Genomic DNA, 55532 nt, shown 5'->3' on the forward strand with positions numbered 1-55532 from the left:
CTGGTCTTCGGACCACATGCCGCTACGCAAGCCATGCAGCAACACATCCTTGAGCTGCACAAAGAGTGGTGTTGGCGAGCGATGATCGAGGACGGTGCGCAGGTCGCTGGGGTTCACGTTGTGCTTCTGAAATTACTGGTATGGACATTAGGTGGTCCGTACCAGTATACAGGTCTCCAGCATCTGGCAAGTGTCCAAGGCGACAGAAACTGACCCACTATTCCAAACCCGGCTTTCCCACCGCCACCATCGGCATCGATCTGGGCGGAACGCGCTACAAGATCGGCTGGCAGGTGGCGGGCGGCGGCCTGACCGATACGGTCACGCTATCCACCGGCTCCCACCGCAAGGTCGACGTCGTGCTGGCCGAGGTGGCCGAAGCGGTTTCCGCCATGGTCGAGCGCGCCCATCTTGCCCGCGAATCCATCGTTGCGGTGGGCATCGGTGTTCCGGCAGTGATCGATCCGGCCGTTGGACGGATCATCCTTCTTCCCAATTTTTCCGAGAGCTGGCAGGGCTTTCTGCTCACTGATGCGCTGAGCGCGCTGATCGGATTGCCGGTCTATCTCATCAATGACGCGCGCAGCTTTACGCTGGCCGAAGCGCGCCTTGGCGCCGGGCGCGGCACCGCCAACCTGCTCGGGGTAACGCTGGGCACCGGCGTTGGTGGCGGCCTCGTGCTCGACGGCAAGCTGCGCTTCGGGCCCAACCATATGGCCGGGGAATTCGGCCATATCAGCATCGATCCGCATGGCCTGCGCTGCGGGTGTGGCGGGCTTGGCTGCATCGAATCCTATGCGTCGGGTCCGGCCATCGCCGCCACGGCCCTGCGCCCCCTGCTGCAGGGTCGTGCGCCGATGCTGCGCGAACTGATCGGCGGCGACCTGAACGAGCTCGATGCCGACGCGGTTGCGGCGGCGGCGCGGGAGGGCGAGGCCGAGTGCCGCGAGATTTTCGAGCGCGTCGGGCATGCGGTGGGGCTGGGCATCGCCCACGTCATGAAGATTGCCGACATCGAGCGTGTCATTGTCGGCGGCGGCGTTGCCGAAGCGGGTGAGATGCTGTTCGGCCCGATCCGCGAGACGGTTCGCGCCAATACAGCGGTGTTCGGCCCGGTCCAGCCGCAGATCGCTGCGGCAAGCATCGAACAGCCCGGCGCCACAGGCGCGGCCCTATGGGCACGGGAACGATTTTCGGAGGAGCATAGAGCATGAAAACCTGGCGCATTGCCGGCATCAATTTCGACCACATGCATATGGGCGATCTGCTGCGCCTGGCCCATGACCATCCTCAGGCCGAGATCGTCGCGCTTTGCGATGCCGATCCGGCGCGTATGCGGACGGCGAAGCAGAATTTCGCTATTCCCGACAGCGCGATCTATACCGATATCGACCGCTGCATCGCCGAGGCGAAGCCTGATCTGGTCATCCTGTGCCCGGCCACCGCCCATCATGCCGATTTCGTGGAACAGGTCGCCAAACACGACGTGGCCATTCTCGTCGAAAAGCCATTCGCCGCGTCCCTGGCCGAGGCCGATCGCATGATCGCCGCAACGCGCGACAGCCTACTTGTGATCAACTGGCCGCTGGCCTGGTATCCGCCCCATATCACCACCAAGCGCCTGATCGACGAAGGGGCGATCGGCGAAGTGATCGAGGTGCACTATTATGACGGCAATCGCGGCCCGCTCTATCACCGCGCCGACAAGATCGAGGTTGAACAGGATGCGGCCCTGGCCGAAAAGGCCGGCTCGTGGTGGTACAGCAAGGCGGCCGGCGGCGGCAGCCTGCTCGATTATCTGGGCTATGGCGTAACGCTGGGCACCTGGTTCTTGGATGGGCGCGCGCCCATCGAAATCACCACCACAATCGATACGCGCGACGGGCTTGAAGTTGACGAGCATTCGGTGACCGTAGCCCGCTATGCGACCGGCCTGTCCAAGTTCGAAACCCGCTGGGGCGCGTTCAGCGATCCCTGGCTGACCCAGCCGCAACCCAAATGTGGTTTCGTCGTCGTCGGAACCGAAGGCACCATTGCCAGCTATGACTACGAGACCACGATCAGCATGCAGACGCGCGTCAGGCCCGGGATCCACACCGTGCCGGTCGATACCATTGCAGCGCCCTACCGCAACCCCATCGAATATGTGCTGCACTGCATGGAAACCGGTGAGGCCATCAAGGGTCCGCTCGATCCCAAATTGTCGCGGATCGGCCAGCAGATTGTCGATAGCGCCATGCTGTCGGCCAGCGAAAAGCGCACCGTGAGGCTCCTGCCATGAGCGAAACGACGACCGCGAGCGCCGATTCCTACGCCCTGACCGACGCTCCCAAAGGCGTGGCCGTGGCGCCAGATCTGCCCTATCAGCCACGCGACCCTCAGGCCTACCGTCCCCGGATTGCCCTGATCGGGGCCGGTGGCATCACCTTTGCCCATCTGGGAGCCTATCGGCAGGCCGGCTATGACATTGTCGCCATCTGCGACCAGGATATCGAACGCGCCCGCAACCGGCGTGACGAATTCTACCCCGAAGCTGCCATCACCACCGATGTGGACGATATTCTCGGCCGCGACGATATCGCCGTGGTCGACATTGCCACCCATCCGGCGGCCCGCGTCTCGCTGATCGAGCGGGCGCTGGACGCGCGCAAGCATGTGTTGTCGCAAAAGCCCTTCGTGCTCGATCTCGACGTCGGCGAGGCCCTGGTCGAGCGGGCGGATCGCAATGGCGTCAAGTTGGCCGTCAACCAGAATGGCCGCTGGGCACCGCATTTCGGCTATATGCGCGAGGCCGTTCGAGCCGGGGTGGTCGGGGAGGTGCAAAGCGTGCATCTGGGTGTCCATTGGGACCACACCTGGACCAAGGGCACGCCCTTCGAAGATATCGACGATCTGGTCTTCTACGACTTCGCCATTCACTGGTTCGACTTTTTGGCGAGCCTGATCGGCGATCGCGCCACCAATGTCTTCGCGACGCGGGCCCATGCCGCCGGGCAGCAGATGCGGCCGCCCATGCTGGCGCAGGCGCTGGTTGAATTCGAAGGCGGCCAATGCTCGCTGGCCTTCGATGCCCATGCCCGGTTCGGCCCGCTCGACACGACCTATATTTCGGGCACCGAGGGATCTCTCGTCAGCCAGGGCCCCAATCTCGGCAGCCAGGCCGTCACGCTTTATACCGCAGAGGGCGAGGCTCATCCGCTGCTGCAGGGCGCCTGGTTCAACGATGGCTTTCATGGCGCCATGGGCGAATTGCTCTGCGCCATCGAAGAAGACCGCGAGCCCATCAACGGCGCTCGCGGCAATCTGCTGAGCCTGCAACTCTGCTTTGCCGCCATCGCCTCCTCGCATAGCAAAGCTCCGGTTCGTCCCGGAACGGTCCGCAAACTCTCGGTCGCTTAATTCGGCGCGCCGGTGCTGCGGCCCCAGTGCACGACACAGGCGATGACGCGCTGCTGCGGTGGCACGTCGGCCGGCTGTTCGATGATTTCGGCCAAAGCGGCACTGACCGCGCCCGGCGGCGGGGCGATGGTGGTGATGGAATGGCTCTCCCACCCGGCCAAAGCCACACCGTCATGGCCCACAATGGCGAGATCATCCGGCACCGCGTGGCCCAGCGCGGCAGCGGCATCCTTGACGCCAATGGCCATCAGGTCATTGGCGCAGACGATGACATCGGGCTGCATGCGGCGCAGCAGCAGCGAGGCCTCCCTGTAGCCGGACTCGTAGGAGTAATCGCCATGCTCGACGAGGTCGAAGACCAGGCCATGCCTGGCCAGTGCGGCGGCGAACCAGGCCATGCGCTGCTTGTCGACATGGCTCGAGGCGCGGCCCGAGAGATAGACGAAATGCCGCCGCCCTTGCACCACGAGATGATCGACGATCTCCGCTGTAGCCGCATCCGCGTCGAGCCGTACATCCGAGATATCCCGTCCCTCCAACGGTTCGGACGAGGCAATGATGGGCACGGCCGAATGGAAGATGCGGGTGGCGTCGGCGATGGAAACGGCGTCGGAATAGAGCACGACGTGATCGACCTGATAGGTCGAGGCGATGCGCATCAGCCGGCTGCGATCCTCATGGTCGGCGCAGCGCAAAACCAGCGGCATCCGCTCCTGTTCCTGCAGGCGCCGGATGAGTTGGTCGAGCCCTTCGGCTTCGGCCGGATTGGCGACCGTATTGACCACCAAAGCCACCAGTCGTGACTGGTTGTTGTTGAGCACCCGCGCCATGGCATTGGGGCGAAAGCCATGTTCGTCGGCCAGGGCCAGGATGCGGGCGCGGGTCGCCGGCTTCATACTCGAATTGGCAGCAAAGGCGCGCGATATGGTCGCCGAGGACACGCCAGCCAGCTTGGCCAGTTCGACCGATGTTATGCCCCTGCGCCGCATCCTATGTCTCCGCACCGCTATCGGGGCGCCGTCACCTCTAGCGTAACCGCTTCGCCATCACGAGAGGCCGAGAGCTTGATCGCATCCCACAGCCGGGCAAAGCGCAGGCCATTGGCAATGGTGGACGGATTGGCCAGCCGCCCGTTGCGCACCGCCTGGAAAGTGTGCATTGGCGTATCGCGTGTTTCGCCTTCCTCGCGCGGCTCGGCTATGCCGCCAATGCTGACCTCGCGCCACTTGCCCCAGGCGTCGATGCGCACGATGGCCTTGGTGTAGAAAAAGGTGATGGCGGAGGCACAGCCCGGCGGGCCGTCGCCGGCGGCATTGAAGGTGACGAGCGCGCCATTGCTGAGCCGCGCCGCCACGGCCGTTGCAAGGTCCACCGCAATGCCGCGATTGCTGGCATAGGCCGAGAGCCGGGCGAATTCGGCATCGGCCAGCACGCAGACCGTGTTCATCATGTGCGCGCCGGTATCGAACATGAAGCCGCCGCCCGAAATGGCCGGGTTCTGCTTCCACTGGCCGGCGTAGTTGTTCTTCCAGCCTTCCCAAATGGAGGCGCTGACGCTGACCAGTTCGCCGAATTCGCCGCGCCGAGCCCGGTCACGTGTGTCATGCACCAGCGGAGACAGCCCGCCCTGGAAGGCGATGACCACGGTGCGGCCAGTGCGCTTTTCGGCCTCGACCAAGGCGAGGGCTTCCTCGACCGTGGTGACCATCGGTTTTTCCAGTAGCAGGTCATAGCCGGCTTCGATGACCGCCAATGCATTGGCGCCGTGGAAGACATGTGGCGTCGACACATAGACAGCGTCCATCTGCCCCTTGAGGGCAGCGAGCATGGTTTCGGCATCAGGGTATTCGGCGGGGCGCGGTGCCCCGGCGGCCTCGCAGGTATCGGCAAAGCGCTTGCGCGATACTTCGCTGACTTCGGCCGTGGCGACGATCTTTACATCGTCCATCGCCGCCCAGCCGCGGGCATAGTCCGCCGCCTTGAGGCCGGCCCCGATCACGCCCAGGCGCAACACCATGATTTCCTCCCATGAACCCGCTTGTCTGCAAAATGTAGACGTGTACATTATTGCCCGTCAAGGTCGCCAAATGGCGCCGAACCGAGGGAGAGAGACGTGACCATCCGCGTGACCATCTGGAATGAAGGCCGCCACGAAAAGCGCGATGCGCCGGTGGCGAAAATCTACCCCGATGGCATGGATGGCGCGATCGCTGCCGGTCTTGGGGATCGCGACTTCTCCATCGAGCGGCGCTCTCTCGACGATCCCGAACAGGGGCTGACCCAGGAATTGCTGGATCGCACCGATGTGCTGACCTGGTGGGGTCATGTGGCCCATGACGAGGTGAAGGACGAATATATCGACCGGGTGCAGCAGCGCATCTTGGCCGGCATGGGGCTGGTCGTGCTGCATTCGGGGCATCATTCCAAGATGTTCCGCCGCATGATGGGCACCAATTGCAACCTGGCCTGGCGCGAATTGCCCGAGGGCGATCTGGAGCGGGTCTGGGTGACCAACCCGAACCATCCGATTGCCGAAGGCGTGCCGCCCTTCTTTGAAATTCCGCAGTCGGAAATGTATGGCGAGCCCTTCGACATTCCGGCCGCCGACGAGATCATCTTCATGAGCTGGTACAAGGGCGGCGAAGTGTTCCGCTCGGGCCTGACCTTCTATCGCGGGCTGGGCCGCATCTTCTATTTCTCGCCCGGCCACGAGACCTTCCCGATCTACCACAATCCCATGGTGCAGCATGTGATCGGCAACGGTATCGAATGGGCCATGCGACCTCATTCCGGTGCGCGCAAGCTCGACAATTGGCATCGCAAGGAGCCGATCCACCGCTAGGACTAGGGCACGCCGTCTGGCGCCAGCGCGCAGGCGGGGGCGTTTTCGTCCCAGACGATCTCGATGGTGGAATGGGTGATGCCGTAGTCGGCGTTCAGCGCCTGCTTGACCCCCTGTGTCACCGCACCGGCATCGGCGCCGGGTGTCAGCACGATTTCCAGCGTCGCCACGGGTTTACCCGAGGTGATGGACCAGACGTGGACATGCCGGACGGCGGCAAGGCCAGGCACCTTGGCCACCAGTGCCTTGCTCAAATCCTCGACCACCACATTGCCCGGCGTGCCCTCCATCAGGATATGCAGCGAGCCGCGGAACAGCTTCCAGGCGCTGCGCAGCACCAGCAGGCTGACAAATACCGACAGGATCGGATCGATCGGCATCCAGCCGGTGACCCAGATGGTGACGGCGGCGACGATGGCCGCGACCGAGCCCAGCAGGTCGCCCAGCACATGCACCATGGCGCCGCGGATGTTGACGTGTTCCTTGTCGCCGCGCGATAGCACGAGGAAGACGGTGATGTTGACCACGAGGCCCAGCACGGCGACGATGAACATGGGCCCGGCCAGCACTTCATGCGGCGTCATGAAACGCTGGATGGCCTCGTAGATGATCCAGCCGACCAGGGCGAACAGCGTGACGGCATTGATGAGTCCGGCCACCACTTCGAGCCGCATATAGCCGAAGGTGCGCTTGCCATCCGACGCACGGCGGCCGAAGCGGAAGGCGGCCCAGGCCAGCAGCAAAGCGGCCGCATCGGTCAGCATGTGCCCGGCATCGGCGATCAGCGCCAGCGAGCCGGAGAGCAGGCCGGCCACGACTTCCGCCAGCATGAAGCTGGCCGTCAGCAGGAAGCCGATCAGCACGACACGCTCATTGCCGGCACTCACCGTTGGTGCGTGGCTGTGGCCTGCATGGTCGTGGTCCGAATGATCGTGCCCGGCATGGTCGTGCCCCGTATGGTCATGGCCGTCGTGATGCTCATGCTCCGCATGATCGGGATCGGCATGCTCATGGCCGGCATGATCGTGCCCATGGGCCATGGGACCCTGTTCCTTGCTGCCGTTAGCCATCATTCAGCTCCTCGAAATTCCTTCATATGAATACATGTTCATATGTGCAGATCAAGGCAAAAGCGATGGCGCCCCTGCGGTCAGGTGTCGCTGTCCTCGCTGTGGTCTTCCATCGCATGCTCGATCATGTCGGCCAGCATATGGGCGATATGCTCGTCGGCCGTCTCGTAGAACACCTGTTTGTTGCGCCGCGTTCCCCGCACCAGCCGCGCCGCGCAGCAGGCGCAGATGGTGGCTGACCAGTGAGGGCGAAGCGTTGACGGCCTTGGCGATGTCGCCCACCGCGATGGGCTCGGAAAGACAGGCCAGCAGCACGCGCAGCCGCGTCGGATCGCCCAGCAGGCGATAGGTTTCGGCAATCACGGATATCTGGGCGTCGCTGGGTGTGCTCAAGGCGATGACTCGATGGGCTTGCTGAACCAAGAGGTAAGGCGCTTCGGGGCGAGGCGCCAGAGGGTGGCTCCATTCGCCCCGCCGTGCCAAGCTGGCGAAAAGACGAGGAGGAGTCGACCATGAGTTTCCGCGCATTGCTGACCGACCGGGATGCCGAGGGCAAGGTGACATCGGCGGTCGAGGTGCTGGACGATGCGCGCCTGCCCGAGGGCAATGTGACGGTCGATATCGACTGGGCGGGGCTCAACTACAAGGATGGCCTCTGCCTCACCGGCGGGGGTGGGCTGGTGCGGACCTATCCGCATGTCGGCGGCATCGACTTTGCCGGTACGGTGCGCGACAGCGACGATATCCGCTACAAGGCGGGCGACATGGTGGTGCTGACCGGCTGGCGCGTCGGCGAGACCCATTGGGGCGGCTATAGCGAGCGGGCCCGCGTCAATGCCGATTGGCTGGTGCCGCTGCCGCAAGGACTGACGACGCGTGATGCCATGATCGTCGGCACGGCGGGGCTGACCGCCATGCTCGCCATCGACCGGCTGGAAGCGGCGGGCCTGAATCCGGAAGCGGGCGAAGTCCTGGTGACCGGCGCGGCCGGCGGCGTCGGCACGATTGCGACATCCATGTTGGCAAAGCTTGGCTATCAGGTCGCGGCTTTGTCGGGACGCCCTCAGCATGCCGAGGCGCTCAAGACGCTGGGGGCGGCGGGCGTGATCGACCGCGCGGAGTTCTTGGCCCAGCCCGACAAACCATTGGAATCGGCACGCTGGGCGGCGGTGATCGACAATGTCGGTGGCAAGGTGCTGGGCAAGGTTCTCAAGCAGGTAAAATATGGGGGCTCCGTCGCCAGTATTGGTAATGCCGGAGGTATCGAGCTTTCGACCAATGTATTGCCGTTCATCCTGCGGGGGATAAGTTTGTTCGGTATCGACAGCGTGATGCAGCCGTACAGCACGCGCGTCGCGGCGTGGGCGCGGATATCAGGGACGTTCGATCTTGGCGCCTATGCCGGGCTGGTGCGCGAGGTGGGGCTGGAGGAATTGCCCGAGGCGGCGCGGGAGATATTGGCGGGTGAGGTGAAGGGCAGGGTGCTGGCGAAGGTGGGGTAGGGCAGGGTTGTGCAAAGCCCACCGGCGCTTCCCGCGGACTTGATCCGCGGGTCACTCTCAGCGCAGCACAAGCGGCGAAAGACCCCCGGATCAAGTCCGGGGGAGGTACGGTGGATGGGTGAGATGGTGCCCGCACGAAACTGCCCGTCCCCGTCACCGATACCCCGCCGCCTGCAGCTCGAACAGTTCGGCATAGCGCCCGCGTAGGGCCAACAGCTCCGCGTGCGAGCCCGATTCCAGGATCGTCCCGTTTTCCAGCACGAGGATGCGGTCCGCCATGCGCACAGTCGAGAAGCGGTGCGAGATGATGACCGCGGTCTTGCCCGCGGCGAGGCTCTTGAAGCGGGAGAACACTTCCGCTTCCGCCTTGGCGTCGAGCGCGGCCGTGGGTTCGTCGAGGATGATGAGATCGGCGTCGCGCATATAGGCGCGGGCGATGGCGACTTTCTGCCATTCGCCGCCGCTGAGGTCGCGACCCTTCTTGAACAGGCGCCCGAGCTGCTGGTCGTAGCCTTCCGGCAGCTTTTCGATCACCGCATTGGCGAGGCTCAGTTCGGCGGCATTCTCGATGCGCGCCATGTCATTCTGGTCCTCGATGCGCCCCACCCCGATATTCTCGCGGGCGGTGAGGCTGTAGCGAATGAAATCCTGGAAGATCACGCCGATATGGGCGTGGATATCGGCGACGGAGAGCTCCCTGAGGTCCACGCCATCGATGGTGATGCGGCCTTCATCCGGGTCGTAGAGCCGGGTCAGCAGCTTGACGATCGTGGTCTTGCCGGCGCCATTCTCGCCCACCAGAGCCAGGGTTTCCCCGGCATGGAGCGTGAAGCTCAGGTGGCGGATGGCCCAGCCCTCGGTATCGGGATAGCGAAAGCCCACATCCTCGAAGGTGATGCCCTGACTGATCGGCTGGGGGAAGGGCTTCGGGTTGGCCGGGGAGAGGATGGTTGGCTCGATCTCGAAGAAGCTGAACAGGTCGTCGAGATACATCGACTGGCCGGCAATCTGGGTGAAGCCGAGCAGGATTTTCTGGAACAGGCCGTTGAGCCGCAGGAACGAGCCGGAGAGGAAGGCCAGGTCGCCGATGGTGAAGTCGCCGGTCACCGTGCGCCAGACGATGAAGCCATAGGCGCCGTAATAGGTCAGCGTCGAAATGGACGAGAACAATGCGCCCCAGATGGCGCGCTGCGTCGAGAGCTTGCGGTTTTCCAGATAGATGGTGTGGGCGAGCTGGCGGAAGCGGGTGATGAGGAAGTCGCCCAGCCCGAAGAGCTTGAGTTCCTTGGCCGTTTCGGCGCTGGCCCCGATATAGCGGATATATTCGAGCTCGCGCCGCTCGGGCGTGCGCCAGCGGCTCATGAAATAGGCCAGCGTATTGAACCGCGTTTCCCCCCAGATGGCCGGCACGAAGCTCAGCGGCAGCAGCAGGATCAGCCACGGCGCATAGACGAAGAGGCCCGCCGCCAGTGTAGCGACGGTGATGATATCCTGCGCCTGGCCGAACATCTGGCTCAGCAGCGCATTGCGGCCGGCGGCCTGCCGGCGCGCCCGCTCCAGCCGGTCCTGATATTCCGCCGATTCGAAATGCATGAGGTCGAGCCTGGCGGCATGGGCCATCAGCTCGACGCTGACCGTATTGGAATGGAGCTCGGACAGCACCGAATCGACCAGGCCCGTGGCCCGCGCCAAAAGATCCGACGCGACCACCAGCGCCAGCTCGATGGCGAGCAGGACCACTATGAGATTGAGCGTGCCGCTGTTCCACCAGTCGGCAAAGCCGGGGCCGGGCGCGGTTATGGTGGTGAGGCGCACCACTTCGTCGATGATCAGCTTGCCCACATAGAGCATGGCGATGGGCTGCAGCGAGGCGATGAGGCGCAGCCCGATGCTGGCTGCGGTGAGCGGGCGGCTGGTGCGCCAGATTTGCGCCACCAGTCGGCCGAGATGGCGGAGGTTCTCGATACGCTCGCGGAATGTGGGAGCCTTGTCAGGCGTGGGCGGCGGTCGGCGCCCGGGAAGGTCGGTCATGCGACAATGATAACCGGGCGGCGGGGGAGGGGGAATAGTTCGCCACGTTAAGGTGTCGTAACAATTGCCGCCGGCGTCTCAGTCGTCTCCCTCCCCCTTGTGGGGAGGGATCAAGGGTGGGGGTGTCGAGCGGTCCGCACCCGCCGAGTTCGGGGCGCGTTCGCCACCCCCACCCTGCTCGATTCAACGGACTTAGCAAGCTAAGTCCTATCTCGCTTCCCTCCCCACAAGGGGGAGGGTGGACGACTGCGAAATCTAGCTAGTACCGCTCGAACGCCTTGGGCTTGTTGCCCATGATGGCCTCGATTTTCTCAGCCACATCGGGGGTCATCTTGTCCTTGGACTTGAGGGCCGAGAGGTTGTCCGCGAGCTGGGCTTTCTTCGAGGCGCCGAGAATGACGGTCGAGACATACGGGTTGTCGAGGCACCAGAGCAGCGCCAGGTGATGCACCGGCAGGCCGATTTCCTTGGCGAGCTTGGCCAGTTGCCTGATTTTTTCGAGCTTGGCCTTGCCGGCTTCGCTGGTCCAATCCTTCTTGAGCCATTCATAGCCCGGCAGGTTCATGCGGCTGTCTGATGGAATGCCGTCATTGTATTTGCCGGTCAGCGCGCCCGAGGCCAGCGGCGACCAGATGGTGGTGCCCAGCCCCATGAGATCGTAGAGCGGCAGATAGTCGTGCTCGACCTTTTCGCGGGTGAACAGGTTGTATTGCGGTTGCTCCATCTGCGGGCCGATGAGGTGGTTGGTCCGGGCAAAGGCCCAGGCTTCGGTAAGCTGCTGGGCGGTCCATTCCGAGGTGCCCCAATAGAGCACCTTGCCCTGGGTGATGAGATTGTGCATCGCCCAGACGGTTTCCTCGATCGGGGTCTCGATATCGGGGCGGTGGCAGAAATAGAGGTCGAGGTAATCGACCTGCAGGCGCTTGAGCGCGGCATGGGCCGCCTCGGTGACATGCTTGCGGTTGAGACCTTTCTGCGTCGGCTTGGTGCCGCCCCAGAACACTTTGGAGGAGACGGCATAGGAGTCGCGGCTCCAGTTGAGCTTCCTGAGCGCTGCGCCCATCAGCGTTTCGGATTCGCCGGCCTCGTAGCCCTCGGCATTGTCGAAGAAATTGACGCCTTCGTCATAGGCCAGGCCCATCAGTGCCAGGGCCTCCTTTTCGTCCACCTGCTTGGAGAAGGTGACCCAGCTGCCGAGCGACAGCTCGCTGACCTTGAGGCCGGATTTGCCCAGGCGACGATATTCCATGACACTGTTCCTGATGGTTTCGCGGCTCCGCGCCGCCTTGATATATCGGCAGTTGCCGATGGACTGAACGCTAATCCCTGGCGTCCTGTCTGTAAAGCGGCGGGCCGAACGTCATTGAACCATGACGCGGGCGACCGCGTTCGAAACCCATGCACACAGCGAGGATGTGACCATGCTCAAGGATATCGACTCATCAGCCATCGTGGCGGTCAGGGATATGTCGCGCGCCAGGGACTTCTACCAGAACAAGCTCGGGCTCGAACTGACCCACGGCGACGACAACGTTCTCTCCTTCAAAACCGGCAAGACCACGCTCAATGTCTATGTCTCCGACTTCGCCGGCACCAACAAGGCCAATGCCGTTGTCTGGGGTGTCGGTGACCAGCTCGACGCCATTGTCGCCGATCTGACGGGCAAGGGGATAAGTTTCGAGCATTATCCGGATATGGGGCTCGACTATAAGGACGGCATCCACTCTGCAGGGAGCTTCAAGGCCGTCTGGCTGAAGGATCCCGACGGCAATATCCTGCACCTGAACAATATGTAGTCAGGGCATTTCGCGCAGGAAGCGCGCCAGGTTGTCGGTGATGTGATGGACATGGGGGCCGGACGTGCGGTCCAGCTCCCAGGCCTCGACCTGTTCATGCACATAGCCGGCATCAGCCACCACCTGCACCGTCGCCATGCCGATTTCATGCGGCACGACGAGGTTCTTTTCCAGGTCGTCGAACATCACCGCGCTGGTGGGGTCGATGCCGTGCAGCGCCAGGAACCCGTCATAGGCCGAGCGATGCGGCTTGGGCACGAAGGTCATGGCCCGGATGTCGTGGACATGCTCAAAAATGTCGGCGCCCCCCAGCCGGGTGAGGACCGAGCGGGCATGGCCGGTATCGCCATTGGTGAGGATGAACTTGCGGCCCGGCAAAGCGCGGATGGCGTCGACCAGATCGGGATGGGCCGCGACCGGCGAATAGTCGATGGCATGAACCGTGTTGAGGAAGTGATCGGGATCGATCTCGTGCTTGAGCATGAGTCCGTTCAGCGTGGTGCCGAAGTCCCGATAATAGCTCTTCTGCAGGGCGCGGGCGGCCTCGAAATCGAGCCGCGTCACATCCATCACATAGTGGGTGATGCGGCTGTCGATCTGCGCGAAGAGATTGCATTCGCGCGGATAGAGGGTGTTGTCGAGGTCGAACACCCAATCGGTAATGTGGCTCAGGCTGCGGATGGGCGGCGTCATGTCGTTCATGGTCGTCTCAGTATAGCGCAGCTTCCTGAATGATTCACGTCAAGCGTTAGGGAGCGTCAGGGCGGAGCGGTTCGTTGGCAGTGAACGTGGGTCCGAGCAGCGGGACAATACCAGTCTTGGCGACCGCCGCAGCTACCATGAGCGAGATCAATGTGACGGGCGCCGGAGGGTTGATCCGTGCCTCCAAGCTGGACGGTTCGGCCAGGAACGCGCGCAGTGCCGGGCGAGCCTGTGCTGCCAACTCCGGAACATCGAGGGTTTCTATCACGGTCATACCCGCCTGTTCAGCCTCCGCCAGAACGGTGTCGCGGTCGCCTCGCTCATCGGCCAAATAATCGATGACTTCTTTGAGGAGAGGGCCAGCGTCGATACGAATGCTGGCGTCATCAATTACCACCCCGATCAAGGCGCTAACCAGTGCCTGGGCGATATCGGGGCTGCCCTGCTCAGCGGCGGCCATGAAGGCGATGTACTTCTCGACCTTATCCTGGGTCAAACCGCTGACCACAAGTTCTGTCCGTGACGCGCCGAATTCGCCAAAGCCCGTATGGTTAATGTAGGTAACAAGGCCGCTATCCTGCCAGACAATTGAATCGCTAAGGTCCAGCGCGAGTTCGTCCACATCCAGCGCCACCAGCATTTTGGCAAAGGTATCGGATCGGGGTGGGAAGTCCGTCAGGTTGAACGTCAAGCCTCTGACAGCCGCCGACAGCGCCACACCGGTAAGCGCCTCGTTAGCGAATGTCGGCTCGATTCCGATCGAGAAGCCTTCGACGACCATCATTGGGACGTCGCGCCAGGTGAATAGGCCCGCATCTATAGCGAACGAAGGAAACGTTCCATCCGAACCGGATTCGCCCGGCACCACATAGCCGGTCAACGAGAAGTCATTCAGCCTTGCCGTGACAACGCGGGTTGACGTGTCACGAAGGACGATCTCCGGCGCTGAGATAGTCTCCACGACATAGCCGCCATCGGGCTGCATCGTTATGCCAGCAAAGGTAAATTGTCCTTCCAAAAGAAACGTCGTGTCCCCCAGCTCGACGCCCACATTGTCCACGACCACGGCTTCGCCTGCGGCCCTGGCCCGACCGAGATATGTCAGGCCGCCGACGCCGGCAGTCTCGATACTCCGCACGAAGGCATCGACATCCAAAGCAAACGCCGCATTGCCGGTCAGCGCCAGACTCACTCCGAACAACACACCAAGAATCTGCTTCTGCGACATACTGGGCTCCAAGGCGATCAACATCTCTTCGCCTTAAGCAGCACCCTGCGCAAGTAGGGCTTTCTCCAAAAGCAAAAGGCGGCGCCGGATGGCACCGCCTTTCATGGGTCCAGACCAACCGGATTAGTCGACCGGCTGGTTGGCTTCGACGGCCAGGCCCAGGGCGGTGATGAGGCCGGCCGGGTTGGCGGCGGCGGCCATCAGCACCAGCAGCGAAGTGGGCGAGGGCGGTGCCACCTTGACTTCGAGGCTCTGCGGATCGTCGAGGAAGGCCGAAACCGGCGGCACGACGAGGTCGTTGAGCGCCGGAATGCCCGATTCGGCCAGCATGGCCGGCAGCATGGCCTTGAGGCCTTCAACGAACGTGGCGCGATCGGCGCCGGACTGGGCGGCGAAGAAATCGAGCAGCTTGCCGGCCAGCGAGGCATCGTCATAGCGGATCGAGGCAGAGACGATGTTGACGCCCTGCATCAGCGCCATGCCCTGCATCATCTGGGCCTGCGCCTGTTCCTCGGTCGGCTCGCCGCCCGTGCCCATCGCTGCCTGCATGGCATAGATCTGGTCGAGCACGGTGGGGGTGAAGCCGGTAATGTCGAAGGTGAGGTCGAGCGCGCCGACATCGTCGAAGTCGAATGTGAGCGCGGTGACATCCATATGGCCATCGGCCATGGCCCAGCTCATCTCCATATAGATTTCGCCGGTCACGCTGGTGAGCCCCAGCGCTTCGATCGTGGCGCCAGCGGCCGGGTCTTCCTCGGCAACCGAGGTAAGGTCGGCCGACATGCCGCTGATCAGGAAGGTCGATGCCAGGTCGGTCAGTTCGGTCGTCGCGAAGGACGGGTTGAAGGTCGACTGCGAGGCCATGGATTCAAACGAGAAGACTTCCTCGCCATCGCGGGTCAGCGAGAGCGGGCCGGTGCTGAACGACTGGAACAGCTGCAGCAAGCCGATGGACGGCGCGGGATTGCCCGCCGGCAGGTAGAAGCCATCGACGCGGACGTCGCTCAGCGTCAGGTGGCCGGCCGGTTCCTCGGCAAAGTCGGTGTCGATATCCGGAATGGTGACGGATTCGGCGGTGTAGCTGCCATCGGCATTCTCGACGACGCCGGTGAAGGTCACTTCGGTGTCGAAGGTCAACGGCTCCATGGCCGCGTCGGGCGAGGAGACGATGGTGACAGTGCCGCCATCGACAGTGATCGTGTCGCCATCGAGCGCAGCGGCGCCGAAGGTGAAGTCATAGCCCAGGGGCCTGTAGACTTCGGCGATGCGATCGACGAAGGCCTGTGCATCGAGCGCCATGGCGGGGCCCATCAGGGCAACGGTCGCAACCCCGCTCAGCAGCAGCAGGCGGGTTGTCTTTGTGGTCCTCATCGTCGTCTCCGGCATTTGTGTGAGTATGTTTTGTCGGGGTGGGCGCATTGAGCAATGACCGGCGCCATTCTGTGGCAGATGGCCCCTTGTCCGTTGAATTGCAATAGATTCCGGCCGCATGGTGGCCGGTCTTCTTTATTGTCGGTTTACTGCAGCATAACGCCGGCGACAGTGTTGTGACACTCCCGGTTCAGGGGCGGCCACGGTCGAGAAAGCGCCGATAGGCCGGATTGTCGGTTTCCTCCCAATAGGGGAAGCCGATGGCATCGATATGGGCGAGGAAATCGTCCCGCGTCGCATTAGGCACCTGCACACCGACCAGCACACGGCCATAGTCGGAGCCATGGTTGCGATAGTGGAACAGCGAGATGTTCCAGCGGTCGTTCAGGCCTTCGAGGAATTTGAGCAGCGCCCCCGGCCGCTCGGGGAACTGGAAGCGGTAGACCACTTCGTCATCGAGGTCGCTCACGCGCCCGCCGACCATGTGGCGGACATGGAGCTTGGCCACTTCATTGTCGGTGAGGTCGGTCACCCCGAGGCCGTGCTTTTCCAGCAGCGCGATGATCTCATGCTTTTCGGCATCGCCGCCCGTCAGCTTGATGCCGACGAAGATATTGGCCGAGGCGCCATGGGCGAAGCGGTAGTTGAATTCGGTTATGGAGCGCTGGCCGAGCAGGCGGATGAAGGCGCGGTAGCTGCCTGGTCGCTCGGGAATTTCGACTGATAGCAAAGCCTCGGCCCGCTCGCCGATCTCGGCGCGCTCGGCCACGTAGCGCAACCGGTCGAAATTGACATTGGCGCCCGAATTGATGGCGATCAGCGCGCCCTCGGGCGCTTCGCCCAGCTCCACCTGCCGCCGCAAGCCGGCGAGGGCCAGTGCGCCGGCCGGCTCGGCAATGGCGCGCATGTCATCGAAAATATCCTTGATGGCGGCGCAGATCTCGTCGGCCGAAACGGTGACGATATCGTCGAGCAGCTCGCGGCAGAGCCGGAAGGTCTCTTCGCCCACCTGCCGCACGGCCACGCCATCGGCAAATAGGCCCACCTGGTCGAGTGCCACCGGATGGCCGGCCGCAATGGCCGCCTTCATGCTGGCCGCCTCTTCGGGCTCGACGCCGATGACGCGGATTTCGGGGCGCAGGAACTTGACGAAGGCGGCAATGCCGGCGGCCAGCCCGCCACCGCCGACCGGGATATAGATGGCGCCGATCTCGCCCGGATGCTGGCGCAGCAGCTCCATGCCGATCGTGCCCTGGCCGGCGATGACATCGGGGTCGTCGAAGGGGTGGACGACGACATAGCCATGCTTTCCGGCCAGTTCGGCCGCATGGGCGCGGGCGGCATCGAACCCGTCGCCGAACAGCAGCACTTCCCCACCCAGCCGGCGCACCGCGTTGACCTTGATGATGGGCGTGGTCGTGGGCATGACGATGATGGCGCGGATGCCCAGCCTTGTGGCGGAGAGCGCCACGCCCTGCGCGTGATTGCCGGCCGAGGCGCAGATGACGCCGCGGGCGCGTTCGGCTTCCGTCAGCTGGGCGATGCGGTTATGCGCGCCCCTGATCTTGAAGGAGAAGACCGGCTGCATGTCCTCGCGCTTGAGCAGCACCTCGGCGCCCAGCCGGGCCGACAGCAGCTCCATCTTTTCGAGCGGGGTTTCCTCGGCCGCTTCATAGACCGACGAGGTGAGGATGCGGCGGACATAGTCCTGCATGGCGGGCACTCCATTTCGTGCCGTGTTGGATGCCCGGCGCAGTGTTTTGTCAATCGGGCATGGGGAAGCGCCGCCTGCAATGCGGTTGTCGATAGACGAACGCATGCCAGGACTGGCAGCGAGCGGATCCCGAGACGGCCTTCGCCTCTGGTAAATTTAGTAATGAGACGGAAACCGTCTCGGGATGCCGGGACTTGCTCGGACGGCGCGATCGCAGACCCTAGCGGTTAGCCGTAGCACCCCGCCCAAACGCCTCGTCCGCTCGACCCGGAGCGGAGCGCGACCTCCACTCCCCCGGCTGGCTTCCGGACACCCGTCGCTGCAGCGCCGCCCGTATCCCGGAAGATGGGGAGGATGATACGCGCGGTTTTGGGGTGGGGGATAAGATGGATAGATTTATGCTTGTGAGTACCCCCACCCTCATTCCCTCCCCACAAGGGGGAGGGAAGCCTGGCCCGTGGCCACGGACCTATCGAGTGAAACTCAGAATACGGTTATGCGCCTCCCTCCCCCTTGCGGGGAGGGAATGAGGGTGGGGGTGGTTTGGCCCGATCCCCCTTGCGGCTGCGGCTTGATCTCGGGATGGGTCCCGGCTCAAGGCCGGGATGACATCGGGGGGTGGGGTGACAAGGGTGCTACCTCCCCGGATATTTTTCCCGCGCGAGCGGGTTGAACTCTCAACGCCGCCTACCGATGTCGAGGAAGTGCACACCGAGAGGATTCCAGCATGAGCGACTTCAACGCGCAGGTCATTGCCGATTTCAAGCAGCATGGCGGCCAGCCGGGCGGCCATTTCAAGGATTCTCCGGTTCTGCTGCTGCACTCCATCGGCGCGAAATCGGGGCAGGAGCGGTTGCAGCCGCTAATGTATCTGCGCCAGGAAGCCAGCGGCCCCTGGTATGTCTTCGCCTCCTATGGCGGCGCACCGAAGAATCCGGCCTGGTTCCACAATCTCGTTGCCCATCCAGAGATCGAGATCGAAGTTGGCGACGGCACGGATATCGAGCGCATTCCCGTGCGCGCCCGCGTGGTCGAAGGCGATGAACGCACGACTGTTTATGCCGAGCAGGCGCGCCGCTTTCCCCAATTTGCCGACTATCAGAAGAAAACCACGCGCGAGATCATCCCCGTGGTGGAACTCTCCAGGCGCTGACAGAATACGGGCTTCGGCGCTGCCGGAGCCCTGCATCCCGGTCATGGCTGCTTCTCAATCAAATGATTGATTGATGGATTGGATCGCGCTATAGGCACTGCCGCATCATGCGGAGGGCCGCCATGGCCATGGATATTTCGCAGACCGGCAGACGCGAAAGCGGCGACGACCGCCGCCTCGCCATTGCCCAGGCTGCGCGGGCGATCATTGTCGAAAAGGGCCTCGAAGGCCTGCGCACGCGCGACATCGCGGCGCGCGTCGGCATCAATATCGCGACGCTCCATTATCATGTGCCATCCAAGGAAGCGCTGGTCGCGCTGGTGGCGGAATCGCTGCGGCATGACTTCAGGGCCCAGTCCCTGCGTCACCCGCGGACGGGCAAGAGCGGGCTCGAACAGCTGCGGCTCGAATTCGACGATTTCCGCGAAACCGTCGTCGATATGCCCGATCTCATCATCATACTGACAGAACTTGTCGAACGGGCGAGGCGTGATGCAGCCATCGCCGAAATCATGCTGCCCATGCGCGATTTCTGGCGAAGCCAGTTTGCCGAGATTTTCCGACTTGGCATTACCGACGGTTCGTTCCGGCCGGACCTCGACCCCGAGGCGGCCGGCCTGATTTCAACTGGCGCCCTCTCCGATTGCTGGCGCCAGCCCAAATTGTCGCTCTCCCTGCTCGACCGCGTGGCGGCCGAACTGGAGCGTGCCTTCATTCGCAAGTCCTGACTGCAAGGAATTTTCCATGTCCGCCCAAACAACTCACCCAACCGGGGCCGATGCCCCGCTCGATCCCGCGCCGCTGGCTGGCGCTGGGCATCCTGCTGATCGCCAATTTCATGAACCTGATCGATGTGACCATCGTCAATGTCGCGCTGCCCTCCATGCGCGACGGGCTGGGCGCCACCGACAGCCAGATCGAATGGGTGATCGCCGTCTATATCCTGGCTTTCGCGCTGGGCCTGCTGCCCTTCGGCCGTCTCGGCGATATCCTCGGCCGCACCAGGCTTTTTCTCTGGGGCGTGGCTGGCTTCACTGCCGCTTCGGCCCTGTGTGGCCTGGCGCCCAATATCGAATTCCTCATCGCCGCTCGCGCCATCCAGGGCCTGGCCGGCGCCATGATGACGCCGCAAGTGCTGGCCATCGCTACCGTCACCTTCCCGCCGCATGAACGTAGCCAGGCCTTTTCGCTGTTCGGCCTGTCGGCTGGTCTTGCCTCGGTCTGTGGCCCCATCCTGGGCGGCGCGCTGATTTCGGCCAATCTCTTCGGGCTGGACTGGCAGCCCATCTTCCTCGTCAATATCCCGATCGGCATCGCCGCCGTGATCGCCGGCTGGTTTCTCATTCCGCGCCTGCCCGGCCATGCTGCCCTGCGCAATGATTATGTCGGCATCGTCCTGTTCGGCCTCGGCATAGTCGCGGTGGTCTTCCCCATCGTCGAGGGCCGCGCCTATGGCTGGCCGCTCTGGGCTTTCGGCATGATCGCGGCCGGCCTTTTGCTGCTGGTTGCCTTCGTGCTGTGGACGCGCGGCCGGGCCGCATCAGGCGCGCCGCAATTGCTGAATTTCGATCTCATTACCAACAAGCAATTCATGTTCGGCGCCTTTGTCGTCACCATCTATGCCTCGGGCATTCCCGGCTTCTTCATGGTGATTTCCCTGCTGCTGCAGGGCGGCTTCGACTTCACCCCGCTGCAATCGGGCCTGACCAATACGCCCTTCTCGGTGGGCGTGCTGATCGCCTCGGGTATCGCCGCACGCTTCGGCGCCAACTACCTGCGCTCCCGGCTGGCCATTGCAGGCGCCCTGCTATCGCTCGGCATCCTCTGGCTGCATTTCTACATTGCCGGGGTCACCGACAGCATCGACTCCTGGGCCTTCCTGCCGCCGCTGCTGATTGCCGGTGTCGGGCTGGGGCTGGGCTTCTCCTCGCTGTTCCAGCTCGTGCTGGCCAATGTGCCGCCGCGCGATGCCGGGGCCGGTTCGGGGGCTTTGCAGGCCTTCCAGCAGGTGGGTGGCGCGCTCGGCGTCGCCATTATCGGGGAAATCTTCTTCACCCGGCTCGGCAATGGCTTTGCCGGTGGTGCGACGCCCCATGCCGCCTTTGCCGACGCGTCGAGCCTGGCGCTCTGGTATGTGGTGGGCAGCTTTACCCTGGTCCTGCTGCTGGCGCCGTTCTTCCGGCGACCCAGGGGCGGGCAGGGCCATGGTGCTCCCGTCCGGCCGGTCCTGGTTGAAGCCTGATCCGAAAAGGGCGCCTGCGGGCGCCCTTTTTCATTGCACCGGCTGCGCCAGCGGCGTGCGGTCGGCGCGGAAGGCATAGAGCTTTTCCTGCATCCGCGCGCCCATGGGCATGAAGAGCGGCAGCATCAGGTCGCGCAGGCGCAGGGCCAGCCAGGATTGCGCCTGTTTCTGCGCGCCCACGGCACGACCGAGAGCGATGGCCTTGTGCACCCGTTCGCGCCGCAGCCCTTCGAAGCGGGCATAGGCGCTGGCATGGTCGGGCGCCGAGGATAGGCAGGCAGCCAGCACCACGCCATCCTCGATGGCCAGGGACGCGCCTTGCCCGGAATGCGGCGCCACGGCATGGGCGGCATCGCCCATCAGCAGCACGCGGCCGGACGACCAATGCGGCAGCTCGGGCATGTCGTAAATCGGGTAGTGCCGGTCGATACGCGGCGTCGCGGCCAGGATTGCCCCGGTATCGAGCGGGTCGCCATCATGCAGGGCGGCCAGCTTGCCTGCATAGGCGGCGCCATCCACGACCGGGCCGGTTTCGCTTTCGGGGGCCGGATAGGAATTGAACCAATAGACCGGTCCGCTGCCCTGCTTGATATAACCGAAGAAGCCGCGGCGGCCGAACATCATGTTCATCGCCCCGCCGGTATCGGGCACATCAGGCGCTTCGGCAAAGCCGCCAGTGCCGATGAGGCCGGAATAGCGGGGCTGCGGCAGATCCGGGAAGATTTGCCGGCGCAAGGTGGAGCGCAACCCGTCGCAAGCCAGGGCCAGGGCGAAGCGCTGTTGTTCGCCATTGACGGCCAGCACCACGCCGTCGGCGTCCTGCACGATGTCGGTAATGCCGGCGCCATGATGGATGGCGATGCCGGCCTCTAGCGCTGCGTCGAGCAGGATGCCCGCCAGCGCGCCGCGCCGCAGCGTGATCGAACCGGCGCCATAGGTGGCAGCATGGTTGGCATAATCGACCAGCGTCAGCCGCTTGCCGGCCTCGTTAAAGATGGCGAGCGCGCGTGTCGGCAGGCCGGCTTGCATGACTCGGTCGGCAAGGCCCAGGGCGCGCAAAGCGTTGCAGCCATTTGGCGCCAGCGTCAGGAACAGCCCCTCGTCGCGGAGCTGCTGAGATTGCTGGCGTTCGAACACCATGGGCGCGAAACCGGCCTGCTTGAGCGCCAGGGCGGTCGCCAGCCCGCCAATGCCGCCGCCGCAGACGGCAATGGTGGATGATGGGGACAGGGGGCTTGCGGAGAGCGGAAGGATGACTGACATTGTACGAACGCCTTATTATTAGATAATCTAACAATTAGATGATCGAACTAAAATGTCAAGCCTGAGCAAGGACGGATTGATCGCGGAACTGGGCACGCTGGTGATGCGCTGGCAGGATGCCACGCAGCGCCACGACGAGGCGGTGGGTGCGCGCTGGCGGCTCAACGCATCCGAGCGATTATGCCTGAGCTTCCTGATGCAGGGGCCGCAAACCGCGAGCGCCATCGCTGCCGAAACGCGGCTGACGCCGGCAGCGGTGACGGCGCTGGTCGATCGGCTGGCCGAACGCGGCTTCGTGCGCCGTCGCCCCGATCCTGGGGATCGGCGCAAGGTCATGGTCGAGGCGGGGGATGCGGCAATGGCGCTGGTGGCGGAGGCCTATCAGCCGCTGCAACAGGCCGGCGAGGCCATGCTGGCGCGCTACAGCGAGGCGGAACTGGCGGCCTTCAGGCGGATATTGCTCGATAGTATCGCGGTGCAGGAGCAGATGACCGGTGCGCTGACGAGCGGGCAATAAAAAGGCCGCCTGCAGGCGGCCTTTCGATTCTCTAGGCGCGGCGCCTAGAACTTCCAGGCCAGACCTGCGCGGACCACCGAATTGCTCGGCTCACTGGTGCCGCCGCCCGGCACGTCGTTGACGCCGTAATGGGTCCAGGTGGCGTTGAGGCGGGCCATGAGGTTTTCGGTGACCAGCATGTCGACGCCCAGGCCAAGCTGGATGCCGCCGGCCGTGAATTCCGTGCTGGCGCCGCCACGGCTGGGGCTGAGATCGAAATGACCCCATGAATAGCCAACCGTGCCATAGGCCAGCACATTGGGGGCCACCGGATAACCCAGCGTCGCGCGCACGGCCGCATCCCACTTGAGGGCGCCGTAATTCTGCCTGCCATTATATTCGAACTGGGTGGCGACATTGTTGACTTCGCCATCGATGCCCAGCACCAGCCAGTCATTGAGCTGGTAGCGGTAGCCGGCAAACACACCGGCGCTGCCACCGATATCACCAAGCAATTCCTCGCCCAGCACCAGGACGGCCGGATCAATCTCGTGGCTCTTCATGGCGACCAGGCTGCCCTGCGCACCGACATAGAAGCCGTCCCAGGCCGAATAGCTCGGCTGGTACATGCCGCTGGTGACCACCGGGGCCATCATCGACTGGGCCTGCGCCGCCCCGATCGAGCCGAGCGCCACGACAGCGGCCGCAGCCAGCAGTTTGAATTCCTTACGCATGACAAAAACCCCGCAAACCTGATGGCTAAAATTTGCCACGACTTGTCCGGACCGGGCTATGCCATAAGCGCCACATCCCGGCCAATTCGCCCGGGATGTGCCAAATGGTTAGCGAAACGTCAACGCGGTGGTTTGTCCTAGCGGACGATCAGCGTGCCGGCGCCGAATTCGGTGAAGAGCTCGACCAGCACGACATGGGGCATCTTGCCGTTGAGGATCACCACGCCCTCCACGCCATTGTCGAGCGCCTCGAGGCAGGTTTCCACCTTGGGGATCATGCCACCCGAAATGGTGCCGTCGGCGATGAGCTCCTTGGCTTCGCGCACACTCAGTTCGGGGATGAGCTTGCCGTTGCGGTCGAGCACGCCGGGCACGTCGGTCAGGAACAGCAGACGCTTGGCGCCGAGCGAGCCGGCAATGGCGCCGGCAAAGGTATCGGCATTGATATTGTAGGTATTGCCATCGCGGCCGGGGGCCACCGGGGCGATGACCGGGATCATCTCGGAGCGCGCCAGCAGGTCGAGCAGGGTGCGATCGACCTCGACGGGCTCGCCGACAAAGCCGAGATCGAGCACTTTCTCGATATTGGAGGTCGGGTCCTTGATGGTCTTTTCGGCCTTCTTGGCGAAGACCATATTGCCGTCCTTGCCGCACAGGCCAATGGCCCATTCCCCCTCGGCATTGATCAGCGCCACGATTTCCTTGTTGATGGAGCCGGCCAGCACCATCTCGACCACTTCCATGGTCCGCGCATCGGTAACGCGCAAGCCACCCTCGAACTTGGATTCGATGCCCAGATTCTTGAGCATGGAGGCAATCTGCGGCCCGCCGCCATGCACCACGATCGGATTGACCTTGGACTGCTTGAGCAGGGCGATATCGCGGGCAAAGGCCTGGCCGAGCTTGAGGTCGCCCATGGCATGGCCGCCATATTTCACCACGACGGTCTTGCCCTCGTAGCGCTGCATATAGGGCAGGGCCTGGGCGAGAATCCCGGCGTCGTGGCTGAACCGGTCGGTCGAAGGCTGATCAGTCATGGACAGACCCATTCTGTTGGTAGGCATATTGAGACCGCAACGGGTCTAGAACATCAATGCTCAAAGGAAAAGCCGTTATGCGGCATTTGCGCATTGATCCTTTTTAAGGTCTGTTGCGTTCTCGGACTGGGTTGGACGTCGCCACCGCAAAGGAGGCGGCCCGGCCATGTCGGGAGGCAGACCGGTTTCATGTCCACCACATCCCCGTCGCGGGACATCGCCGATCTCATCGCCCGCTGCGCCCTGCGCGACCGCGCGGCTTTCCGCCTGCTCTACGAGCGAACCAGCGCGAAACTCTTCGGGGTGACCCTGCGTATCTTGAAGGACCGTTCGGAGGCCGAAGAGGCTATCCAGGAGGTCTATGTGAAAATCTGGCAGCGGGCGGATCGCTACGTGGCCGGCAATACCAGCCCGATCAGCTGGCTGGTGGCCGTGGCGCGCAATCATGCGCTCGACAGGCTGCGGGCGCGCCGTCCGGCCGCCGACGATATCGATGTGGCGCTGGAGATTCCCGATAGCGGCCCCAGCCCGGAACGCGCCGCTGTCGACAGCGAGGAGCGCGGCCGGATCGACCATTGCCTGGGCCTGCTCGATCCCGATCGGGCCGAGGCGGTGCGCGGTGCCTATCTCGATGGCTATAGCTACGAGGAACTGGCATCGCGTTTTGCCGTGCCTCTCAATACGATGCGGACCTGGCTGCGCCGGAGTCTCATCAAACTGAAAGAGTGCCTCACGACATGAGCGCGAGCGACGACATCGGCGGAGACCATGAAGGGCATAGCGCCCTGGTGGCCGAATATGTGCTCGGCCTGCTTCCGGCAGGCCAGCATGAGCGCGTCGGTCGGCTGATCGAGGCCGATGCCGCCCTGCGGGCCGAGCGCGATTTCTGGGTCGCCCGCTTTGCCGCGCTCGACGGCGAATATGAAGCAGAGCCCGTACCCGCCCATCTCTTCGCTGCCATCGAGGCCCGCGCCTTTGGCGAAGGGCAGAAGCGCGTGTCGCTGTGGGAGAGCCTGATGGTCTGGCGCGGCATTGCTGCCGGGGCGGTGGCCGTCGCCATTGCCGCGATCGGCTTCAACCTGCTGCAGCCGGCGCCCGATGTGGGGACGCTCACCAACCAGCTCGTCGCCGCGCTGGAAGAGGAGGGCAGCGATGTCAAATTCGTCGCGCTTTATGACGGCAGCGGCAATGTGCGGCTGACGGCTCTGTCGGGCGAGGCGGTGCCGGACCGCGATTTCGAGCTCTGGGCCATCCAGGGCGACAATGCGCCGGTCTCCATGGGCGTCATCCCGGTGGGCGAGCGCAGCACGGTCACCGTCTCGCCGGAAATCCTGGCGGGCTGGGGCGAGGGTTCGGTGCTGGCCATCACGCTCGAGCCCGAAGGCGGCTCGCCCAGCGGCGCCCCGACCGGACCGATCGTCGCCAAGGGCGCGGTGACGCGGATTTAGGGTCCGAAACCTCATGGTGAGCTTGTCGAACCACGAGGTGGGCGAGTGGAGTTATTGTGCCACGGCCTCGTCCTTCGACACGCTCAGGATGAGGCTTGGTGAACGTGCGGCCTGACCGCGATTGTGGCGTGGAGAAGATAGCGATCTTCACGACCCTCACGATCTGCTTGAAACTCTTTCCGTCGCCCTTCCGTACCTTCCCCTGTCCCAGCCGAATGAATGGGAACGAAACACAGGAAGGAACGACAGATGAATTTCCGCACCCTTACCCTTGCCGCCATGCTTTCCGTCTCCGCTCTCTCGGGCGCTGCCTTTGCCCAGGACAATCCCATGGTTGGCGGTGCCGCCATGTTCGCCGACAAGAACATCGTCGAAAATGCCGTGAACTCGGCTGACCACACGACCCTGGTTGCCGCCGTGCAGGCTGCCGGCCTGGTCGAGACACTGTCGGGCGAAGGCCCGTTCACCGTGCTGGCCCCGGTCAATGCCGCCTTCGACGCCCTGCCGGAAGGCACGGTCGAAACGCTGCTCAAGCCTGAAAACAAGGAGATGCTGTCGACCATCCTGGCCTGCCATGTCATTCCGGCCAAGGCGCTCTCCACCGACATCGTGGGCATGGTCGAAGCCGATGGCGGCGAGCATGTCGTGGATACCGTGGGCGGCTGCAAGCTGACGCTCAAGGCCGCTGACGGCAAGGTCACCGTGACCGACGAGAACGGCACCGTGGCCAATGTCACCATTCCCGACGTGATCCAGTCCAACGGCGTGATCCATGTGATCGACGCCGTGCTGACGCCGAAATCGGCCATGTAACAGGCCGGCCATCGGCCGGCTCTGTAACGAAAAGCGGCGCCAGTCCGAATGGCACCATAGAGAGGCCGCTGCGGCGGCCTCTCACCACAACTTGACTGCCATCGGCCCGATCGGAGCTGTAGAATGGCCGTCGGATCGCAAGGGAACAGACATGGCCAAGATCGATCGCCGCACAATGCTGCTCGGCGGCACCGCCATAACCGCGCTCGCCGCATTCAGCTATCTGCGCCCCACCGGCGCGAGCATTGCCGCCGAGGGCGACTTCCCGTTCAAGCTGACCGATGCCGAATGGCGCGCCCGGCTTTCCCCCGACGCCTATTACATCCTGCGCGAAGAAGGCACCGAACGCGCCTTCAGCTCACCTTTGCTCGACGAACACCGCGAGGGCATTTTCGCCTGCGCCGGCTGCGACCAGCCGCTGTTCGACTCTGCCACCAAGTTCGACAGCGGCACCGGCTGGCCGAGTTTTTATGATTTCATTCCCGATGCCCTCGGCACGCGCGAAGACAGCAGCTTTGGCATGATGCGGGTTTCTCTGCATTGCTCCAATTGCGGCGGTCATCAGGGCCATGTCTTCGAAGACGGTCCGCCGCCCACCGGCCTGCGCTACTGCATCGATGGGCTGGCGCTGAAGTTCATTCCGGCCTAACGGATGCCCACCGACCGTCACCCTCGGGCTCGACCCGAGGGCACTGTACTGAATTGCGCGTCCGGCAAGTGAAGAGCCCTCGGGTCAGGCCCGAGGGTGACGATCAGTGGACGTGGCGCAAGGCACTGGGGTTACTCCGCACGGTCCTGTGGGGTATAGGAGGCGCAAGCCACTCCTCTGCCCACGAGTCCCATGAAGCTCACCATCATCCAGACCGGCGAAGTTCCCTTGCCGCTGCGCGACCGGTTCGGTCCCTATCGCAAGATGTTCGAGACCATGTTCGACGGCACGGGGCAGGGCTTTACCTATGACATGGTGCCGGTTTCGGACGGCGCGCCGCTGCCCGATCCGGGCGAGCTGGACGGTATCGTTCTGACGGGATCGCCGGCTGGCGTTTATGACGACTATGCCTGGCTCGACCCGCTGCGCGCCTTCATCCGCGATGCCTATGGCCGCAAGACCCCCATGCTCGGCGTCTGCTTCGGCCACCAGATCATGGCCGACGCGCTGGGCGGGGATGTGCGCAAGTCCGAAAAGGGCTGGGGCCTGGGGCGGCATACCTATGCCGTCAGGGGCCGGCCCGGTTTCATGGCCGACGCGCCGGCAGCGCTGGCGGTGGCCTGCTCGCATCAGGACCAGGTGATCACCCCGCCCGACGAGGCCGAGGTGATCCTGGGTTCCGATTTCACCCCCAATGCCGGGCTGGCCTATCGCAATGGCGCGGCGCTGAGTTTCCAGCCGCATCCCGAATTCCACGACGACTATACGCTGGCGCTGGCCGAGCTGCGGCGTGGCAAGGCGCCGGACGAAATAGTGGAAACAGCCATATCCTCCATTGCCACCCCGTCGCACAGCGCGGACGTTGCCGGCTATATCGGGCAGTTTTTCAGAGGACGCTGACATGGCTGTTGCGGAAAAGCTCGGTGCCGTCGATGCCTATCTCGATGGGCTCCAGCACGCCCGCAAGGCCGATGTGGCGGCCCTGCGGCTGGTGATCCTGGCCGCGGTGCCCGAGCTGGTCGAGCGCATCAAGTGGAACGCCCCCAGCTTCGGGCTGGGCGATGACGACCGCATCACCATGCGGCTGCATCCCGGCGACCGGGTGCAACTGATCCTGCATCGCGGGGCCAAGGCCGGTGCCGACGACTTCTTCCGCTTCGAGGACCCGGACAGGCTGATCAGCTGGGCGGCGCCCGATCGTGGCGTCATCACCTTCTGCGATGCCGAGGACCTGGTCAGCCGGTCAGCTGCGCTGAGCGCAATCCTGAAGCGCTGGGTGGCCTGCACGACCCGGTAGTTTCACCTCTCCCCCATAGGAGAGGTGACGAAGGCTTCAGCTTTCCAGCAGCATGGCGATTTCGGTGCGCAATTCGCGCAGGCCCTCGCCCTTGAGGCTCGACGTCAGGATCACCTGCGGATGCGCCGCCGGGCGCTTTGTTATGGCGGCCTGGGTGGCTGATATCACCTTGGTCAACTCGCCCGCCGACGGCTTGTCGGCCTTGGTCAGCACCACCTGGTAGCTGACCGCCGCCTTGTCGAGCTCGTTCATGACGGTGAGGTCATTGTCCTTGGGACCGTGGCGGCCATCGACCAGCACATAGACGCGGCGCAGGGTGGCGCGGCCGGTGAGATATTGATGGATGAGGCGCGTCCATTGCCGCACCTTGTCCTCGGGCGCCTTGGCATAGCCATAGCCGGGCATGTCGACGATCCTGAGGCTTTCGCTCTGGCTCTCGAAGATGTTGAGCTCCTGCGTACGGCCCGGCGTATTGGACGTACGCGCCAGCGAGGACGTGCCGCACAGCGCGTTGATCAGGCTCGACTTGCCGACATTGGAGCGGCCGGCAAAGGCGATCTCGACCCGGTCCATCGGCGGCAAGTCGGCAATGCGCACGCAGCCTTTGACGAAAAGGAAGGGCCGCGCGAACAGCAGGCGGCCGCGTTCGATCATGTCGGGCGAATAGTCGACTTCGCTCATGGTAGTGCTCGCTTCAAACAGTAAGCCCGCCGGAGGGGGCCGGCGGGCATTTAGCATGGCTGATCGATACTGGCGATCAGGACTTGGTGGGTTCGGCTTCCTTCGGCTTGCGCTTGAAGGCGTCGAGAATGTTGCCGAGCAGGTTCACCTCGGCGCCGTGGCGCTTCATGATGAAATACTGCTGGGTGACCGAGAGCGTGTTGTTCCACGCCCAGTAGATCACCAGGCCCGCCGGGAAGGTGCCCAGCATGAAGGTGAAGATGACGGGCATCCAGTTGAAGATCATCGCCTGGGTCGGGTCCGGCGGCGGCGGGTTGAGCTTCATCTGCACCCACATGGTAATGCCCATGATGACCGGCCAGATGCCCAGATGCAGGAAGCTGCCGATAAAGGGCAGCACGGTCGGATCCCAGGGGATCAGGCCGAACAGGGTGAAGATATTGGTCGGATCGGGCGCCGCCAGATCCTGGATCCAGCCGAAGAACGGCGCATGGCGCATGTCGAGGCTGATGAAGATAACCGTATAGAGCGCGAAGAAGACCGGGATCTGGATCAGGATCGGCCAGCATCCGGAGAGCGGATTGATCTTTTCCTTGCGGTACAGCTCCATCATCGCCTGCTGCTGGGCCGGACGATCGTCCTTGAGACGCTCCTGGATGGATTTCATTTCCGGCTGCACGCGGCGCATGGCGGCCATGGAAGCGTAGGACCGGTTGGCCAGCGGGAAGAAGATGGCCTTGACGATAACCGTCACGCAGAGCACGGCGACGCCGAAATTGCCGATGATGCTGTAGAGGAAGCTCAGCAGGTAGTACATCGGCTTGGTGATGAAATGCAGCCATCCCCAGTCGATCAGCAGTTCCAGCCGGTCGAAGCCATATTCGGACTGATAGGCCGAAATGACCGATTCTTCCTTGGCGCCGGCAAAGAGGTAGCTTTCGCGGGTAGCCGTGGCCCCCGCCGCGACGACGACCGGCGTGGTTTCCACATAGCTGGTCTGGTAGTCGTCATAGCCGGCCGCGTTGGACCAGTTGAAGCGCGCATTGAGCGCGGTGCCGGCCGGCGGCAGCACGGCGGTGGCCCAGTATTTGTCCGAGAAGCCGAGCCAGCCCGAGGTGTTTTCGTAGGTCACCTGCCGGTCGTTCTGCAGGTCGGTATATTTCTTGGAAATGAGGTTGTTGTCACCCAGCACGCCATGCGGGCCTTCATGCTGGATGAAGAAGTTGGCCACATGCGGCGTGTTATGGCGGACCACCCGCGCATAGGGATAGAGCGCGACATCGCCCGCGCCCTGGTTCTCGATCGCCTGGCTGATGGTGAACAGGTAATGCTCATCCACCGAAATGGTGCGACGGAAGATCAGGCCCGCGCCATTGTCCCAGACCAGCGTCACCGGCGTGGTCGTGGTCAGCGCGGTATTGGCGCCCTCGACCGACCACAGTGTCCGGCTATCAGGCACTGCGATATTGGCACCGGTGACCGGCACCCAGCCCTCTTCGGCGAAATAGGCATTGGGCACGCCCGCCGGGGTCAGCAGGGTAATGACCGGGGAATTCGCGTCGACCGTCTCGCGATACTGCTTGAGGCGCAGGTCGTCGATGCGCGCGCCGGTCAGGTTGATGGAGCCGGACAGGTCCTCGGTATCGATGCTGACGCGCTGGCTGGCGGCAACCGCTTCCTCGCGCGAGGCATAGGTCTGCGTGCCTGATGGCGCGGGCGTTGCGGCTGCTTCCCCCGGCGTCGCGGGGGTTGCCAGCGCGGCATCGGCCGCTGCCTGCTGCTCGGCGGCGATCTGGGCCTGCTGCTGGGCGCGTTCCAGTTGCGGGCCGGCCACGAAGAACTGCCAGCCGAACAGCACGACCATGCTGAGCACGATGGCCAGGATGATGTTACGATTATTTTCCATTATCTTGGTTTCCGTGGGCCGCGGCCGGAAGATTGGCGCTCGTCACTCGATCTGGGTGTGTGCACGCGTTGGATCAGCACGCCCAGATCGGCAACCAGTTTGGCGAAGGGTTCGCTGAGCGCTTCCCGTCGTCCGACCAGCACATAGTCATGGTGAGGGATAAAGTCACGCGCGCATGCTGTCACAGCCGCGCGAAGGCGACGTTTTATGCGATTGCGCTGGGGAGAATTGCCGGACTTCTTGGTGACCGTAAAGCCGATGCCGGGTTCGGCGCCCTCGGCGGCGATCACCTGCAGCCCAAACGCAGAACGCCCGGCGCGATTGCCCCGGGCGGCCCGTTGAAACTGGTTCCGCTTGGTCAGCCGGCGCAGGGCGCCGGGCTTCTGCTCGCTGGCCGTCATGCGGCCACGCAGCCTTAGGCCGTGAGCTTCTTGCGGCCGTCGCGACGGCGCTTGTTGATGATCGCACGACCGTCCTTGGTGGCCATACGGGCACGGAAACCGTGACGGCGGGCACGCACGAGCTTGGAGGGCTGGTATGTACGCTTCATGACATCAAACCGCGCCGGGCACGGTTCCTCTTATTGGGCTGCTCAAGGCAAGAATTTCGGACACACATCAAGCGCCAGGCGCCCACGGTGCGGGTTGGTGGGGTCTATAGGGAAAAGCCGGGCACAAGTCAACGCGATCAGCACGACTTCCTTGCGCCTGTTGCCCCGTTGTTTTCGCGGGCATATCACCCCATAAAGTCTGTCACCATCTCTTCTGGCCACTGGCGGTAATGGCAGACCTAATCAGACCCGATCTCTGCGTCATCGGCGCCGGTGCCCTCGGTATCGATCTGGCCCTGCTGGCCCGGCAGCGGGGGCTCGACGTCGTGCTGGTCGATATTGCCGGCACCGAACTGGTCGGTCCCGCCCAGGGCAGCCTGCGTCGCGCCGCTTTCCTCGCCAGCGCTGCGCGGGCGCAGGCGATCCGTACGGCCGGCCATGTGGGCCTCGATGCGGCTCCGCCCAAGCCCAATTTCCGCGCCATCGGCGAACATGCTGTAGCAGTCGCCGCCACTGCCGCCCCGCGCGATGCCGTGGAGCGGCTGGCCGCGCTGGGGGTCGCCGTGCTCGAAGGCGCCGCTGGTTTTGCCGACCAGCGCAGCCTGCGCTGTGGCGACACCACCATCCGGGCCCGCCAGTTCGCCCTCGCCACCGGGGCGCAGCCGGTGATTCCCGCTCTGCCGGGCCTCGACGACGTGCCCTATTTCACGCCCGAGACCATTGCCGACAATATCCGCAAGCTCAGCCATCTCGTCGTCATCGGCGGCAGTCCGCAGGCTTTCGAGCTGGCCCAGGCCTATCACCGGCTGGGCTCCATGGTAACCCTGGTGCCGCAGGGTGGCGTGCTGCCGGGCTTCGAGCCCGAACTGGTGGCCATCCTGCTGCAGGTTCTGCGCGAGGAGGGGCTGGTGATCCGCGACGAGGCGGAGGTGACGGCCATCGTGCCGCGCAACCAGGGCACCGGCGTCACGCTGCAGACGCCTGCCGGCGAAGACAGCCTCGATGTCTCCCATATCCTTGTCGCCATGGGACGTGCGCCGGTGCTCGATGCCGCTTTGCTCGACAAGCTGAAGCTGCGCCGCGATCGCCTGCGGCCCGATCATCTGCTGGTCGGCTCCGACGGGCAGACCTCCAATGCCCGCGTCAGTGCCATTGGCGGCGCCGCCGGACAGGAGCATCCGCATGTCGCCGCAAGGCAGGCCGGGCTATTGGTGGAGCGATTGCTCGGCCAGGGCAATGGCCAGCTCGATCCCCATAAACTGCCGCGCTTCGTGGCCACCGAGCCCGCTTTGGCCCAGTTGGGTACTTTTGCCGGCGACAAGTCATTGCGGGCCGGCCAGAGCGTGTTGCGCGCCAACCTGGCTGAAACCGATGCCGCGCGCGCCATGGGGCAGATGCAGGGCGCCGTCCGCCTCGTCATCGGCAGCAAGGGCGCCATTGCCGGCGCTGGCGCCGTCGGCCCCGGTGCGGGCGAGATCATCGCCATGCTGGCTCTGGCCGTGTCGCGCGGCCTGACGCTGGGCGATCTCGCCCATCTGGCCCTGCCGCAATCGAGCATCGGTGCGGCGCTGCTCGAACTGGCCGACCGGCACCTGGCGCAGCAGGAGCAGCCCGGCTGGAAACGCCGCCTGCCAGCCCTTGCGCGCTTCCTGCCCTGACCCCCGTTCGGGGGCTTACGCCCCGCCCGGCTTTCCTTATAATGATTTGAAATGACAGCCGAACGCAGCGCCCCGCCCGGCCGGTTCTCCGGTCTCTCGATCAAGCTCATCGCCACCATCATCGCGGTGATACTTCTGGTCGAGGTTGTGGTGTATCTGCCCTCCCTGGCCACGTTCCGTGCCAACTGGCTCGATGACCGGCTGCGCGTCGGCGTGGTTGCGGCGCGTGTGCTCGATGCCGTGCCCGACGTCATGGCGCTGCCGCGCGAACTGACCGATCGCCTGCTGACCTCGGCCGGCGCCAATGCCATCGTCTATCGCCGCCAGGGCCAGAGCCAGCTCATTGAGCTGGCCAGCCCGGTGCGGCCCGATGTGGTTGTCACCGCCGACATGCGGCAGGCCGATCTGATGACGCTGATCGTCGGCGCCATCGACGTGCTGTTCGCCAGTCCAGACCGTACCCTGCGCATTGTGGGGCAGGGCGATCTCGACGATAGCCTCGTCGAACTGCTGATGTCGGAGCGCCCGCTGCGCCAGGACATGCTGGCCTATTCCCGCCAGATCGGCATTGTCTCGCTGGCGATTGCCGTCGTGACCGCCGTGGCGCTCTACCTGCTCGCCAGCTTCCTCTTCATCTATCCGGTGCGCCGGCTGACCCAGAATATGCTGGCCTTCCGCCAGGCGCCCGAAAATGCCAGCCTCATCATCACCCCCTCGGCACGGCGGGATGAAATCGGCATTGTCGAGCGCGAGCTGGCTGCCATGGAATCGGACCTTTTTTCCATGCTGCGCCAGCGCCGGCACCTGGCCGATCTGGGCCTGGCCGTCGCCAAGATCAACCACGATCTGCGCAACACCCTGACCTCGGCGCAACTGCTGTCCGACCAGGTGGCGACGCTTGATGATCCCAAGGTGCAGCGACTGGCGCCGCGCCTCGTCACCACGCTGGACAAGGCCATCGGCTTCGCCCAATCCGTGCTCGACTATGGCCGCGAAACCGCGGCGCCGCCCGTGCTGGCGCCGGTGGCCATGCTGGCGCTGGTGGATGACGCGGCTTTCGAGGCCCGCCTGGTCGGCCACCCCGCCATCGGCTTTGCCAACGCGGTGCCTGAATCGCTGGTGCTCAACGTCGATGCCAGCCAGCTCGGCCGCGTCCTGCTCAACCTGCTCAAGAATGCCCGCGAGGCGCTCGAAGCCGCCGGCACCGCGATTGCGTCCCCCCAGGTTTCCGTCACCGTCAGCGAGGACGAAGAAACCGTGACCCTCTCGGTCAGCGACAACGGCCCCGGCCTGCCGCCACGGGCCCGCGAAAACCTCTTCGTCGCCTTCGAGGGCTCGGCCCGTGCCGGCGGCACCGGCCTGGGCCTGGCCATTGCCCGCGAAATCACCGAGGCCCATGGCGGCAAACTGCTGCTGGCCGACCAGCCCACCGGCACCCGCTTCGACCTGATCCTGCCCACCACGCTGCGCGTCGACGTCTGAATTGGGGCGTTTCCAGCAAAAGCGGCACGGTTTTGCGGTCCGGAAACGCGGCAAACAAGGACTTTGAGCGATTTCGCCGGGCGGCCGAAGGGCTCTGGCCGACCGGCCCTTGCTCCGGCATGCTTCCTCAAGCATTCTCGACACGCAGCACCTCATCCGCTCCCGCAAAAGCCTGCGCGACCTTGGCTCTGTGCTCCGGCGACCGCCCAGTGACGAAAAACTGTCACCGGCGCGCTTGCCAAGCCGGAACCGCCCATGTATGGGTTGCGCCGCTTCAGGCCATTGAGCGTTCCGCCACCGTCTGAACAGCCGTCCACGACGGCCTGCGCGCCCGTAGCTCAGCTGGATAGAGCACCAGACTACGAATCTGGGGGTCAGGAGTTCGAATCTCTTCGGGCGCGCCAAAATACTGCCATTCAGAATAAAACTGCGAACTAACGACCGGCGCGTCGTCTATTGGCTTAGCCCTTGACGGCTTCCGACCCAATTTCTTGCCGTTCAGGATCGAATCGCGAGCTTCTAAAGATGCCATGATCTGCCGCCGCAGATTGCATTGATGGAACCCCTGGCTCGGTTGAGCCTGCCAGGAGCTCCCGCCAATTTGGCTGTGCGTCTCAAGCCGGGACAGCATACCCAAGAATAGCAGCTGCCTACCGCGAGGACGTACTGCTCCGGACAGATCGTGCCGCCAATCATGCGTTGACGACAGGTGGCATTACGCGTCCTCGCGCTTCATGCTGCTCGTGGATACGGTCTTCATCGGTACATCGAGGCGCAGGCCGGATAGGCGATCGAAGCTCTGGATCAGTTGGGGTGGAAAGGTCAGCCACATTGTGTTGCCGTCGATTTTGTCATCGCCTGGCGGCAATACCACGGCGACTTCGCTGCCATCGAGGTTGCAATAGGCTACCCGCGAACCGCCCAGTTCTTCGACCAGATCGACAGTTGCCGGCAGGCCCTGTCCCTTCACAGCCGATAGCGCAATATTTTCGGGGCGGATACCTATGGTCAGCGTGGTGCCAGCGAGCAGGGTCGATTGTCCTATCGCCACGTCGTTGGCAATGCCGTCCAGCGTGACCTTGCCGCCCAGGCCAACGGTGGCTGGCAAAAGGTTCATCGCCGGCGCGCCCATGAAGCCGGCGACAAAGATCGAGGCGGGGCGGCGATAGACCTCGGCGGGCGAGCCGATCTGCTCGATACGGCCGGCATTCATGACGATCAGCGTATCGGCCAGGGTCATGGCCTCGACCTGGTCATGGGTCACGAAAATGGAAGTGGCGTTGAGGCGTTTGTGCAGGCGCTTGATCTCGATGCGCATCTGCACGCGCAGCAGGGCGTCGAGATTGGAGAGCGGTTCGTCGAACAGGAAGACATCGGGTTCGCGCACGATGGCCCGACCCATGGCAACACGCTGGCGCTGGCCGCCGGACAGTTGCGCCGGGCGGCGGTCGAGATAATCGGTGAGGTTGAGGATTTTGGCGGCGTGATCGACGCGCATGTCGCGCTCGGCAGCAGGAAGCCTGGCGAGGCGCAGCGGGTAGGAAATGTTCTGCCGCACTGTCATGTGCGGGTAGAGTGCGTAATTCTGGAACACCATGGCGCAGCCGCGGTCGGCCGGCTCGATGTCGTTCATCACGGTGCCGCCGATGGCGATGGTGCCCGCAGTGATGTCCTCGAGGCCGGCAATCATCCGCAGCAGGGTCGACTTGCCACAGCCCGAGGGGCCGACGATGACCACGAAATGGCCGTCGGGCAGGGCAACATCGATGCCATGTAGCACGGGCTTGCCGTCATAGGATTTCTTGACGTTGGTGATCGTGACATCGGCCATCAGAATTCTCCCACAAGGCGGTTGCGCAGGCGTTCGATCGTAATCGGTGTCAGTCCGATGCGCTCGATATAGGCAGCGATGGAGCCGAACTCGGCAGTGATGAAAGCAAGGGTGGCGGCCATGGTGGCGGGCTCGGAGGCCAGCAGGCGCTGGAAGCTCGCGGGGTCGGCGCCACGCGCCACGGCGCCAGCGGTGATGTCGGCGACGATCGGCGCGATGAGGCGTGCGGTCAGCGCATAGTCCTCGACGATGAGCGCGGGTTCCACGCCGGCAATCCCGAGCAACAGGGCGGCGACGATGCCAGTACGGTCCTTGCCGGCGGTGCAATGGAAGAGGACGGCACCGGGTGGGGCGTCGGCGATGATACGCAGCACCTGCGCCAGCGCGGGCTGCCGCCGCATAAGCGCGAGCTTGTAGAGTTCGAGCAATACGTCGCCCTCGTCCATCTGGGCAGGAGCCAGGCCATCGAGCAGGGAGATGTTGTGATAGATGACCGCAGTATGTCCGTTGAATGGATTGGGCTGATGGGTCAACTCATCGCCGTGCCGGAGATCGATGACGGTGGTGATGCCCGAGGCGAGCATCGTTTCTACCCCTTCCTCGTCGAGCCGGTGTAGGGCGTCGGCGCGGAGCAGGCGGCGCCAGCGGGTCTGGCCGCCGGATGTGGCATAGCCGCCTAGGTCGCGGACATTATAGGTGCCCTTGATGGGCAGGTGACGGGTGGGTGCGGGTTGCATCAACGGATTCCGGATTTCATGAAGGATTGGACGACCTGACGCTGCAGGACGATATAGATGACGAGAACCGGCAGGCTGGCCAGCGTGGAGGCAGCCATGAGCGGTCCCCATTGGTTGCCTTCGGCGGTCATGAACATCTGGATGCCGATCTGGACGACGCTGTTTTCGGCTGTGCGGCTGAGCAGCAGAGGCCAGAAATACTCGTTCCAGGTCGAAATGAAGATGAGGATGGCCAGCGAGGCGATGGTGCCGCGCAGGTTGGGCACCAATACCTCCCACAGGATGCGCCAGTTGCTGGCGCCATCCATGCGGGCGGCCTCGATAACTTCCCTGGGGAAACCGCGCATGGCCTGGGCCAGCAGCATGATGGCGAGCGCCGCGGCAATATTGGGCAGGATGAGCGCAAGCACGCTATCGAGCAGGCCCATTTGCGCGATCAGCAGGTAGTTGGGGATCATCACCACCTGGAAGGGGACCAACCAGGTGAGCGCCACGGCGGTATAGACCAGCTTGTCGAGCGGGAACCGCCAGCGGGCAAAGGCGAAAGCGGCCAGAATGCCGGTCAGCAATTGGAAAACGGTCGAAACCGCGGAGAAGACCAGGGTGTTGACCAGCATCCGTGCGATCGGGATGGCGTCGATGGCGCGGGTGTAGTTGTCGAGCGAGGGCTGGGTCGGCCAGAGGCTGGTTTCAAACAGCGTATTGGCCGGGCGGAAGGAACTGACCAGCATCCAGTAGACCGGAAACAGGCAGAAGATCGACAGCAGCACCATGAGCAGGTGGCCCGCGGCCGTGTTGAGGCCGGATTGGGTCGATATGCGACGCAGAGTGGCGGGCCGGGCCAGGGCCGGGCGGGCAAGAGCATCAGTTGTCATGGAAGGAATACCTGTCGATCAGGCGGAACAGCACAAAGGCCACGACGCCGAAGCCAAGGAAGAGAATGACCGCCGAGGCCGAGCCCCAACCCACCGACATGGTGGAGAAGCCAAAATCCCAGAGCAGGTAATAGATATTGGTAGTAGCCCCGAGCGGACCGCCCCCGGTCAGCACGTTGATATAGGTGAAGCTCCATTGCGCGCCGAGCAGGATGGTCATGACCACGAGGAACAGCACGGTGGAACTGAGCAGCGGCAGGCGGACGTCGCGGATGATTTCCCATTTGCCGGCGCCGTCCATGCGGGCGGCTTCGATCAGCGTCGGATTGATGTTGGCGTTGGCGGCCGAAAGGATGAGGGTGGAAAAGCCCATCAGCTTCCAGCCGGTAATGACGATGACGGTCCAGATGGCGACATCGGGATCGGAGAGAAACTTCACGGGATCGAGACCCATCCCCTTGATGGCCTGGTTGGTCAGGCCATAGCTGGGATCGAGCAGCCAGCGCCATACGGCGGCGGCTACGACCGGCGCGATGATCATCGGCACGAAGATAATGGCGCGGTAGATGTTGCGCCAGCGCTCGGGCAAGTCATGGGTATAGATGGCGATGGCCAGCGGAATGAGCACGGCCAGCGGCAGCAGGCCGAGAATATAGACGCCGGTATTGCGCAGGGCCTGCCAGAACTTGGGCAGGGCGAAAATGCGCTGGTAATTTTCCCAGCCGACAAAGATCTGCGGTGAGGTGGGCAGCATGTTCCACTGGTAGAAGCTGAGCCGCATGGCATCGACCAGCGGCCAGTAAATCCACACGACCAGCGTAATCAGGGCGGGGGCCAGGTAAAGCCAGGGAGTCCAGCGCGCGTTGCTGACGCGTCGCAGGCGGGTCGGGGGGTGGAAGCAACCGCCATGGCGCGGCTCCTATATGAGAGAGTGGCTGGCCCGCCCGCAGGCGGGCCAAGGGGATCAGGGCATCAAGGCCTGGGCATTGGCCTGGGCATCGGCCAGGGTGGCCGCGACATCGGCGCCGCCGAAGACCGACATTTCCACCGCGTCCATCATGGTCTTGCCGATCTGACGGTAGTTCGGGCCGGGCATCGGGTCCCAGGGCTCGAGACGATCGAGCTGCTCCAGATTGGGGGCAACCAGCGGATGCTCGGCGACCCAGCCGGCGAGATAGTCGGGATCGGTGACGATGGCCGGGCGCAGGGGCAGGTAGCCGATTTCCGAGGTGATGATGGTATAGCCATGCTCGGAGGTCAGGAACTTCATCAACTCCCAGGCGGCGCGTTGCTTGAGCGGGTCGGCGGTGTGGATGGTGAGGGCGCTGCCCGAATTGTTCGGGCGGGTCGGCTTGTCGCCGAAGCGCGGCATGGAGGACGAACGCAGCTCGTAATTGCCCTCGGCGCCGGCCACCAGCGAGCCCTGCAATGCGCTGGTCTGCAGGTACATGCCCAGATTGCCCGAGGCCATGCCGTCGATGGCGCCGGCAAAGTCGTAATTTTCGTAGACGCCGGCATCGTAGAGGTCGCGCAGCATGGTGACGGCCTCGACCGCTTCCGGCTCGGCGAATTTCAGCGTGGTGCGGTCGCGCGAGATCACTTCGCCATTGTTGGAGCGCACGACGCCCTGGAACAGCCAGTCGACTGCGCCCGGTCCGGTAATGCCTCCGGTAAAGCCTTCGGCGTCGGTCTTTTCCTCGATGGCGAGAGCCGCCGATTTGACGTCCGCCCAGGTCTGTGGCGGATTGTCCGGATCAAGGCCGGCCGCGCGGAAGAGGTCGGCATTGTAGAACAGGATCGGCGTCGAGAATGTATAGGCCAGGCCATAGGTCTTGCCGTTCAGCACGCCCAGCTTGGTGCCGTTGGGATGCATGCCTTCGAGATGGGCGGCGATTTCCTCGGCGGGGGCAATGTCTTCCAGCGCCCGGGCGCCGAAATTGGTCACCGAAAAGTCGAGATCGCTGAACACGGTCTGGACCAGGTCAACCGGCATGCCGGCGGCCAGGTCGGCCTGGATGCGGCTGCCGTCGGCGCTGGAATAGCCGATACCCTCGACGGTGACGTTCGGGTTGGCTTCCATGAATTCGTCGATCAGCTTCTGCGTGGCTTCGGCACCGAGGCCGGCAGTGGCCAGATTGTAATTGTAGAAGGTGATGGTGACGGGCTGGTCGAGGCTGGGCGCCATGGTCTGGGCGAGCACGGGAGCAGCCGTGGAGAGCGCCAGCAAGCTGGCAAGGATGGTCATGCGGAGCATGGTTGTGGTTCCTGTCATTCAGCAGCGGCGACGGCGGTGTCGGCTTCGTATTTCTTCAGCATCTCGGCCATGCCGGAGAAGGTGAAGCTGTGCAGTTCGCGACGGGTGGCCGCCTGCGGCGCGAAGGTGATGGTGAGACCCGAGGGCCGCACGGTGCCGATGGCGAAGGCGGCGCCTTCGAGCATGCGCAGGCCTTCATGCAGCCAGAGCACGTCGGTGGCGGCATGCTGGCCGATGCCGACAACGGCGGGGATGCCGTACCAGTTGGATACGCGGTCGTAGTGGATATGGCCCGAGAGGATGCCCAGCACGGTCTTGCCGGCGACGGCCTGGCGCAAGGCCTCGGTATCGGCGTAGGACAGCGATTCCCACTCCATGGTCGGGTTGTGCGTATCGAGCGCCGGCGCGTGGTGCATGACGAGCAGCTTGGGCAGCGCGGCATGGTTTTCGAGTTCGGCCTTGAGCCAGTCGAGCTGGCCCGGCTCGAACGAACCGCCGACCTTGTCGGGCACGCTGGAGTCGAGAACGATGACGTGGATGCCGGCAATGACTTCGGCATGGTCGTAAGGGGCATCGACATTGTCGGTGCGGCCGAGCATAGCCGGATAGAAGCCGTCGCGACGGTCGTGATTGCCCAGCGCATAGAGGACCGGCATGTCGAGGCCGGATTCCGCCACGATCGACTTGAGGTTTTCGTAGCTGCCCTGGTCGCCGCGGTTTGTCAGGTCGCCGCTGGCGACGATGAATTTGGGCTGAGGCACCAGCGTCTTGATGTCCGCCAGGATGCGCCGCAGCGTCGTCGTGGTGTCGGAGAAAAGATGATCATCCTGCACGGCGGTATTACCGACATGCAGGTCGGTCAGATGGATGAAAGTGACGGGGTCGGACATGGGCGCTCTCCTTGCTCTGGTGGGGTCCAGCGGCAAAATTTTCGCTGTAACTCTTTGTGGCGCATAAGTTTTGTTACAAACATCTTGTGTGGCGCCTTCGTTAGGGTTAGCTTCCCTCCATGACAGGTGAATGAAGGTTCATTCAGTTTATGGATGTTGTCCTCGACAAGCGTGAGCGCATACTAGCAGCGGCCGCACGGCTCATCGTTCGCAACGGCTTGCAGTGCTCCATGGCCGCGATCGCCGAAGAGGCAAGCGTGGCCACCGGCTCGCTCTACAATTACTTCGACTCCAAGGAAGCGCTGGTGCTGGGCGTCTATACGCGCGTCACGGCATTGATGACCGAGAGCCTCGTGACCCCGTCCGGCGGGGATAGCGGCGAAGAGCCGGTGCGCCGCTATATCGAGAGCTATATCGACTTCATCTGGGAGGATCCCGACCGGGCGCGGCTGTTCGATTATCTCGACAATAATCCACTGATTACCCTGAGGGACGCCAAGGCCATTTTCGGCGCCTTCGTCGAGCACGGCATCGCCATGATCGAGGCGGCGCAGGCTGCGGGTGTGGTTCGAGCAGGCCCGCCGACCATGATCATGAGCTTCATGCGCGGGTCCATCCGCAATACGCTGAAGCGCCGGCGCATGACCGAGACCAGGCTGACAGATGCCGACCGACAGCTTGTGGCCGCCATGTGCTGGGCCGCCATCGCCGCCTGAGGCGGCTAGGCACATAGGCGGTCGGCCAGCAGGGCCACCTCGGAGCGCGTCAGCCCGATTCCAGCAAGGTAGGCGTCGATGCCACCATGAGCGATGTCGAGATGGTCGAGCATGACCAGCATGGTCGCAGCATCGCTGGCAAGCACGCGCTCGACATGTTCGGGCCGGCCGCCAGCTGAAAGCGCGCGCTCACGTAACTGGCCGATCAGGTCGTCCGCTGCGGCGGTGAGCGCATAGTCGGCGACGATGTCGGCGCGACCGACGCCGGAAATCAGCAGCAAGAGCGCGGCAATGATGCCGGTGCGATCCTTGCCCGCCGTGCAGTGGAACAGGACGATGCCGCGCGGCGCGGCGATGACGGCGCGCAGCACCTCGGCGAGTTGCGGGCGGCATTTATCCAGGGCGTCGCAATAGCGCCGCGCCATGTCGAAGGGCACCGCGCTCATGGCGATGGGCGCCAGGGCGTCAAACAAGGCGATGTTGCGGTAGGCGACCGTGGCGTGCTCGCGAAAAGGATGCGACGTAAGACTGGTCTCATGCGGCCCGCGCAGGTCGATGACCAGCGTCAGGCCATCCTCGACCAGTCGAGCGATGCTGTCGTCGCGCAGGGGATGCAGGGCCTCGCCCCGCAGGATGCGACGCCATTGTGTAGCGCCGCCGGTGATGCGGGCATAGCCGCCCAGATCGCGGATATTGTGGGTGTCGGGCAAGGGCCAGTGACGCATCGCCGCCATGGTCATGGCTGCCTCCGTTCAGTCGAAAGAGATGGGCGCGGCACGGCCGCGCCCGGTCGGCATCAGGGCATCAGGCCCTGGGCATTGTCCTGGGCGAAGCTCAGCACTTCGGAGACATCGCCTTCACCAAGCACGGCTTCGACGACTGCCTCCTTCATCATGGCCTCGGCCTGGCGGTAGTTGGGGCCGGGGAAGGCAACATTGGGAGTGAGCCGAGACAGCTGTTCCAGGTTCGGACGGATCAGCGGATGGGTTTCGGTCCACGGACCGAGAAAATCCGGATCGTCGACGATATCGAGGCGCAGCGGCAGGTAGCCGATCTTGCTGGTGATGATGGTGTAGCCGTATTTCGAGGTGAGGAACTTCATCAGCTCATAGGAGGCGCGCTGCTTGACCGGGGCCTTGGAGAAGCTGAACAGGGCGCTGCCCGAATTGGTCGGGGTGGTCGGTTTGTCAGCGAAGCTCGGCATGGCGGCGACGCGCAGCTCCCAATTGCCTTCGGCAGCGGTCGAAAGGGCGTTCTGCAAGGCGCTGGTATAGAGATACATGCCCAACTGGCCGCTCAGCATGGCATCGTTGGCGCCGGCAGGGTCGATCCGGGCATGCGCGCCGCTATCGACCATGTCGCGCAGCATCCGCACCGCTTCGATGCCTTCGGGATTGGCGAAGGTCAGGGTGTTGCCGTCGCGGACATTGCCGCCATTGGACATCAGGATGGCCTGATAGACGAAGGTGCCATCGGCCGGGCCATAGGCGCCGGGGAAGAAGCCTTCGGCATCGGTCTTTTCGACGATGGCTTCGGCCGCGGTCTTTACCTCGGCCCAGGTCTTGGGCGGATTGTCGGGGTCGAGACCGGCAGCACGGAACAGGTCTGCGTTGTAATAGAGGATCGGGGTCGAGAAAGTGTAGGCAAGGCCATAGGTCTTGCCGTCGACCTTGCCGAGATCGAGGCCGCGGGGGGATCATGCCGTCGGTCAGCTCGGCATAGCCGTCCGAGCCGGCCATGTCTTCCAGGGCATTGGCGCCCAGGTCGCTGGCGACGTAGATTAGGTCGCGAAACACCAGTTGGGCCAGGTCGGGCTGCTGGCCAGCGGCCATATCGGCCTGCAGACGCGTTCCGATCTCGTTGGACGGCACGCCGATGGTCTCGACCGTGATATTGGGGTTTTCTTCCTCGAACCTGGCCAACAGTTCGCGTGTGGCGTCGGCGCCAGCGCTCGCGGTGGCGAGGTTGTAATTGTAGAAGGTGATGGTCACCGGTTCGGTGATGTCATCGGCCATTTGGGCGAAGGCCATGCCGGAAAGGGCGGTAAAGCCCAAGCCGGCGGCGGCCAGCAGCTTGATGAAATTGCGTTTGATCATCGGTGGGGTCCTTGGAGTTGGGAGATCAGCCTGCGGCGGCGTCGGCCAGGGCAGCTTCCTGCTTTTGACGGAGGAGCTTGAGGTCGTAGCGATTGAGTTCGGCTCGGGTCTGGGGCAGGGGCACCAGAGCCATGGTGAGGCCGGAGCGGCGGATGGTACCGATGCCGAACGAGGCGCCTTCCACCATGCGCAGCACATCGGTGGTGAGAATGTCGGTGGCGGCATGCTGGCCCATGCCGACGATGACCGGAATGCCGTGCCACACCGAGAAGCGGTCGTGGTGGATATGGCCGGAGAGAATGCCCACCACATTGCGGCCCCTGAGCAGAGCCGCGAGCTGCTGGGACTGATTGAACTCGATAGTTCGCCAATGGTCCCAGGGCGGGGTATCGCCAAGCGCTGGGGCGTGATGGGCGACGATCAGCTTGGGCAGATCGGCATGGCTGTCGAGCGCGGCTTCGAGCCAGGCGAACTGTTCGGGCTCGATACTGCCTCCGATCTGGCCGGGCGTGGTGGTATCGAGGGTGATGACATGCACCGCTTCGATGACCTGCTCGTGATCGTAGGGCAGGTCGAGGGCTTGGGTCTGGCCGAGCATGCCCTCGTAGAAACCAGCGCGGGTGTCATGGTTGCCGATGGCATAGACCACGGGCAGGTCGGTGGCGGCCATGATGGCCTTCAGCTGGCGGTAGCTGTCGGCGTCGCCGCGATTGGTCAGGTCGCCGCTGGCAATGATGAATTTGGGCGCCTGGTCCATGCTGGCGATCAACTCGAGCACCCGGGCCAGCGTCCTGGACGTGTCGCTGAACAGATGGTCGTCAGCGACGGCGGGGTTGCCGACATGCAGGTCGGTGATATGGATGAAACTGGTCTCGGCCATGGGTCGTGCTCCGTTGCTGGAGCATGGCCTAGGCCCCTACCGTCTCAGCGACGTGACGAGTTTGGAACAACGTTTGAATTGGTCGAAGGTGGTGTGGTGAACATCGGTGTCGTCGCCGCGACGACCTGTTCAAGCACGATCAGGGGATCGTCCAGGTTCAGCGCATGGCTGGTCAATTCGTCGGTACGGCGCCGGTTACGCGTCATCTGCGAGCGAACGCCCAGCAGGCAGGAGATGCGGAAGCCGATATCCACGTCGCTGAGCCAGGGCGCAATCGTTCGGAAGTGCGGAATGAACACGCGGTGATGATCGATGTCTTCGATCATGGGGCGGAATATCTCGGGGTGTTCGCTGGACTGGGCCAGGTTGGTCATGTGTCGCAGCACGTTATAGCTGGATGCTCGATCGAGGCTCCAGCGGATGGACGGGCCGACCATGGCGACGATAAGGTCTTCGATGCTTGCAGGTGCCGGATGCGCCCGCTGTACCGCCGCCTGCAGCATTGCCAGTCGCTCGGCGTTCAGCTTCATATAGACCCGCTCGGCCACTGAAAAGATCAGTTGCTCGACACTTCCAAAATGATAGCTGACTGCACTGACCGCAGCGCCCGCCCGCCGCGCAATGCTCCGGACAGTAACTTCGTCTGGGTGATCAGCAGCATTGAGCAGCGCCTCGCACGCAGCCTGCAGCTTCTCTGCCGTGACGCTCTTGTTGGTTTCCCGCCGCACGCGCAGAACATGGCACCAGGGTCGTGACAGCCGTGTGAACCCCGGCGTTTCCCGTTTAGATTATTCGTCGGCGGAATACAGGCTTGCCAATGTCCCGGGGCGACATCCACGCAGCTGGCAAACGCGAATTTCTGCTGGCTCCACGCTGCACGAGACCATGCAATTCATGCCCCCCGAGTGCGCCCCAAAATGGAAGTGCATTCCAGGATGGTGGTCCGATCCAAGGCGCGGAGATCAACACCTTTGAAATCGTGCGCGGCTTTGCCAAGGTGTTTTCGGCAGATTGCCGCTACTTCGTAGCCCCAATCTATGCAGATTCGCCCGAATCCCGCGTGGCCATCATTTCCCAGCCGCCGCACATTCGAGTCCATCTGCAATGTCGATCTGGCCTATCTTAGCGTCGGTGACGTTTCCGATCGCTCTCTGCAGGTGCGCTATGGCCTGCCCGATGGCATCGATAGCCGAGCTTATCGCCCATGGCGCGGTTGGCGACCTGGCCGGCCATTTCCTCAATGCGCGGGGCGTGCCGCTGGATCGCACGATCAACCGCCAAGCATTGGCCCCCGAGCTTTTCAGTCTCTCGAAGATACGTCACCGGCTCGTGGTTGGCGGGGCGCCTACAAAGGTACCTATCGTGTCGGCCATATTGGCGACGGCTAGAGGGTAGGAGGGAAATCACCTATTGATTTCAATGAAATAGGTGTTCGCAGTTCTGTTCTGACCGGCGCGCCATTTCGCTAGCTATCAGTTGCGCGGCATCCGTTCTGCCTGCAGCCGGTCTACATTGCGCCCCATACCGGTCGTTCCGACTGACATTGGAACTCGCCGAAAGCTGACCGTCTGCCGGCGCCAAACTGGGTGGAGAGCAGACTGGCAGCTTCCGGCAGATAGGCAAGCATTGCAGACGCTGTGTACGTGCGGGGGCTCGGGTCGACTGACCACCCCAATCGTCGACATCGCCTTGGCAGTATGGATTTTGGGTTGGCGAAGTTACTACCTCCATCCGCAGCAGTTTCAAACGCTTAGCCCTCGGCGATACAGGGGATTAGTGGATAATTAAGCATCATATTCGCAACATCGGGCATTACTTGATTTCATTTCAGTCCGGTCGCCATGCAGGGAAGCCGTTTTTTCCGAACAGTTTTGCCGTCCCGCCGGTCTCTGCTCCTGTCGGCGGCGCCCTTCGTCGTGGCGCTGGCGGCGCTCTCGCCGGCATCGGCGCAAGTCTTCATTGGCGGGGACAGCACGCCGTTAAATCCTGCGCTCGTCGACGGCAGCGTCGACCTGGAGATTGGTGTGAACGGTTCGGGTGACCTGACCATTCTCAATGGCGGCGTATTGACCAATAATACAAGTTACGTCGGCAACGATGTGGGGGGCATCGGCGTCGCAATGGTCTCGGGCCAGGACTCGCGATGGAACAATCTGGGCGACGTTGTCATCGGGCAGTATGGCAATGGAACGCTCGATATTCTTGCCGGCGGGTTCGTCAGCGGGGAGACAGGCTATATAGGCGCTAGTCCGGGCGGCATCGGTGTCGTGACGGTTTCAGGCGAGGATGGCTCAGGCAATGCTTCCGCCTGGTCTCTTCAGCAAGGTCTGAACATCGGACAGGAGGGGGACAGGTACGCTGAACGTCGCACAGGGCGGTCGCGTCACGACCGTCGGCCGAATCAGCGTTGGTTCCTGGGGAACAGGCAATATTGAGCTTTCCGATAGCGCCACGGTGTCGAGCGATGACGCCATCATTGGCGTCGTCGGTTATGGAGAAGCCCTCCTGACATCGGGCGCGGCCTGGACCGTGGCGGAACAGTTCACGGTCGGTCTGGTCGCCCAAGGCGTTCTGCGCATTGAAGACGGCGCCAGCCTGACCAGCAACCAGGGCTATGTGGGTGCCAATGCCGGTGGCGACGGCAATGTGACTGTCACCGGGGGCGCGAGCTGGGAGATAACCAGCTTTAATCTCAACCTCGGCAATTACGGCGTTGGGGAGATGACCATCGAAGATGGCGCGCGGGTTTACGCCAATAGCGGCGTCGATCTCGGCATATCGGATGTGACGGCCAGCGGCACGCTGAATGTACTGGGCACGCCGGGTGCGCGCGGGGTGCTGGAAACCAGTGGTTTCCAGGGCGGCATAGGCACCGCAAATGTCACCCTGGATGGCGGCATTGTTCGCGCCATCTACGACAACACGAATTTTTTCAGCAATTACGGTGCCCAGCAGGTCACCCTCGACGCCGGCGGCGGTATCATCGACACCAATGGGCACGATATCGGCATCGCCCCCGTCATGACCGGGACGGGCAGCCTGACCAAGGAAGGGCTGGGCACGCTGACTCTCACCGGCGCCAACACGTATGGCGGTGGCACGACGATCGCGGCCGGCACTTTGCAACTGGGCAATGGCGGCACGAGCGGCAGCATTTTGGGCAATGTCGCCAATAGCGGCGTCCTGGCTTTCAATCGCTCGGACGCGGTGACCTTTGGCGGGACGGTCAGCGGGACGGGTGGCGTTTGGCAGGTCGGCACCGGGCAGACCACGCTCAGCGCCAATAGTGCAGCCCTGTCGGGCGTCTCCAGGGTCTATGACGGCATTCTTTCGGTCGATGGCACGCTTGGCGGATCGTTCGAGGCCATAGGCGGACGATTGCAGGGCATCGGCCAGGTGGGGGCGACGACGAATTTTGCCGGTGGCACCATCGCCCCGGGCAATTCGATCGGCACGCTGACCGTGGCCGGCAATTATCTCGGCAATGGCGGTACGCTCGAAATCGAAACGGTGCTGGGCGACGACAGTTCGGCCACCGACCTGCTGGTCGTGACCGGCGACACGGCCGGCAGCACCAATGTTCGCGTCATCAATCTCGGCGGCCTCGGCGCACAGACCACTGAAGGCATCAGGATCGTCGATGTCGGTGGCGTTTCCGGCGGCGATTTCACGCTTCTGGGGCATTATGCCTTCGAAGGAGCGCCCGCCATTGTCGCCGGCGCCTATGCCTATCGTCTTCATCAGGGCGGCGTCAGCACGCCCGCCGACGGTGACTGGTACCTGCGGTCGGCCCTGGTCAATGGCACGACCCCGACCGGGCCGCTATATCAGGCCGGCGCCCCGATTTACGAGGCCTATGCGACGGCACTGCAGAGCTTCAACGACCTCGAAACCTTGCAGCAGCGCGTCGGCAACCGGTCCTGGACGGGTGGTGGGGTCGAAGCGGGCGCTGTGCCCGAAGCGGCCGACCCCAATAGCGGCATCTGGGGCCGCATTGTCGGCCACCACGCCAGTCTCGCCCCCCGGTTCACCACGACCGGCGCGGACATCGATGTCGGCACCTGGCAATTGCAGGCCGGTGCCGACCGGCCACTCTATTCGCACGAGCAGGGCACTCTGGTCGGCGGGGTTTCAGCGCGATACGGCACCATTGCGGGCGACGTCACTTCGATGTTCGGAAACGGTTCGATCAGCAGCACCGGCTATGGCCTGGGCGGAACGCTGACTTGGTATGGTTCGGGCGGCTTTTACCTCGACGCCCAGGCGAACGTGACCTGGTATGACAGCGCGCTCTCTTCCGCCACCGCGGCAACCAGCCTGGTTTCGGGCAATAATGGCTTCGGTTACGCCCTCGGCGTCGAAGCCGGCCAGCGGATCGCGCTGGCGCCGAACTGGTCGATCACGCCACAGGCGCAGCTAACCTATTCCGATGTCCGCCATGATGGCTTTACCGACGCCTATGGTGCCGCTGTTTCGCTGGTCGAAAGCAATGACCTCAATATCCGGCTGGGCCTTTCGGCCGACTACCAGGATAGCTGGACCGATGCGTCCGGCGAGACCAGCCGTCTCCATGCCTATGGCATCGCCAATCTCTATTACGACGTTCTGCCGGACAGCAGGACCGACCTTGCCGGGGTGGAACTGGTAAACACCCAGGACAACCTCTGGGGCGGCCTCGGGATCGGCGGCACCTATGCCTGGGGCGACGATAAATACGCCATCCACGGCCAGGGCAGCGCCAATACAAGCCTCGTCAATTTCGGCAACAGCGTCAGCCTTGCCGGCACGGCCGGGCTCACCGTCAGATTTTAGGGCGTTTCAGGAATCCAGGGCATCCAGCCCGGCCCCTCGGTGATGATCGAACAGCCGGCCGAGGTTACAAGCCATAGATTTTTGGGCCTTTCGCAGATTACGAAAGGCCCAAGCATTTTTATCGGACGACCACGAAAATCTTCCGAATTGTCTCGATCGTTTTCCAACGTCCGGTAAAGCCGGGATTGAGGACGAAATTGTCGCCTGCGCGGTAGGTTGCGGTCTGGTCGCTCCCGTCGGGGGTGATCTCAGCAACCCCCTCAAGGATATGGCAGAACTCAAAGGCTTCGCCTTTAATCGATTTGTAGGTGCCGGGCGTTGCTTCCCATACACCGACTTCGACATTGCCTTTGGCTTGCGCCTGCAACCAGGAGGTGAAGAGCGGATTGCCTTCGATGAGGCGGTCAGCTGCGGGTGCGCCGGCTACGCCTTCAGTTGTCGGCCTGGTCTCGATCGTCTGTATTAGCATTAGTGTCCACTCTGTCGGTTATGCTTGCGAACACCCCATGCACGGTCGATATCGTCGCGCATGCGGTAATAGCTTCCCACCATCGGCAGGAACCAGGTATCGCCATTGTAAAAGGGCAGGCCCGGGAAACGGTGTTTCTCAAAGGCACAGCTGTAGTCGCGCGCCTGGGCAACTTTCCGGGCAGTCTGGTAGCCTAGATAGGTCATCATCGAGATGCCGCTGCCATTGCAGCCCATGCAGTAATGCAGGCCGTCGATCTTGCCCATGTGAGCGGTCGCGTCGAGCGTAAAGCCCAGCAAGCCGGACCACGCATAGCTGACCTTGACGCCCTCGATCTGTGGAAAGCGCTCCACCATTGCCCTCTGCAGCAGCATGCCGATCTTTTCTTCACCGACCTGCGTGAAACGCGCGCGGCCCCCGAAAATAACGCGCGTCCCGTCGGGCGAAGGTCGGTAATAGTAGAGCACGCGCTTGCTGTCGGAGATCATCTTTCCCTTTGGAAACAGCTCCTTCATCGTGCTTTCGGGCAGCTTTTCGCTGGCGATGATATGGCTGGCAACAGGGATGATGCGCTTGCTGAGCGCCGGGGTGACCGCCGAAGTATAGCCATTGGTGGCGACAATGACGTCATCCACCAGGCATGCGCCGGCCGAGGTGGTCACCTTCCATAGCTTGCCCTGCTGCTCCAGCTTGGTCACCGGCGTGTTCGAGATGAACTGAACGCCGCGGCGCAGGCAGGCCTCGATAAGCCCTTTCACGTAAAGGGCCGGCTGGATCGTGGCACCGTCATCGGTGACCATGCCGCCGAAATAATAGTCGCTGCCCACCTCGCTGCGCTGCTCTTCGCGTGACAGAACATAACTGTTCGTCGCAGTCGTCGAATTGAGCTCGGCAGCGCGTTTGCGCATATCTTCGTAGTGGCGGGGCGTGGCGGCGCCGACAAACCGGCCGGCATGGCGCAGCTTGCAGTCGATATTTTCTTCTTCGATGAGCTTGAGGACCAGGGGGAAGGCCTGGGCCGCATCAGTGCGAAGTTCGCGGATGACACTGCTCGGCAGGGTCTGCTTGCCGGTGAAGCTCTTGCCGATGCCGAGCGCCGCGCCCACGCCGCCGCCATTGCGCGAGCTGGCGCCCCAGCCGATCTCCCTGGCGTCGACCACCACAACCTGAACGTTCCGCTTCGAGAGCTCCAGCGCTGCCGAGAGCCCCGCAAAGCCCGAACCGATGATCAGCACCGGGGCGCGAGCCGGCAACTCGCCTTCGCTGCGCAGGGGCGCGAAGTCTTCCCACCAGTAGCACCGGGCCTGAAAATCGTCTGCCAAGACGCTGTCTACCATTTTCTCCCTCGCAGGGTTGACAACAAAACGTCGCAATGCGCTATCTGCTATCGTAATGCGATTGTTTCTAACGCATATCGATAACTTTTCGAGTGCGCAATAGGGAGTGGTATTGGATGAAAAAGGGAATGGGCCGCTTGACGGCGGCTTTGGTGCTTTCGGTCACGACAGCGGGACTGGCCCATGCATCGGTGCTCACCATGTGTACCGAGGGCAGTCCGGAGATTTTCAATCCCCAACTGTCGAACAATGGGGTGACCGCCAACGTCCTGAGCCAGATTTACGATAATCTGGTTTCGGTTCGGCAGTCGGACCTCTCGATCGAAGCCGCGCTGGCTGAATCCTGGGATGTCTCCGAGGACGGCAAGACCTATACCTTCCACCTTCGCAAAGGGGTGAACTGGCAGTCCAATGCCGACTTCACGCCAACCCGCGAATTCAATGCTGACGACGTGATCTTCAGCTTCGGCCGCATGATGGACCCCTCCCACCCGTTCCACGAAGTGAGCGGCGGCGCCTATATCGGCTTCATCAACAAGCTGGGAGACAATCTCGAAAGCGTTGAGCGAATTGACGACTATACCGTCTCGTTCACCCTCAAGCGCCGCGATGCGACCTTCCTCGGCGTCATGGCTTTCCAGCCGATGGGCATTATTTCGGCGGAATACGGCGCCGCGATGCAGGCCGTCAATTCCATGGAAAAGGTCGATCGCCAGCCTATCGGCACGGGTCCTTTCCAGCTCGAGCATTTCCAGCAGGATGCGCAGGTGCGCCTCAAGGCGTTCCATGAAACCTGGGGCGAAGCTGCAGGCCGCGCGGACAAGTCACCCCTCGTGGACACTGTCGTGATGCTGATCACCCCCGACGCCTCCACCCGCGTCCAGCGGGCCCTGGCCGGGGAATGTCATATCGCCCTTTACCCCAACCTTGCCGATGCGGACATCATCCGTGGCAGCGACAAGGTCGACCTAGTCGAAACCGAAACGGCGTCCACTGGTTTCCTGACCTTCAACTTCCGCGACGAGCGCTATCAGGATGCGCGCGTACGCGAGGCACTGACGATCGGTCTGGACATCGAGCGCCTTACCGATGTCGTTTACCAGGGCATGGCCCAGCCGACCGTGGCGATCATCCCCAACACGTTCTGGGGGCACAACGCCGATCTCGAAGTGCCCTCCTATGATCCGGAACGCGCCAAGACGCTGCTCGCCGAGGCCGGTTTTGCCGATGGTTTCGAGACCGATGTATGGGCGCTCCCCGTCGTCCGGCCCTATATGCCGAACGGCCGCCGCGCTGCTGAGATCATCCAGGAGGACTGGAGCAAGCTCGGCGTGAAGGTCAACATCGTCACCTATGAATGGGCCGAGTATATCGAGCGCGCCCGCAATGGCGAAGGCCAGGTCGCTATGTTCGGCGGCATCTGGGACTATCCCGATCCGAGCCAGATTCCCAACAGCTACCTGTCTTGCGATATCAACGGCAAGCCGAGCCCGTCCAATATCGGTGCCTGGTGCAATGACGAGTATAATTCGATCCTGCGTCAGGCTTCCGAGTCCACCGATCAGGTCGAGCGCGAAGCTCTCTACAAGGAACTGCAGGCCGTATTCGCACGCGAAAAGCCGGCGATCGCCTTCGCCTCTTCGCCGACGCTGACGGTCATCTCCAACTCTGTAGATGGCTATCATCCGGCATCGGTCGGCACGTCCTCGCTGGCCGGCGTGAGCCTCAAATAATATCGATGCCCTCCGGCGCTTGCGCTGGAGGGCATGTTTTCCTTCAGGCACGGAATTCAAGGCAGATGGTCATCAATATCCTTCGCAAGCTTGTGGTGCTGATCCCCACATTCATCGGTGTGACCATTGCGGCATTTCTGTTCATCCGCCTGCTGCCGGGCGATCCCATACTGATGATGTCCGGCGAGCGTGCGCTGAGCCCCGAACAGCATGCGGAACTGTCGCACAAGCTGGGCTTCGACCAGCCGCTTTTCATGCAATATCTGAACTACCTCACCGGCGTGCTGCATGGGGATTTCGGAACGTCGATCTCGAGCCGGGAACCGGTTCTCACCATTTTCTTCAAACTGTTTCCCGCCACGCTCGAACTGGCAGTCTGCGCGCTGGCGATTGCTGTTCTGCTCGGCATTCCATTCGGCATCTTTGCCGCCATGAAGAAGGGGTCCATGTGGGACCAAGCGGTCATGGGAACGGCCCTGGTAGGGTATTCAATGCCCATCTTCTGGTGGGGTCTTCTGCTCATCGTGGTATTTTCCGGCATGCTGGGCTGGACGCCGGTGTCCGGGCGGCTGGCGGCGCTCTACTATTTTCCGCAGGTCACTGGCTTCATGGTCATCGACGCTGCGATATCCGGACAGGATGGCGCGCTCGGCTCGGCCCTGAGCCACCTCATATTGCCCTCGATCGTCCTGGGCACGATCCCTCTTGCCGTCATCGCGCGCCAGACACGATCCGCCATGCTCGAAGTGCTGGGCGAAGACTATGTCCGGACCGCCCGCGCAAAAGGGCTCAACACCTACAGGGTCATCGCTATTCACGCGCTGCGCAATGCGTTGATCCCGGTCATCACCACGGTCGGCCTGCAGCTTGGTGTCCTGCTCGGGGGCGCCATCCTCACCGAGACGATTTTTTCCTGGCCTGGCATCGGCAAGTGGTTGGTGGATTCGGTTTCGCGCCGTGACTACCCGGTTATCCAGGGCGCCCTGCTGATCATCTCCATGCTGGTCATGGCGGTGAACCTGATCGTCGACGTTCTTTATCGTCTCGCAAACCCACGCCTTCGCTAGCACGGTGAGCAAAATGACAATGTCGCAAGGTTCTTCCATGCCGATAGTGGCGACGGCCCAGGTCAAGCAGGCCTGGGGCCTCGACTTCTGGTTCTATTTCTCCCGGAATCGCGGCGCCGTTCTCGGCCTGGTGATTTTTTGCGCCCTGACGCTGATAGCGATTTTTGCGCCTCTCATCGCGCCCTACACTGCCAACGAGCAGTTCAGGGATGCGGTGCTGCTGCCGCCGTCGTGGCAGACGGGCGGCCGGGCCGAGTTCTTGCTGGGCACCGATCCCATCGGGCGTGACCTGCTATCGCGCCTGATCCACGGCACCCGGTATTCCCTGATGATCGGTCTGGTCGTCAGCGCCTTGTCCTTCACCGGAGGCGTCGTGATCGGCGTCGTTGCCGGTTACTGCCGTGGCTGGGTGGACACCATGGTCATGCGCATCATGGACGTCATCCTGGCATTCCCCTCTTTGCTGCTGGCGCTGGTTCTGGTGGCGGTACTGGGCCCTGGCCTGTTCAATGCCATGATTGCCATCGCCATCGTTTCCCAGCCCCATTTCGTCCGACTGGCCCGCGCTGCCGTAATCGCCGAAAAGGACAAGGACTATGTCATTGGCGCCAAGGTCGCGGGGGCAGGGCACCTCTATCTGATGTTCCGCACGATCCTGCCCAACTGCCTCTCTCCGCTGATCGTGCAGGCGACACTGTCGTTCTCCAGCGGCATTCTCGATGCGGCGGCTCTGGGCTTTCTGGGCATGGGGGCGCAGGCACCGACGCCGGA

General features: G+C 63.3%; 55 protein-coding genes, 1 tRNA gene and 2 pseudogenes (2 of these 58 cut by a window edge). 26 read left to right on the forward strand and 32 right to left on the reverse strand.

Translation table 11 applies throughout. The features are described from left to right. On the reverse strand, positions 1-117 hold the 5' portion of the coding sequence (locus FPZ08_RS19105) for a GntR family transcriptional regulator (RefSeq protein WP_146291902.1). The gene continues 672 nt to the left of window position 1, outside the view; the window shows 117 of its 789 coding nt (coding positions 1-117); its start codon is at positions 115-117; its stop codon lies off the left edge, out of view. A 23-nt stretch (positions 118-140) separates the two neighbouring features. On the opposite strand from FPZ08_RS19105, the gene FPZ08_RS19110 reads away from it, so the two are divergent. The 3 genes from FPZ08_RS19110 to FPZ08_RS19120 are packed head-to-tail and all read left to right on the forward strand — an operon-like array spanning position 141 to position 3399. After that, positions 141-1214, forward strand: a complete 1074-nt coding sequence (locus FPZ08_RS19110) for an ROK family protein (protein ID WP_146291904.1) — start codon at positions 141-143, stop codon at positions 1212-1214. Beyond that, a complete protein-coding gene (locus tag FPZ08_RS19115) occupies positions 1211-2281 on the forward strand; it encodes a Gfo/Idh/MocA family protein (RefSeq protein WP_146291906.1) in 1071 nt (356 codons plus the stop codon). The genes FPZ08_RS19110 and FPZ08_RS19115 overlap by 4 nt, the downstream gene beginning before the upstream one ends. Then, on the forward strand, positions 2278-3399 hold the full coding sequence (locus tag FPZ08_RS19120; RefSeq protein WP_146291908.1) for a Gfo/Idh/MocA family protein: 1122 nt from the start codon (positions 2278-2280) through the stop codon (positions 3397-3399). Before FPZ08_RS19115 ends, FPZ08_RS19120 begins: the two co-directional genes overlap by 4 nt. Here FPZ08_RS19120 and FPZ08_RS19125 read toward each other — a convergent pair. Beyond that, complete coding sequence (locus tag FPZ08_RS19125; protein WP_146291910.1) at positions 3396-4388, reverse strand: LacI family DNA-binding transcriptional regulator; 993 nt, start codon at positions 4386-4388, stop codon at positions 3396-3398. The two genes, FPZ08_RS19120 and FPZ08_RS19125, sit on opposite strands and share 4 nt — an antisense overlap. 17 nt (positions 4389-4405) lie before the next feature. Beyond that, positions 4406-5416: a Gfo/Idh/MocA family protein gene (locus FPZ08_RS19130; RefSeq protein WP_146291912.1), complete on the reverse strand. Its 1011-nt coding sequence runs from the start codon at positions 5414-5416 to the stop codon at positions 4406-4408. A gap of 96 nt (positions 5417-5512) precedes the next feature. Between FPZ08_RS19130 and FPZ08_RS19135 the strand changes: the two genes are divergently transcribed. After that, entirely contained in the window at positions 5513-6241 is a 729-nt protein-coding gene (locus FPZ08_RS19135; protein ID WP_146291914.1) for a ThuA domain-containing protein, read from the forward strand. Positions 6242-6243: 2 nt separating this feature from the next. Here the strand turns inward: FPZ08_RS19135 and FPZ08_RS19140 are convergent, their stop codons facing one another. The 3 genes and pseudogenes from FPZ08_RS19140 to FPZ08_RS22865 all read right to left on the reverse strand — a co-directional run. Continuing rightward, a complete protein-coding gene (locus FPZ08_RS19140) occupies positions 6244-7311 on the reverse strand; it encodes a cation diffusion facilitator family transporter (RefSeq protein ID WP_246132717.1) in 1068 nt (355 codons plus the stop codon). Between the two features lie 80 nt (positions 7312-7391). Beyond that, complete coding sequence (locus FPZ08_RS22860) at positions 7392-7514, reverse strand: hypothetical protein (protein WP_342780191.1); 123 nt, start codon at positions 7512-7514, stop codon at positions 7392-7394. Between the two features lie 61 nt (positions 7515-7575). Then, positions 7576-7875: pseudogene (locus FPZ08_RS22865) on the reverse strand (hypothetical protein); the annotation flags it as partial. Between FPZ08_RS22865 and FPZ08_RS19150 the strand changes: the two are divergent. Continuing rightward, positions 7824-8813 (forward strand): acrylyl-CoA reductase family protein, encoded by a 990-nt coding sequence (locus FPZ08_RS19150; protein WP_146291916.1) that lies wholly within the window; start codon positions 7824-7826, stop codon positions 8811-8813. The pseudogene FPZ08_RS22865 and the gene FPZ08_RS19150 sit on opposite strands and share 52 nt — an antisense overlap. Before the next feature lie 153 nt (positions 8814-8966). Here the strand turns inward: FPZ08_RS19150 and FPZ08_RS19155 are convergent, their stop codons facing one another. Next, the gene (locus FPZ08_RS19155; RefSeq protein ID WP_146291918.1) at positions 8967-10844 is read right to left on the reverse strand and encodes an ABC transporter ATP-binding protein; all 1878 of its coding nucleotides are present in this window, start codon (positions 10842-10844) and stop codon (positions 8967-8969) included. 259 nt (positions 10845-11103) lie between these two features. Continuing rightward, the gene (locus tag FPZ08_RS19160; RefSeq protein WP_146291920.1) at positions 11104-12093 is read right to left on the reverse strand and encodes a potassium channel beta subunit family protein; all 990 of its coding nucleotides are present in this window, start codon (positions 12091-12093) and stop codon (positions 11104-11106) included. Positions 12094-12214: 121 nt separating this feature from the next. Here FPZ08_RS19160 and FPZ08_RS19165 point away from each other — a divergent pair, with 121 nt between their 5' ends. Next, positions 12215-12640, forward strand: coding sequence for a VOC family protein (locus FPZ08_RS19165; protein ID WP_246132718.1), 426 nt, complete (start codon positions 12215-12217; stop codon positions 12638-12640). Here the strand turns inward: FPZ08_RS19165 and FPZ08_RS19170 are convergent, their stop codons facing one another. From FPZ08_RS19170 to ilvA, 4 genes are all read right to left on the reverse strand, one after another. Continuing rightward, positions 12641-13342, reverse strand: coding sequence for a pyrimidine 5'-nucleotidase (locus FPZ08_RS19170; protein ID WP_342780145.1), 702 nt, complete (start codon positions 13340-13342; stop codon positions 12641-12643). It lies immediately after the preceding gene. A gap of 46 nt (positions 13343-13388) precedes the next feature. Beyond that, positions 13389-14570, reverse strand: coding sequence for a hypothetical protein (locus tag FPZ08_RS19175; protein WP_146291922.1), 1182 nt, complete (start codon positions 14568-14570; stop codon positions 13389-13391). Between the two features lie 123 nt (positions 14571-14693). Continuing rightward, complete coding sequence (locus FPZ08_RS19180; protein ID WP_146291924.1) at positions 14694-15941, reverse strand: hypothetical protein; 1248 nt, start codon at positions 15939-15941, stop codon at positions 14694-14696. 190 nt (positions 15942-16131) lie between these two features. Then, a complete protein-coding gene (gene ilvA, locus FPZ08_RS19185) occupies positions 16132-17655 on the reverse strand; it encodes a threonine ammonia-lyase, biosynthetic (protein WP_146291926.1) in 1524 nt (507 codons plus the stop codon). Positions 17656-18382: 727 nt separating this feature from the next. On the opposite strand from ilvA, the gene FPZ08_RS19190 reads away from it, so the two are divergent. The 3 genes from FPZ08_RS19190 (at position 18383) to FPZ08_RS19200 (ending at position 21050) form a co-directional block, all read left to right on the forward strand. Continuing rightward, the gene (locus FPZ08_RS19190) at positions 18383-18808 is read left to right on the forward strand and encodes a nitroreductase/quinone reductase family protein (RefSeq protein WP_146291928.1); all 426 of its coding nucleotides are present in this window, start codon (positions 18383-18385) and stop codon (positions 18806-18808) included. 122 nt (positions 18809-18930) lie between these two features. Beyond that, positions 18931-19536, forward strand: coding sequence for a TetR/AcrR family transcriptional regulator (locus FPZ08_RS19195; RefSeq protein ID WP_186767084.1), 606 nt, complete (start codon positions 18931-18933; stop codon positions 19534-19536). 50 nt (positions 19537-19586) lie between these two features. Further along, the gene (locus FPZ08_RS19200; protein WP_246132719.1) at positions 19587-21050 is read left to right on the forward strand and encodes a DHA2 family efflux MFS transporter permease subunit; all 1464 of its coding nucleotides are present in this window, start codon (positions 19587-19589) and stop codon (positions 21048-21050) included. A gap of 30 nt (positions 21051-21080) precedes the next feature. Here FPZ08_RS19200 and FPZ08_RS19205 read toward each other — a convergent pair whose 3' ends face one another. After that, positions 21081-22313: an FAD-dependent oxidoreductase gene (locus tag FPZ08_RS19205; protein ID WP_146291932.1), complete on the reverse strand. Its 1233-nt coding sequence runs from the start codon at positions 22311-22313 to the stop codon at positions 21081-21083. 52 nt (positions 22314-22365) lie between these two features. On the opposite strand from FPZ08_RS19205, the gene FPZ08_RS19210 reads away from it, so the two are divergent. Beyond that, positions 22366-22830, forward strand: coding sequence for a MarR family winged helix-turn-helix transcriptional regulator (locus FPZ08_RS19210; protein WP_146291934.1), 465 nt, complete (start codon positions 22366-22368; stop codon positions 22828-22830). A gap of 44 nt (positions 22831-22874) precedes the next feature. Here FPZ08_RS19210 and FPZ08_RS19215 read toward each other — a convergent pair whose 3' ends face one another. Both FPZ08_RS19215 and argB read right to left on the reverse strand, forming a co-directional pair. Beyond that, the gene (locus FPZ08_RS19215; RefSeq protein ID WP_146291936.1) at positions 22875-23543 is read right to left on the reverse strand and encodes an outer membrane protein; all 669 of its coding nucleotides are present in this window, start codon (positions 23541-23543) and stop codon (positions 22875-22877) included. Positions 23544-23680: 137 nt separating this feature from the next. Next, the gene (argB, locus tag FPZ08_RS19220) at positions 23681-24580 is read right to left on the reverse strand and encodes an acetylglutamate kinase (protein ID WP_146291938.1); all 900 of its coding nucleotides are present in this window, start codon (positions 24578-24580) and stop codon (positions 23681-23683) included. Between the two features lie 189 nt (positions 24581-24769). Between argB and FPZ08_RS19225 the strand changes: the two genes are divergently transcribed. The 6 genes from FPZ08_RS19225 (at position 24770) to FPZ08_RS19250 (ending at position 28787) form a co-directional block, all read left to right on the forward strand. Then, positions 24770-25321: a sigma-70 family RNA polymerase sigma factor gene (locus FPZ08_RS19225; RefSeq protein WP_146291940.1), complete on the forward strand. Its 552-nt coding sequence runs from the start codon at positions 24770-24772 to the stop codon at positions 25319-25321. Then, on the forward strand, positions 25318-26028 hold the full coding sequence (locus tag FPZ08_RS19230; RefSeq protein WP_146291942.1) for an anti-sigma factor: 711 nt from the start codon (positions 25318-25320) through the stop codon (positions 26026-26028). The genes FPZ08_RS19225 and FPZ08_RS19230 overlap by 4 nt, the downstream gene beginning before the upstream one ends. 249 nt (positions 26029-26277) lie before the next feature. Next, entirely contained in the window at positions 26278-26841 is a 564-nt protein-coding gene (locus FPZ08_RS19235; protein WP_246132720.1) for a fasciclin domain-containing protein, read from the forward strand. A 151-nt stretch (positions 26842-26992) separates the two neighbouring features. Then, a complete protein-coding gene (msrB, locus tag FPZ08_RS19240; protein WP_246132721.1) occupies positions 26993-27490 on the forward strand; it encodes a peptide-methionine (R)-S-oxide reductase MsrB in 498 nt (165 codons plus the stop codon). Positions 27491-27682: 192 nt separating this feature from the next. Further along, a complete protein-coding gene (locus tag FPZ08_RS19245; RefSeq protein ID WP_146291944.1) occupies positions 27683-28390 on the forward strand; it encodes a type 1 glutamine amidotransferase in 708 nt (235 codons plus the stop codon). 1 nt (position 28391) lies between these two features. Beyond that, on the forward strand, positions 28392-28787 hold the full coding sequence (locus FPZ08_RS19250) for a DUF1801 domain-containing protein (RefSeq protein WP_146291947.1): 396 nt from the start codon (positions 28392-28394) through the stop codon (positions 28785-28787). 36 nt (positions 28788-28823) lie between these two features. Here FPZ08_RS19250 and yihA read toward each other — a convergent pair whose 3' ends face one another. The 4 genes from yihA to rpmH form a co-directional block, all read right to left on the reverse strand. Further along, on the reverse strand, positions 28824-29468 hold the full coding sequence (yihA, locus tag FPZ08_RS19255; protein ID WP_146291949.1) for a ribosome biogenesis GTP-binding protein YihA/YsxC: 645 nt from the start codon (positions 29466-29468) through the stop codon (positions 28824-28826). Between the two features lie 76 nt (positions 29469-29544). Beyond that, positions 29545-31374: a membrane protein insertase YidC gene (gene yidC / locus FPZ08_RS19260; RefSeq protein WP_146291951.1), complete on the reverse strand. Its 1830-nt coding sequence runs from the start codon at positions 31372-31374 to the stop codon at positions 29545-29547. Further along, positions 31374-31775: a ribonuclease P protein component gene (gene rnpA, locus FPZ08_RS19265; protein WP_146291952.1), complete on the reverse strand. Its 402-nt coding sequence runs from the start codon at positions 31773-31775 to the stop codon at positions 31374-31376. The genes yidC and rnpA overlap by 1 nt, the downstream gene beginning before the upstream one ends. 14 nt (positions 31776-31789) lie before the next feature. Then, on the reverse strand, positions 31790-31924 hold the full coding sequence (gene rpmH / locus FPZ08_RS19270) for a 50S ribosomal protein L34 (protein WP_127751898.1): 135 nt from the start codon (positions 31922-31924) through the stop codon (positions 31790-31792). A gap of 230 nt (positions 31925-32154) precedes the next feature. On the opposite strand from rpmH, the gene FPZ08_RS19275 reads away from it, so the two are divergent. The 3 genes from FPZ08_RS19275 to FPZ08_RS19285 all read left to right on the forward strand — a co-directional run bounded on the left by FPZ08_RS19275 (position 32155) and on the right by FPZ08_RS19285 (position 35468). After that, positions 32155-33582 carry an FAD-dependent oxidoreductase gene (locus tag FPZ08_RS19275; RefSeq protein ID WP_146291954.1) on the forward strand — a complete coding sequence of 476 codons (1428 nt, stop codon included), beginning with the start codon at positions 32155-32157 and terminating at the stop codon, positions 33580-33582. A 51-nt stretch (positions 33583-33633) separates the two neighbouring features. Continuing rightward, positions 33634-35064: a sensor histidine kinase gene (locus tag FPZ08_RS19280; protein ID WP_146291956.1), complete on the forward strand. Its 1431-nt coding sequence runs from the start codon at positions 33634-33636 to the stop codon at positions 35062-35064. Positions 35065-35391: 327 nt separating this feature from the next. Beyond that, positions 35392-35468, forward strand: a tRNA-Arg gene (locus FPZ08_RS19285). A gap of 311 nt (positions 35469-35779) precedes the next feature. On the opposite strand, the gene FPZ08_RS19290 is transcribed toward FPZ08_RS19285, so the two are convergent. The 6 genes from FPZ08_RS19290 to FPZ08_RS19315 all read right to left on the reverse strand — a co-directional run bounded on the left by FPZ08_RS19290 (position 35780) and on the right by FPZ08_RS19315 (position 41651). Continuing rightward, complete coding sequence (locus tag FPZ08_RS19290; protein ID WP_146291958.1) at positions 35780-36895, reverse strand: ABC transporter ATP-binding protein; 1116 nt, start codon at positions 36893-36895, stop codon at positions 35780-35782. Next, the gene (locus FPZ08_RS19295; protein WP_246132722.1) at positions 36895-37632 is read right to left on the reverse strand and encodes a tyrosine-protein phosphatase; all 738 of its coding nucleotides are present in this window, start codon (positions 37630-37632) and stop codon (positions 36895-36897) included. The genes FPZ08_RS19290 and FPZ08_RS19295 overlap by 1 nt, the downstream gene beginning before the upstream one ends. After that, on the reverse strand, positions 37632-38507 hold the full coding sequence (locus FPZ08_RS19300; protein ID WP_146291962.1) for a carbohydrate ABC transporter permease: 876 nt from the start codon (positions 38505-38507) through the stop codon (positions 37632-37634). Before FPZ08_RS19300 ends, FPZ08_RS19295 begins: the two co-directional genes overlap by 1 nt. Continuing rightward, a complete protein-coding gene (locus FPZ08_RS19305; RefSeq protein ID WP_246132723.1) occupies positions 38497-39318 on the reverse strand; it encodes a carbohydrate ABC transporter permease in 822 nt (273 codons plus the stop codon). Before FPZ08_RS19305 ends, FPZ08_RS19300 begins: the two co-directional genes overlap by 11 nt. A gap of 153 nt (positions 39319-39471) precedes the next feature. After that, on the reverse strand, positions 39472-40761 hold the full coding sequence (locus FPZ08_RS19310; protein WP_146291964.1) for an ABC transporter substrate-binding protein: 1290 nt from the start codon (positions 40759-40761) through the stop codon (positions 39472-39474). Positions 40762-40775: 14 nt separating this feature from the next. After that, positions 40776-41651, reverse strand: a complete 876-nt coding sequence (locus FPZ08_RS19315) for a metallophosphoesterase (RefSeq protein WP_146291966.1) — start codon at positions 41649-41651, stop codon at positions 40776-40778. Between the two features lie 149 nt (positions 41652-41800). Here FPZ08_RS19315 and FPZ08_RS19320 point away from each other — a divergent pair, with 149 nt between their 5' ends. Beyond that, positions 41801-42367 carry a TetR/AcrR family transcriptional regulator gene (locus FPZ08_RS19320; RefSeq protein ID WP_146291968.1) on the forward strand — a complete coding sequence of 189 codons (567 nt, stop codon included), beginning with the start codon at positions 41801-41803 and terminating at the stop codon, positions 42365-42367. 5 nt (positions 42368-42372) lie between these two features. Here FPZ08_RS19320 and FPZ08_RS19325 read toward each other — a convergent pair whose 3' ends face one another. The 5 genes and pseudogenes from FPZ08_RS19325 to FPZ08_RS19340 all read right to left on the reverse strand — a co-directional run bounded on the left by FPZ08_RS19325 (position 42373) and on the right by FPZ08_RS19340 (position 46071). Beyond that, on the reverse strand, positions 42373-43107 hold the full coding sequence (locus FPZ08_RS19325) for a tyrosine-protein phosphatase (RefSeq protein ID WP_146291970.1): 735 nt from the start codon (positions 43105-43107) through the stop codon (positions 42373-42375). Between the two features lie 56 nt (positions 43108-43163). Further along, a complete protein-coding gene (locus FPZ08_RS19330) occupies positions 43164-43991 on the reverse strand; it encodes an extracellular solute-binding protein (protein WP_281285692.1) in 828 nt (275 codons plus the stop codon). A 136-nt stretch (positions 43992-44127) separates the two neighbouring features. After that, a pseudogene (locus FPZ08_RS22700) lies at positions 44128-44463 on the reverse strand (extracellular solute-binding protein); the annotation flags it as partial. A 25-nt stretch (positions 44464-44488) separates the two neighbouring features. Then, the gene (locus FPZ08_RS19335; RefSeq protein WP_146291972.1) at positions 44489-45343 is read right to left on the reverse strand and encodes a metallophosphoesterase; all 855 of its coding nucleotides are present in this window, start codon (positions 45341-45343) and stop codon (positions 44489-44491) included. Positions 45344-45387: 44 nt separating this feature from the next. Continuing rightward, positions 45388-46071 carry a TetR family transcriptional regulator gene (locus tag FPZ08_RS19340; RefSeq protein ID WP_146291974.1) on the reverse strand — a complete coding sequence of 228 codons (684 nt, stop codon included), beginning with the start codon at positions 46069-46071 and terminating at the stop codon, positions 45388-45390. 448 nt (positions 46072-46519) lie between these two features. Between FPZ08_RS19340 and FPZ08_RS19345 the strand changes: the two genes are divergently transcribed. From FPZ08_RS19345 to FPZ08_RS19355, 3 genes are all read left to right on the forward strand, one after another. Further along, positions 46520-46738 carry a sugar-binding domain-containing protein gene (locus FPZ08_RS19345; protein WP_186767085.1) on the forward strand — a complete coding sequence of 73 codons (219 nt, stop codon included), beginning with the start codon at positions 46520-46522 and terminating at the stop codon, positions 46736-46738. 446 nt (positions 46739-47184) lie between these two features. Further along, positions 47185-47778 (forward strand): hypothetical protein, encoded by a 594-nt coding sequence (locus FPZ08_RS19350; protein WP_146291978.1) that lies wholly within the window; start codon positions 47185-47187, stop codon positions 47776-47778. A gap of 19 nt (positions 47779-47797) precedes the next feature. Next, a complete protein-coding gene (locus FPZ08_RS19355) occupies positions 47798-50155 on the forward strand; it encodes an autotransporter family protein (protein WP_246132725.1) in 2358 nt (785 codons plus the stop codon). A 118-nt stretch (positions 50156-50273) separates the two neighbouring features. Here FPZ08_RS19355 and FPZ08_RS19360 read toward each other — a convergent pair whose 3' ends face one another. Together FPZ08_RS19360 and FPZ08_RS19365 are read right to left on the reverse strand one after the other, a co-directional pair. Continuing rightward, positions 50274-50624 (reverse strand): cupin domain-containing protein, encoded by a 351-nt coding sequence (locus FPZ08_RS19360; protein WP_146291982.1) that lies wholly within the window; start codon positions 50622-50624, stop codon positions 50274-50276. Then, a complete protein-coding gene (locus tag FPZ08_RS19365) occupies positions 50624-51946 on the reverse strand; it encodes an NAD(P)/FAD-dependent oxidoreductase (protein WP_186767086.1) in 1323 nt (440 codons plus the stop codon). Before FPZ08_RS19365 ends, FPZ08_RS19360 begins: the two co-directional genes overlap by 1 nt. 143 nt (positions 51947-52089) lie before the next feature. Here FPZ08_RS19365 and FPZ08_RS19370 point away from each other — a divergent pair, with 143 nt between their 5' ends. The 3 genes from FPZ08_RS19370 to FPZ08_RS19380 form a co-directional block, all read left to right on the forward strand. Beyond that, on the forward strand, positions 52090-53694 hold the full coding sequence (locus FPZ08_RS19370) for an ABC transporter substrate-binding protein (RefSeq protein WP_146291986.1): 1605 nt from the start codon (positions 52090-52092) through the stop codon (positions 53692-53694). 65 nt (positions 53695-53759) lie between these two features. After that, on the forward strand, positions 53760-54761 hold the full coding sequence (locus FPZ08_RS19375) for an ABC transporter permease subunit (protein WP_146291987.1): 1002 nt from the start codon (positions 53760-53762) through the stop codon (positions 54759-54761). 37 nt (positions 54762-54798) lie between these two features. Beyond that, on the forward strand, positions 54799-55532 hold the 5' portion of the coding sequence (locus FPZ08_RS19380; RefSeq protein WP_425457612.1) for an ABC transporter permease subunit. It continues 157 nt past the right edge of the window; the window shows 734 of its 891 coding nt (coding positions 1-734); it begins with the start codon at positions 54799-54801; its stop codon lies beyond the right edge, outside the window.

The sequence above is a fragment of the Devosia ginsengisoli genome, assembly GCF_007859655.1.
Classification (GTDB): domain Bacteria; phylum Pseudomonadota; class Alphaproteobacteria; order Rhizobiales; family Devosiaceae; genus Devosia; species Devosia ginsengisoli.

What these genes read in the sequence shown, in the direction of transcription:
- FPZ08_RS19110 (WP_146291904.1), top strand. Translation starts at nt 141, where the DNA reads ATGGACATTAGGTGGTCCGTACCAGTATACAGGTCTCCAGCATCTGGC.
- FPZ08_RS19115 (WP_146291906.1), top strand. Translation starts at nt 1,211, where the DNA reads ATGAAAACCTGGCGCATTGCCGGCATCAATTTCGACCACATGCATATG.
- FPZ08_RS19120 (WP_146291908.1), top strand. Translation starts at nt 2,278, where the DNA reads ATGAGCGAAACGACGACCGCGAGCGCCGATTCCTACGCCCTGACCGAC.
- FPZ08_RS19125 (WP_146291910.1), bottom strand. Translation starts at nt 4,388, where the DNA reads ATGCGGCGCAGGGGCATAACATCGGTCGAACTGGCCAAGCTGGCTGGC.
- FPZ08_RS19130 (WP_146291912.1), bottom strand. Translation starts at nt 5,416, where the DNA reads ATGGTGTTGCGCCTGGGCGTGATCGGGGCCGGCCTCAAGGCGGCGGAC.
- FPZ08_RS19140 (WP_246132717.1), bottom strand. Translation starts at nt 7,311, where the DNA reads ATGGCTAACGGCAGCAAGGAACAGGGTCCCATGGCCCATGGGCACGAT.
- FPZ08_RS19150 (WP_146291916.1), top strand. Translation starts at nt 7,824, where the DNA reads ATGAGTTTCCGCGCATTGCTGACCGACCGGGATGCCGAGGGCAAGGTG.
- FPZ08_RS19155 (WP_146291918.1), bottom strand. Translation starts at nt 10,844, where the DNA reads ATGACCGACCTTCCCGGGCGCCGACCGCCGCCCACGCCTGACAAGGCT.
- FPZ08_RS19160 (WP_146291920.1), bottom strand. Translation starts at nt 12,093, where the DNA reads ATGGAATATCGTCGCCTGGGCAAATCCGGCCTCAAGGTCAGCGAGCTG.
- FPZ08_RS19165 (WP_246132718.1), top strand. Translation starts at nt 12,215, where the DNA reads ATGACGCGGGCGACCGCGTTCGAAACCCATGCACACAGCGAGGATGTG.
- FPZ08_RS19170 (WP_342780145.1), bottom strand. Translation starts at nt 13,342, where the DNA reads ATGAACGACATGACGCCGCCCATCCGCAGCCTGAGCCACATTACCGAT.
- FPZ08_RS19175 (WP_146291922.1), bottom strand. Translation starts at nt 14,570, where the DNA reads ATGTCGCAGAAGCAGATTCTTGGTGTGTTGTTCGGAGTGAGTCTGGCG.
- FPZ08_RS19180 (WP_146291924.1), bottom strand. Translation starts at nt 15,941, where the DNA reads ATGAGGACCACAAAGACAACCCGCCTGCTGCTGCTGAGCGGGGTTGCG.
- ilvA (WP_146291926.1), bottom strand. Translation starts at nt 17,655, where the DNA reads ATGCAGGACTATGTCCGCCGCATCCTCACCTCGTCGGTCTATGAAGCG.
- FPZ08_RS19190 (WP_146291928.1), top strand. Translation starts at nt 18,383, where the DNA reads ATGAGCGACTTCAACGCGCAGGTCATTGCCGATTTCAAGCAGCATGGC.
- FPZ08_RS19195 (WP_186767084.1), top strand. Translation starts at nt 18,931, where the DNA reads ATGGCCATGGATATTTCGCAGACCGGCAGACGCGAAAGCGGCGACGAC.
- FPZ08_RS19200 (WP_246132719.1), top strand. Translation starts at nt 19,587, where the DNA reads ATGCCCCGCTCGATCCCGCGCCGCTGGCTGGCGCTGGGCATCCTGCTG.
- FPZ08_RS19205 (WP_146291932.1), bottom strand. Translation starts at nt 22,313, where the DNA reads ATGTCAGTCATCCTTCCGCTCTCCGCAAGCCCCCTGTCCCCATCATCC.
- FPZ08_RS19210 (WP_146291934.1), top strand. Translation starts at nt 22,366, where the DNA reads ATGTCAAGCCTGAGCAAGGACGGATTGATCGCGGAACTGGGCACGCTG.
- FPZ08_RS19215 (WP_146291936.1), bottom strand. Translation starts at nt 23,543, where the DNA reads ATGCGTAAGGAATTCAAACTGCTGGCTGCGGCCGCTGTCGTGGCGCTC.
- argB (WP_146291938.1), bottom strand. Translation starts at nt 24,580, where the DNA reads ATGACTGATCAGCCTTCGACCGACCGGTTCAGCCACGACGCCGGGATT.
- FPZ08_RS19225 (WP_146291940.1), top strand. Translation starts at nt 24,770, where the DNA reads ATGTCCACCACATCCCCGTCGCGGGACATCGCCGATCTCATCGCCCGC.
- FPZ08_RS19230 (WP_146291942.1), top strand. Translation starts at nt 25,318, where the DNA reads ATGAGCGCGAGCGACGACATCGGCGGAGACCATGAAGGGCATAGCGCC.
- FPZ08_RS19235 (WP_246132720.1), top strand. Translation starts at nt 26,278, where the DNA reads ATGAATTTCCGCACCCTTACCCTTGCCGCCATGCTTTCCGTCTCCGCT.
- msrB (WP_246132721.1), top strand. Translation starts at nt 26,993, where the DNA reads ATGGCCAAGATCGATCGCCGCACAATGCTGCTCGGCGGCACCGCCATA.
- FPZ08_RS19245 (WP_146291944.1), top strand. Translation starts at nt 27,683, where the DNA reads ATGAAGCTCACCATCATCCAGACCGGCGAAGTTCCCTTGCCGCTGCGC.
- FPZ08_RS19250 (WP_146291947.1), top strand. Translation starts at nt 28,392, where the DNA reads ATGGCTGTTGCGGAAAAGCTCGGTGCCGTCGATGCCTATCTCGATGGG.
- yihA (WP_146291949.1), bottom strand. Translation starts at nt 29,468, where the DNA reads ATGAGCGAAGTCGACTATTCGCCCGACATGATCGAACGCGGCCGCCTG.
- yidC (WP_146291951.1), bottom strand. Translation starts at nt 31,374, where the DNA reads ATGGAAAATAATCGTAACATCATCCTGGCCATCGTGCTCAGCATGGTC.
- rnpA (WP_146291952.1), bottom strand. Translation starts at nt 31,775, where the DNA reads ATGACGGCCAGCGAGCAGAAGCCCGGCGCCCTGCGCCGGCTGACCAAG.
- rpmH (WP_127751898.1), bottom strand. Translation starts at nt 31,924, where the DNA reads ATGAAGCGTACATACCAGCCCTCCAAGCTCGTGCGTGCCCGCCGTCAC.
- FPZ08_RS19275 (WP_146291954.1), top strand. Translation starts at nt 32,155, where the DNA reads ATGGCAGACCTAATCAGACCCGATCTCTGCGTCATCGGCGCCGGTGCC.
- FPZ08_RS19280 (WP_146291956.1), top strand. Translation starts at nt 33,634, where the DNA reads ATGACAGCCGAACGCAGCGCCCCGCCCGGCCGGTTCTCCGGTCTCTCG.
- FPZ08_RS19290 (WP_146291958.1), bottom strand. Translation starts at nt 36,895, where the DNA reads ATGGCCGATGTCACGATCACCAACGTCAAGAAATCCTATGACGGCAAG.
- FPZ08_RS19295 (WP_246132722.1), bottom strand. Translation starts at nt 37,632, where the DNA reads ATGCAACCCGCACCCACCCGTCACCTGCCCATCAAGGGCACCTATAAT.
- FPZ08_RS19300 (WP_146291962.1), bottom strand. Translation starts at nt 38,507, where the DNA reads ATGACAACTGATGCTCTTGCCCGCCCGGCCCTGGCCCGGCCCGCCACT.
- FPZ08_RS19310 (WP_146291964.1), bottom strand. Translation starts at nt 40,761, where the DNA reads ATGCTCCGCATGACCATCCTTGCCAGCTTGCTGGCGCTCTCCACGGCT.
- FPZ08_RS19315 (WP_146291966.1), bottom strand. Translation starts at nt 41,651, where the DNA reads ATGTCCGACCCCGTCACTTTCATCCATCTGACCGACCTGCATGTCGGT.
- FPZ08_RS19320 (WP_146291968.1), top strand. Translation starts at nt 41,801, where the DNA reads ATGGATGTTGTCCTCGACAAGCGTGAGCGCATACTAGCAGCGGCCGCA.
- FPZ08_RS19325 (WP_146291970.1), bottom strand. Translation starts at nt 43,107, where the DNA reads ATGACCATGGCGGCGATGCGTCACTGGCCCTTGCCCGACACCCACAAT.
- FPZ08_RS19335 (WP_146291972.1), bottom strand. Translation starts at nt 45,343, where the DNA reads ATGGCCGAGACCAGTTTCATCCATATCACCGACCTGCATGTCGGCAAC.
- FPZ08_RS19345 (WP_186767085.1), top strand. Translation starts at nt 46,520, where the DNA reads ATGGCATCGATAGCCGAGCTTATCGCCCATGGCGCGGTTGGCGACCTG.
- FPZ08_RS19350 (WP_146291978.1), top strand. Translation starts at nt 47,185, where the DNA reads ATGCAGGGAAGCCGTTTTTTCCGAACAGTTTTGCCGTCCCGCCGGTCT.
- FPZ08_RS19360 (WP_146291982.1), bottom strand. Translation starts at nt 50,624, where the DNA reads ATGCTAATACAGACGATCGAGACCAGGCCGACAACTGAAGGCGTAGCC.
- FPZ08_RS19370 (WP_146291986.1), top strand. Translation starts at nt 52,090, where the DNA reads ATGGGCCGCTTGACGGCGGCTTTGGTGCTTTCGGTCACGACAGCGGGA.
- FPZ08_RS19375 (WP_146291987.1), top strand. Translation starts at nt 53,760, where the DNA reads ATGGTCATCAATATCCTTCGCAAGCTTGTGGTGCTGATCCCCACATTC.